This window comes from Micromonospora sp. NBRC 110009 (assembly GCF_030518795.1).
In the GTDB taxonomy this organism is placed as follows: domain Bacteria; phylum Actinomycetota; class Actinomycetes; order Mycobacteriales; family Micromonosporaceae; genus Micromonospora.
On sequence record NZ_CP130427.1, the window covers coordinates 1,131,387 to 1,189,057 of the forward strand.

Annotated in this window: 55 protein-coding genes (2 of these 55 cut by a window edge); 21 read left to right on the forward strand and 34 right to left on the reverse strand. The window is 68.9% G+C overall.

Annotated features, from left to right (window positions below; translation table 11 throughout):
• Positions 1-83 carry the 3' end of a nucleotidyl transferase AbiEii/AbiGii toxin family protein gene (locus Q2K19_RS05325; RefSeq protein ID WP_302768097.1) on the forward strand. It extends 394 nt beyond the left edge of the window, so only the last 83 of its 477 coding nucleotides appear in the window; its start codon lies off the left edge, out of view; the stop codon is at positions 81-83.
• Between the two features lie 451 nt (positions 84-534).
• Here Q2K19_RS05325 and Q2K19_RS05330 read toward each other — a convergent pair whose 3' ends face one another.
• The 5 genes from Q2K19_RS05330 to Q2K19_RS05350 are packed head-to-tail and all read right to left on the reverse strand — an operon-like array spanning position 535 to position 1,716.
• Positions 535-738: a hypothetical protein gene (locus tag Q2K19_RS05330; protein WP_302768098.1), complete on the reverse strand. Its 204-nt coding sequence runs from the start codon at positions 736-738 to the stop codon at positions 535-537.
• A gap of 20 nt (positions 739-758) precedes the next feature.
• Positions 759-929 carry a hypothetical protein gene (locus Q2K19_RS05335; protein WP_302768099.1) on the reverse strand — a complete coding sequence of 57 codons (171 nt, stop codon included), beginning with the start codon at positions 927-929 and terminating at the stop codon, positions 759-761.
• A gap of 18 nt (positions 930-947) precedes the next feature.
• Positions 948-1,202 carry a hypothetical protein gene (locus Q2K19_RS05340; RefSeq protein ID WP_302768100.1) on the reverse strand — a complete coding sequence of 85 codons (255 nt, stop codon included), beginning with the start codon at positions 1,200-1,202 and terminating at the stop codon, positions 948-950.
• Positions 1,199-1,465: a DivIVA domain-containing protein gene (locus Q2K19_RS05345; RefSeq protein WP_302768101.1), complete on the reverse strand. Its 267-nt coding sequence runs from the start codon at positions 1,463-1,465 to the stop codon at positions 1,199-1,201. Before Q2K19_RS05345 ends, Q2K19_RS05340 begins: the two co-directional genes overlap by 4 nt.
• Positions 1,462-1,716: a hypothetical protein gene (locus tag Q2K19_RS05350; RefSeq protein WP_302768102.1), complete on the reverse strand. Its 255-nt coding sequence runs from the start codon at positions 1,714-1,716 to the stop codon at positions 1,462-1,464. Before Q2K19_RS05350 ends, Q2K19_RS05345 begins: the two co-directional genes overlap by 4 nt.
• 367 nt (positions 1,717-2,083) lie before the next feature.
• On the opposite strand from Q2K19_RS05350, the gene Q2K19_RS05355 reads away from it, so the two are divergent.
• The 3 genes from Q2K19_RS05355 to Q2K19_RS05365 all read left to right on the forward strand — a co-directional run bounded on the left by Q2K19_RS05355 (position 2,084) and on the right by Q2K19_RS05365 (position 4,776).
• Positions 2,084-2,314, forward strand: a complete 231-nt coding sequence (locus Q2K19_RS05355) for a winged helix-turn-helix domain-containing protein (protein ID WP_302768104.1) — start codon at positions 2,084-2,086, stop codon at positions 2,312-2,314.
• 179 nt (positions 2,315-2,493) lie between these two features.
• A complete protein-coding gene (locus Q2K19_RS05360) occupies positions 2,494-3,261 on the forward strand; it encodes a hypothetical protein (RefSeq protein WP_302768105.1) in 768 nt (255 codons plus the stop codon).
• Positions 3,262-3,681: 420 nt separating this feature from the next.
• Positions 3,682-4,776, forward strand: coding sequence for a DNA cytosine methyltransferase (locus tag Q2K19_RS05365; RefSeq protein ID WP_302768106.1), 1,095 nt, complete (start codon positions 3,682-3,684; stop codon positions 4,774-4,776).
• On the opposite strand, the gene Q2K19_RS05370 is transcribed toward Q2K19_RS05365, so the two are convergent.
• The 5 genes from Q2K19_RS05370 to Q2K19_RS05390 are packed head-to-tail and all read right to left on the reverse strand — an operon-like array spanning position 4,746 to position 11,793.
• Positions 4,746-5,504 (reverse strand): hypothetical protein, encoded by a 759-nt coding sequence (locus Q2K19_RS05370; protein WP_302768108.1) that lies wholly within the window; start codon positions 5,502-5,504, stop codon positions 4,746-4,748. The genes Q2K19_RS05365 and Q2K19_RS05370 overlap by 31 nt on opposite strands.
• Positions 5,501-6,388, reverse strand: a complete 888-nt coding sequence (locus Q2K19_RS05375; protein ID WP_302768109.1) for a hypothetical protein — start codon at positions 6,386-6,388, stop codon at positions 5,501-5,503. Before Q2K19_RS05375 ends, Q2K19_RS05370 begins: the two co-directional genes overlap by 4 nt.
• Positions 6,378-8,252 (reverse strand): hypothetical protein, encoded by a 1,875-nt coding sequence (locus Q2K19_RS05380; protein ID WP_302768111.1) that lies wholly within the window; start codon positions 8,250-8,252, stop codon positions 6,378-6,380. Before Q2K19_RS05380 ends, Q2K19_RS05375 begins: the two co-directional genes overlap by 11 nt.
• A complete protein-coding gene (locus Q2K19_RS05385) occupies positions 8,249-9,235 on the reverse strand; it encodes a PD-(D/E)XK motif protein (protein WP_302768113.1) in 987 nt (328 codons plus the stop codon). Before Q2K19_RS05385 ends, Q2K19_RS05380 begins: the two co-directional genes overlap by 4 nt.
• Complete coding sequence (locus Q2K19_RS05390; RefSeq protein WP_302768115.1) at positions 9,232-11,793, reverse strand: Z1 domain-containing protein; 2,562 nt, start codon at positions 11,791-11,793, stop codon at positions 9,232-9,234. The genes Q2K19_RS05385 and Q2K19_RS05390 overlap by 4 nt, the downstream gene beginning before the upstream one ends.
• A gap of 144 nt (positions 11,794-11,937) precedes the next feature.
• On the opposite strand from Q2K19_RS05390, the gene Q2K19_RS05395 reads away from it, so the two are divergent.
• Positions 11,938-12,393 (forward strand): very short patch repair endonuclease, encoded by a 456-nt coding sequence (locus Q2K19_RS05395; protein WP_302772284.1) that lies wholly within the window; start codon positions 11,938-11,940, stop codon positions 12,391-12,393.
• Positions 12,394-12,430: 37 nt separating this feature from the next.
• On the opposite strand, the gene drmB is transcribed toward Q2K19_RS05395, so the two are convergent.
• The 7 genes from drmB to Q2K19_RS05430 all read right to left on the reverse strand — a co-directional run bounded on the left by drmB (position 12,431) and on the right by Q2K19_RS05430 (position 30,524).
• Positions 12,431-14,239, reverse strand: a complete 1,809-nt coding sequence (gene drmB, locus Q2K19_RS05400; protein WP_302768116.1) for a DUF1998 domain-containing protein — start codon at positions 14,237-14,239, stop codon at positions 12,431-12,433.
• Positions 14,220-17,393: a helicase-related protein gene (locus tag Q2K19_RS05405; protein WP_302768118.1), complete on the reverse strand. Its 3,174-nt coding sequence runs from the start codon at positions 17,391-17,393 to the stop codon at positions 14,220-14,222. The genes drmB and Q2K19_RS05405 overlap by 20 nt, the downstream gene beginning before the upstream one ends.
• A complete protein-coding gene (locus tag Q2K19_RS05410; protein WP_302768119.1) occupies positions 17,390-18,910 on the reverse strand; it encodes a nuclease-related domain-containing DEAD/DEAH box helicase in 1,521 nt (506 codons plus the stop codon). The genes Q2K19_RS05405 and Q2K19_RS05410 overlap by 4 nt, the downstream gene beginning before the upstream one ends.
• On the reverse strand, positions 18,907-23,613 hold the full coding sequence (locus Q2K19_RS05415) for a DEAD/DEAH box helicase (protein WP_302772286.1): 4,707 nt from the start codon (positions 23,611-23,613) through the stop codon (positions 18,907-18,909). Before Q2K19_RS05415 ends, Q2K19_RS05410 begins: the two co-directional genes overlap by 4 nt.
• A gap of 656 nt (positions 23,614-24,269) precedes the next feature.
• Positions 24,270-26,675, reverse strand: coding sequence for a M14 family zinc carboxypeptidase (locus Q2K19_RS05420; protein ID WP_302768120.1), 2,406 nt, complete (start codon positions 26,673-26,675; stop codon positions 24,270-24,272).
• Between the two features lie 205 nt (positions 26,676-26,880).
• Positions 26,881-28,236: a hypothetical protein gene (locus Q2K19_RS05425; RefSeq protein WP_302768121.1), complete on the reverse strand. Its 1,356-nt coding sequence runs from the start codon at positions 28,234-28,236 to the stop codon at positions 26,881-26,883.
• A gap of 134 nt (positions 28,237-28,370) precedes the next feature.
• Positions 28,371-30,524: an MMPL family transporter gene (locus Q2K19_RS05430; protein ID WP_302768122.1), complete on the reverse strand. Its 2,154-nt coding sequence runs from the start codon at positions 30,522-30,524 to the stop codon at positions 28,371-28,373.
• A gap of 327 nt (positions 30,525-30,851) precedes the next feature.
• On the opposite strand from Q2K19_RS05430, the gene Q2K19_RS05435 reads away from it, so the two are divergent.
• From Q2K19_RS05435 to Q2K19_RS05445, 3 genes are all read left to right on the forward strand, one after another.
• Complete coding sequence (locus tag Q2K19_RS05435) at positions 30,852-31,205, forward strand: nitroreductase/quinone reductase family protein (protein ID WP_302768124.1); 354 nt, start codon at positions 30,852-30,854, stop codon at positions 31,203-31,205.
• Between the two features lie 226 nt (positions 31,206-31,431).
• Positions 31,432-31,854, forward strand: coding sequence for a hypothetical protein (locus Q2K19_RS05440; protein ID WP_302768126.1), 423 nt, complete (start codon positions 31,432-31,434; stop codon positions 31,852-31,854).
• Positions 31,855-32,275: 421 nt separating this feature from the next.
• Positions 32,276-32,890, forward strand: a complete 615-nt coding sequence (locus Q2K19_RS05445; RefSeq protein ID WP_302768127.1) for a TMEM175 family protein — start codon at positions 32,276-32,278, stop codon at positions 32,888-32,890.
• Positions 32,891-32,946: 56 nt separating this feature from the next.
• On the opposite strand, the gene Q2K19_RS05450 is transcribed toward Q2K19_RS05445, so the two are convergent.
• From Q2K19_RS05450 to Q2K19_RS05465, 4 genes are all read right to left on the reverse strand, one after another.
• Entirely contained in the window at positions 32,947-33,789 is an 843-nt protein-coding gene (locus Q2K19_RS05450; RefSeq protein ID WP_302768128.1) for a PPOX class F420-dependent oxidoreductase, read from the reverse strand.
• Between the two features lie 109 nt (positions 33,790-33,898).
• A complete protein-coding gene (locus Q2K19_RS05455; RefSeq protein ID WP_302768129.1) occupies positions 33,899-34,270 on the reverse strand; it encodes a YciI family protein in 372 nt (123 codons plus the stop codon).
• Between the two features lies 1 nt (position 34,271).
• Complete coding sequence (locus Q2K19_RS05460) at positions 34,272-34,922, reverse strand: DUF998 domain-containing protein (RefSeq protein ID WP_302768130.1); 651 nt, start codon at positions 34,920-34,922, stop codon at positions 34,272-34,274.
• 77 nt (positions 34,923-34,999) lie between these two features.
• A complete protein-coding gene (locus tag Q2K19_RS05465) occupies positions 35,000-36,247 on the reverse strand; it encodes an RNA polymerase sigma factor (protein WP_302768131.1) in 1,248 nt (415 codons plus the stop codon).
• Positions 36,248-36,363: 116 nt separating this feature from the next.
• Here Q2K19_RS05465 and Q2K19_RS05470 point away from each other — a divergent pair, with 116 nt between their 5' ends.
• The 6 genes from Q2K19_RS05470 (at position 36,364) to Q2K19_RS05495 (ending at position 40,198) form a co-directional block, all read left to right on the forward strand.
• Positions 36,364-36,792, forward strand: coding sequence for a hypothetical protein (locus Q2K19_RS05470; RefSeq protein WP_302768132.1), 429 nt, complete (start codon positions 36,364-36,366; stop codon positions 36,790-36,792).
• Complete coding sequence (locus tag Q2K19_RS05475) at positions 36,786-37,010, forward strand: helix-turn-helix transcriptional regulator (protein ID WP_368046126.1); 225 nt, start codon at positions 36,786-36,788, stop codon at positions 37,008-37,010. Before Q2K19_RS05470 ends, Q2K19_RS05475 begins: the two co-directional genes overlap by 7 nt.
• A complete protein-coding gene (locus Q2K19_RS05480) occupies positions 37,007-37,972 on the forward strand; it encodes an NAD(P)-dependent alcohol dehydrogenase (RefSeq protein WP_302768133.1) in 966 nt (321 codons plus the stop codon). Before Q2K19_RS05475 ends, Q2K19_RS05480 begins: the two co-directional genes overlap by 4 nt.
• 93 nt (positions 37,973-38,065) lie before the next feature.
• Complete coding sequence (locus Q2K19_RS05485) at positions 38,066-38,431, forward strand: VOC family protein (protein ID WP_302768134.1); 366 nt, start codon at positions 38,066-38,068, stop codon at positions 38,429-38,431.
• Between the two features lie 122 nt (positions 38,432-38,553).
• The gene (locus Q2K19_RS05490; protein ID WP_302768135.1) at positions 38,554-39,426 is read left to right on the forward strand and encodes an alpha/beta fold hydrolase; all 873 of its coding nucleotides are present in this window, start codon (positions 38,554-38,556) and stop codon (positions 39,424-39,426) included.
• A gap of 37 nt (positions 39,427-39,463) precedes the next feature.
• Positions 39,464-40,198 carry a YqjF family protein gene (locus tag Q2K19_RS05495; protein WP_302768136.1) on the forward strand — a complete coding sequence of 245 codons (735 nt, stop codon included), beginning with the start codon at positions 39,464-39,466 and terminating at the stop codon, positions 40,196-40,198.
• Between the two features lie 67 nt (positions 40,199-40,265).
• Here the strand turns inward: Q2K19_RS05495 and Q2K19_RS05500 are convergent, their stop codons facing one another.
• The 3 genes from Q2K19_RS05500 to Q2K19_RS05510 all read right to left on the reverse strand — a co-directional run bounded on the left by Q2K19_RS05500 (position 40,266) and on the right by Q2K19_RS05510 (position 42,383).
• On the reverse strand, positions 40,266-40,433 hold the full coding sequence (locus tag Q2K19_RS05500) for a hypothetical protein (RefSeq protein ID WP_302768137.1): 168 nt from the start codon (positions 40,431-40,433) through the stop codon (positions 40,266-40,268).
• Between the two features lie 45 nt (positions 40,434-40,478).
• Complete coding sequence (gene yidD, locus Q2K19_RS05505) at positions 40,479-40,832, reverse strand: membrane protein insertion efficiency factor YidD (protein ID WP_302768138.1); 354 nt, start codon at positions 40,830-40,832, stop codon at positions 40,479-40,481.
• 111 nt (positions 40,833-40,943) lie between these two features.
• The gene (locus Q2K19_RS05510; protein ID WP_302768140.1) at positions 40,944-42,383 is read right to left on the reverse strand and encodes a hypothetical protein; all 1,440 of its coding nucleotides are present in this window, start codon (positions 42,381-42,383) and stop codon (positions 40,944-40,946) included.
• Positions 42,384-43,158: 775 nt separating this feature from the next.
• Between Q2K19_RS05510 and Q2K19_RS05515 the strand changes: the two genes are divergently transcribed.
• Positions 43,159-44,019, forward strand: coding sequence for an AraC family transcriptional regulator (locus Q2K19_RS05515; RefSeq protein ID WP_302768141.1), 861 nt, complete (start codon positions 43,159-43,161; stop codon positions 44,017-44,019).
• Between the two features lies 1 nt (position 44,020).
• On the opposite strand, the gene Q2K19_RS05520 is transcribed toward Q2K19_RS05515, so the two are convergent.
• Positions 44,021-45,193, reverse strand: coding sequence for a phosphotransferase family protein (locus Q2K19_RS05520; RefSeq protein ID WP_302768142.1), 1,173 nt, complete (start codon positions 45,191-45,193; stop codon positions 44,021-44,023).
• 164 nt (positions 45,194-45,357) lie between these two features.
• Between Q2K19_RS05520 and Q2K19_RS05525 the strand changes: the two genes are divergently transcribed.
• From Q2K19_RS05525 to Q2K19_RS05535, 3 genes are read left to right on the forward strand one after another with little or no spacing between them, the layout of a single operon-like run.
• Positions 45,358-45,765 carry a YciI family protein gene (locus Q2K19_RS05525; RefSeq protein ID WP_302768144.1) on the forward strand — a complete coding sequence of 136 codons (408 nt, stop codon included), beginning with the start codon at positions 45,358-45,360 and terminating at the stop codon, positions 45,763-45,765.
• A 6-nt stretch (positions 45,766-45,771) separates the two neighbouring features.
• Positions 45,772-46,917, forward strand: a complete 1,146-nt coding sequence (locus Q2K19_RS05530; protein ID WP_302768146.1) for an RNA polymerase sigma factor — start codon at positions 45,772-45,774, stop codon at positions 46,915-46,917.
• A complete protein-coding gene (locus Q2K19_RS05535) occupies positions 46,914-47,267 on the forward strand; it encodes a hypothetical protein (RefSeq protein ID WP_302768147.1) in 354 nt (117 codons plus the stop codon). Before Q2K19_RS05530 ends, Q2K19_RS05535 begins: the two co-directional genes overlap by 4 nt.
• Here the strand turns inward: Q2K19_RS05535 and Q2K19_RS05540 are convergent.
• A complete protein-coding gene (locus tag Q2K19_RS05540; protein ID WP_302768148.1) occupies positions 47,194-48,474 on the reverse strand; it encodes a hypothetical protein in 1,281 nt (426 codons plus the stop codon). The genes Q2K19_RS05535 and Q2K19_RS05540 overlap by 74 nt on opposite strands.
• Before the next feature lie 162 nt (positions 48,475-48,636).
• On the opposite strand from Q2K19_RS05540, the gene Q2K19_RS05545 reads away from it, so the two are divergent.
• Entirely contained in the window at positions 48,637-49,065 is a 429-nt protein-coding gene (locus tag Q2K19_RS05545) for a VOC family protein (RefSeq protein ID WP_302768149.1), read from the forward strand.
• A gap of 3 nt (positions 49,066-49,068) precedes the next feature.
• Here Q2K19_RS05545 and Q2K19_RS05550 read toward each other — a convergent pair whose 3' ends face one another.
• On the reverse strand, positions 49,069-50,238 hold the full coding sequence (locus Q2K19_RS05550) for a hypothetical protein (RefSeq protein ID WP_302768150.1): 1,170 nt from the start codon (positions 50,236-50,238) through the stop codon (positions 49,069-49,071).
• Between the two features lie 256 nt (positions 50,239-50,494).
• On the opposite strand from Q2K19_RS05550, the gene Q2K19_RS05555 reads away from it, so the two are divergent.
• Positions 50,495-52,036 (forward strand): gluconokinase, encoded by a 1,542-nt coding sequence (locus Q2K19_RS05555; protein ID WP_302768151.1) that lies wholly within the window; start codon positions 50,495-50,497, stop codon positions 52,034-52,036.
• A gap of 50 nt (positions 52,037-52,086) precedes the next feature.
• On the forward strand, positions 52,087-53,598 hold the full coding sequence (locus Q2K19_RS05560) for a GntT/GntP/DsdX family permease (protein ID WP_302768152.1): 1,512 nt from the start codon (positions 52,087-52,089) through the stop codon (positions 53,596-53,598).
• Positions 53,599-53,771: 173 nt separating this feature from the next.
• Here the strand turns inward: Q2K19_RS05560 and Q2K19_RS05565 are convergent, their stop codons facing one another.
• The 7 genes from Q2K19_RS05565 to Q2K19_RS05595 form a co-directional block, all read right to left on the reverse strand.
• A complete protein-coding gene (locus Q2K19_RS05565; protein ID WP_302768153.1) occupies positions 53,772-54,209 on the reverse strand; it encodes a PIN domain-containing protein in 438 nt (145 codons plus the stop codon).
• A gap of 4 nt (positions 54,210-54,213) precedes the next feature.
• The gene (locus tag Q2K19_RS05570) at positions 54,214-54,744 is read right to left on the reverse strand and encodes a helix-turn-helix domain-containing protein (RefSeq protein WP_302768154.1); all 531 of its coding nucleotides are present in this window, start codon (positions 54,742-54,744) and stop codon (positions 54,214-54,216) included.
• Positions 54,745-54,905: 161 nt separating this feature from the next.
• Positions 54,906-55,190 carry a putative quinol monooxygenase gene (locus Q2K19_RS05575; RefSeq protein ID WP_458329367.1) on the reverse strand — a complete coding sequence of 95 codons (285 nt, stop codon included), beginning with the start codon at positions 55,188-55,190 and terminating at the stop codon, positions 54,906-54,908.
• A 49-nt stretch (positions 55,191-55,239) separates the two neighbouring features.
• The gene (locus Q2K19_RS05580; RefSeq protein WP_302768156.1) at positions 55,240-55,998 is read right to left on the reverse strand and encodes a MerR family transcriptional regulator; all 759 of its coding nucleotides are present in this window, start codon (positions 55,996-55,998) and stop codon (positions 55,240-55,242) included.
• 150 nt (positions 55,999-56,148) lie between these two features.
• Entirely contained in the window at positions 56,149-56,787 is a 639-nt protein-coding gene (locus Q2K19_RS05585; protein ID WP_302768157.1) for a hypothetical protein, read from the reverse strand.
• Between the two features lie 123 nt (positions 56,788-56,910).
• Positions 56,911-57,423: a hypothetical protein gene (locus tag Q2K19_RS05590; protein ID WP_302768159.1), complete on the reverse strand. Its 513-nt coding sequence runs from the start codon at positions 57,421-57,423 to the stop codon at positions 56,911-56,913.
• A gap of 62 nt (positions 57,424-57,485) precedes the next feature.
• On the reverse strand, positions 57,486-57,671 hold the 3' portion of the coding sequence (locus tag Q2K19_RS05595; protein WP_302768161.1) for a putative bifunctional diguanylate cyclase/phosphodiesterase. It continues 2,109 nt past the right edge of the window; 186 of the gene's 2,295 nt are visible here — the last part of the coding sequence; its start codon lies beyond the right edge, outside the window — the gene reads right to left on this strand; its stop codon occupies positions 57,486-57,488.

Sequence of the window (57,671 nt, forward strand, 5' to 3'; positions counted from 1 at the left end):
GCATCGTCACAGCCGACCACGGCGATGAGAGCCCGGCCAATGAGCGCTCCGGGCCTAGCGACGCTCAGCCCGTGAGGAGCTAAACATCGTTAAGGCTGGCCTGCTGCACCGCCGCATGGACGGTATGAGTAGCCCGGCTGACCGGACTGCTCATACGGTCTATACCGCGTCGGCGGGTGAGATCCCCCCGCTTTCGCGGAGTGGTTGATGTTCCGTGAAACCGGGGGGACCTCAGGGTGCGGTAGGACCGGAAGCCGGGCTGGCACCTGCGACCGGGCGGCGAGCGTGTGGTTGGCGCGTACCTCCGTCAGGTCGGCGTCACCGAGGAGATGGGTGTCGACGGCAGCCTCGGCACGGGCCCCGGGAGGACGCCGAGAGCCAGCCCGGCCAGGGCGGCTGCCACGATCTCCCCGGCGTGGCGGAACTGGGATAGACCAGGAGTAACAGCGGTCATGCCGTGACCCTGGCGGCGCCACAGAACGACGTACCCAAACACCACCAGATACTTCGGCGAATTGTGATCTCAGGATGGGTCTACCGGGGAGGCAGGGGGCGCGGCTTCGGCACCTGCCGGTTGAAGCGGGGCTTGAGGGCCAGGACGAGGACTTCCTTCGTACCCTCCGGGTTGTCGGTCTCCTGCCAGCGGACCTCGCGCCGGCCCAGCCAGCGGGAGATGCCCTGCCTTGTCGTCACTTCGGTTGGCGTGTCGACGAAGCGGCCGACCTGCTCGTGCAACACCGACGAGCCCCGGTTGCCGGTCAGGTGCTGCCGGAGGCGGTTGCGCAGGTTCCCAGTCCAGCCGACGTAGACGACCGTGCCGGGTCGAGGACCACATGCACGCCGGGCGAGGTGAGAGCGCCGGCGGCGGCTTCCATCGTGTACGGCTGGGGAGCCGTGAAGTCGGCCAAAAGGTCGTCGGCGTCGAGCATCCCCGGACGGTACCGGCCTCAGCGCTCCCCCGTGGTCCCACACGATCCGGAGTGCCCGTCGCGAAGCCGGCACCGCCGGCCGTCATCGAGCCGCGCGTCGCACCAGACGCGGTGGCGGAGGTGCTGGCTGTCCTCCTCGCTGAGGGTGGTCTCGCCGAAGTCGAAGGCGGCGACGTGGGCGAGGGAGCCGCGCAGCGCGCCGGCCAGGTCGGTGGCGGCATCCTGGCTGGTCAGCTTGGTGGGCAGGTGGATGATCCAGCGGGGTGCAGTCATCGCTGCCACCGATTGTTGGGTGACCAGTCCGGCTCGGTGAAGCGGCAGCCGGCGTGGCGCGACTGCCACTGGCGTAGGGCCTGGCGGATGCGCTCGGCCTCGGTGTTGGCGGTGGTCAGCTCGCGGTGCAGGCGGTCGAGCTCGTCGGCGAGCTGGTTGAGGTAGGCGTGGACCTGGTCGGGGTTGAGGCCGCGCCAGCGGGTGTCGAAGGCGGCGGCGCGGATCTGGTGCGGTCGCAGGCGTTCTCCGGTCACGTAGATCACGGCTGCCTCGCTGTCTGCTCGGCGACCAGGGCTTCGATGTCGCACTCACTCAGGCCGCGCTCTATCAGGACCCGGTGGCCCCAGCGGTGCAGGCGGCATGGGTGCGGGGCGCGGTCGTTGCGACAGCGCGGGCCCTCGGGCCACTGCTCGGCGGCGTGCACGGTGACGGCCTTGACGGCGAAGGTGACGTCTTCGGCGGTGACGTAGGGCGGTAGGGGTAGTTCGCCGAGCATGTCGTCGATCGAGTCCATGTCGCTCCCTTGCCGGATGGTTGGGCGCCGAGGCAGGCGGAGTCGACCGTTACGACCGCGCGTCCGTACCGGCCGGAGCCCAGCACCCGCCCCGGGCCTCTTATGTGCCGCCCCTCATTCCGAGCGGCGAATGTCTTGCCACCTGGGCACCTGCTGGTGGTCGGCCACTTCTGCAGCAAGCTTGGTGCGGGTGCCGGGGCAGCCTTGGTCTGCCGCCCCGGCACTGATCGGGCACTGGTGCCCGGACGAGCCGTTCTGGTGCCAACCCGAGCGACTCGGGGACAACCTATGTCACTAGGGGCTATAGGTCAACCAGGAGGAGGAGGTGAGAGGATCGGCGTTAGGTGCCAGCCCGGAAGGATCTCGTGTGTCCCCTATCCCGCTCAGCTACACCGACATCGCCGCCGACATCGCGGCAAGGATCAAGAAGGGCGAGTACGAGCCCGGAGCCAAGCTGCCGTCGTACTCCCAGCTCGCCGACCTCTACTCTGTGTCATTCTCCACCGCAGCTCGTGCCATCGCCCTGCTTCGCGACCGGGGCATCGTCGTCGGGGCACCGGGCCGCGGCGTCTTCGTCGCCGATCAACCGAGCGGATAGTCCGACGCACAGGCAAATACCGATCCTCCGCCTGGCCACCCCGTGGGTCCGAAAGGATCGGCGGCCAGGACGATTTCGCCTCGTTCGATATGACCGAATGCCCCAAAACTGAGCCATGATCACGTCTCAGACCCGGACGGGTCTGTTCCCGCAAGGCCTGAAGATGACATCATTTGATCATGAAGCCTCGCATCGTCCGGACGCACGACATCCTTCGCTACGCGCGCGACGCCAGCCCCCTCCAGGAGACGCTGGACGGCTATCTCAACTACTACTTTGTGATGCCGTCGCCGGACAGCAGCCTTCCGCGCATCATGCTGGAGCGAGGAATCAACGCGCCGGCAAACGTGCACGCGCCGGACGGGGTACGGCGGCCGGTCGTTGCCCTCCGATCCAGCCCTTGGAAGGCTGGGCACGCAACCAATCCCTGGTACGACGAGTTCGACCTGGACCACGGCCACGTTCGCTACTACGGAGACCACAAGGTAGACACCCCGGGCTCGCTCGGCACCACCACGGGCAACAAGGCTCTCCTCGCGGCCTGGCCCCACTTTGCGGCCTCCAGCATGGAGGAACGATTGCTTGCGCCGCCACTCTTACTGTTCCGCTCAGCGACGGTAGAGCGAGACGGGCAAACCCTGGTGAAGGGCCACGTGGAGTTCTGCGGGGTCGGCATCCTTCAGCGCCTCGAGCAGGTTGTGCAGCACGATGAAGCTACGGGCCGCAGCTACCCGAACATTGCCCTGGACATCGCAGTTGTAGACGCCTCCGACCGCGGCGACGCGATCGACATGCGCTGGATCGACGACCGCCGCAACCCCGAGATGGATAGCCTCCAGGCAAATCGGTACGCCCCGCTCTCTTGGAGTCGCTGGGCCAGGGAAGGTCACCAAGCACTTCCGCGAGTCCGACGCTCCGTCATCCCTTCACCACGACAAGGCTCCTGAGCCTCCCTTCCGTCCGAGGCTGATCCGCCACTCAGAATGCGCGTGAGATGCCTCGGGCCCTGCACCAGCGACGTCTGCAGGGGCGGGCGCGTGAGAGGAGCGTCGCATCCGCGACCTCCCATCGGCGAGACGTGGACGGTCTTCGGTTACGCTGCTGGGCCGCACGCGCCCACCGACGGTGCCGTTGGCAAGCACTGCACGGACGGGTGGCGAAGGGATGTCGTAGGTGACCGGTACGGTGGGCGCAAACGTCTCCGGATCCGTTGGTCGACGAAGGAAGAGGCCGGTTGGAACAGCTCTCCCGCTCCCGCCATCGGGCGGCTGGCGCGCCTGCACGGCACCTCCGAACTTGATCAATACCATGGCTCCACCGCCCCTAGCGACTCATGCGTGGTGGCGTCTTCCCGGCAGGAGGAAAGGGTGACGGACACGTTGGAGGACGGGTCGGACAAGCTTCGAGTCGTCGACCTCTTCGCCGGTTGCGGCGGTCTGACCTCCGGCTTCCACAGCACCGGCCGTTACCGGTCCGTGGGGGCCGTCGAATTCGACCTCGCCGCTGCGTCGACGTACGCTGCGAATTTTGGCGAAGAGAACGTCTACTGGGGCGACATCGCGGAATGGGTGAAGGGCGACCTACCGTCGGCTGACGTCGTAATCGGCGGCCCACCCTGTCAGGGCTTTTCCAACCTGGGCAAGCGCGACATCGGTGATCCGCGCAACTCCATGTGGCGCCAGTACGTCAAGGCCCTGGTGAAGATCAAACCTGCGGCGTTCTTGCTCGAAAACGTGCCACAGTTCGAGCGCTCCAGCCAATTCGACAGCTTTCGTAAGGAGATGGAACCGGGCGGACAGCTCAGCGACTATTGGCTGACCTGCAAGCCGGTTCTCGCCGCGAATTTCGGAGCGGCGCAGCTGCGCCGCAGGTTCATCGTTATCGGGACGCTGAAGGACTACCCGAAGATACAGGTGCCGGAAGGAAATGTACCCCGAAAAGAATGGAGAACCGTACGCGACGCCATCTGGGATCTCCGCAACTCCGTTATCCCGGAGAACACCGAGCTTCCGGACGACACTGACCGATTCTTCGGGCAGCAGGTACCCGGAGCCTTCAAGGCGTCGTCCCTGGACTTCGCACGACGGTACGCGGAGATTTCGCTCGAGCGGATGAGGAGCATCCCACCGGAGGGTGATCGGCGTAGCATCCCGCAGCATCTCCTTCCCCCATGCTGGGTGGGGCGGACCGACGGCATGGACGTGTTCGCGCGCCTGCGCTGGGACCGACCGTCGGTCACCATCAGGACCGAGTTCTTCAAGCCGGAGAAGGGTCGTTACCTGCACCCTGAGGAACACCGGGCATTGAGCCACCACGAGGCGGCACTGCTGCAGGGCTTCAAGGACGACTTCAAGTGGTGCGGAACCAAAATTCAGATCGCTCGACAGATCGGCAACGCCGTGCCCGTCGAGCTGGCGGCGGGACTGGCGAATCACATCGCCGACACGTTGGCGCGCCGCTGATGAGGGAACTCCTCACCGGGCAGACGTCTGAGCGTCTCAATCGTCAACTCTGAACAGAGGTCTCGAATCTGCTGGTCGGTCAGAGCCCTTACGTCGACGAATGCCAGGTATCGCATCAGCCTCAGTGTGACATCGCGAATCACCTTCCTCCGGGGAGCATTCCCCGAGAGCTCTGTGACGGCGCGAGCAGTTTCACGTACCAAGCGCGGGTCACCGCCGATACTGCGACGTTCTAGCAGCTGGTTGAGGTCACTTTCGGTAAGCGCAGCGAGAATCTGCTCATGGCCAGCGAAGACGATTGCCTGCCACCACAGTCGCGCCCAGGTATGTCTGGTCAGGTCGGTGGCGACCCATCTTTCCCGGTTGTCCGTGCCGAAGCGCCATTTGGTCAGGTGCGGAAGAGCGACCAACGAGATGAAGGACCACAGATCCCGGTTGCCGGCTTCGGCCCATGACAGATCCATATGGCTGCGCAAGAGAGCGGCTGCACTCCGATCGAAGGCGACTCGTGCCTCGGGGGCGGCCGACTCCGGGAAGCCGTACGTCTCTCCGAGCGACGAGACGGCATCGATGAGCTCGCCGACCCGGTGACCGGATACCCGACCACCGACAGGTGCCCAAATCTGGTCCGGGTGGCTCGGGCGTTGAGCGGGCGTACTCCCATTCTTGAGCTGGACGTACATCGCTGCGGCGACGACCGCCGGCAGATGCGGCCAGAGGTCGCTCACTGGAACACCCGTCCCCTTCCAAGGCGCCTGACCGCCCCCGAGATCTGCGTCCTGAATTCGGCCAGATCTACGGGCGACGGTGGAGCTGGCCCTGACAACGGCGAAGCCGCCAGCGTTCTGGAGAGGACATCTCCGACACTGTCCGGTGGCCATTCATCACGATCACGAAGGTCGTCACGAAGGTGCAGTGCAAGCTCGAGAAGCAAGCCAGCGATCCCCGCCTGCAACTCGTCGAGCAAAGCCTGTTGCCTCTTGTCCTTGGCACCGCGGGCGACCGCTGCGCTCAACTCCCGGTCGCGTCTGTTGATGAGCACACGAAACGTTCCGTAGAACGGCGCAACCAGATCCGTGCTGGTCTCGAGATGCCAGCTCGCAGTCGGCGAGAGCCGAGTCTGCGCGAAGTCGATTTCACTGACCGGGAACATAGAGGAGACGTTCTCCAATACCACCCGCTGGACGTGCTCGGCCAGCACGGACCCCGGAACGGCGGCAACTCCGACCGCTCGCCCGACCGGTGGATGAACGAGGCTGACTGTAGCCCGAAGCGTCAGGACCCCTGACAGACGCTCCCCGACGAGGATCGTGTCCACGACGGCGCCGCCACCGGCGTCGAACCGCACCGGAGGAGACGCCTCAGTCATGTCCGTCGTCGAACTGGTCCACGAGACGGTCAAGGCTACGTTCGCAAGCTCGACTCCCGTCTCCTGAAAGAACCTTGTGGCATCGACCTGCACCCGTCCCCCGATGCGAAGGTCCGTCGCCGGATCCCAACCGTCGAGCTCGTCCGGCAGGGGGCGCCACTCATGGCCATCGAGCAGCAGCCATGGTTGCCAGACCACCGTGCCGGCTTGGGGTACGAGATAGGGACGCACCTCAGCTGGCACTGGAGGCCTCCTGGCTCACTCGAAAGCGCACGACCGCATCCGGCAGGTAGGTGGCGTACACGTACCACTCCGACTCCTCGCCCGGTGGCACTTGGATACTCCTTCCCTGTACGACGACGTCGCCGTTGGCGGACTGCCATTGCATGACCTGCGGCAATGCGGCACCCAAAGGTGGCTCGCTCTCCCGACCGCCGCCTTCGACGACCACCTCGACGTCCGCGGACACGATCCTCACCTTCACGTCCGCAGGAACCCTGACCGGTGCTACGAGGTACGGGTGTCCCTGATGAATTCGCAGGGACGGCGTACCGGTCAGGCGTGCTCTCCCTCCGCGCCGGGACGTTGTACCACCGAACGAGCCTCCGCCGAACGACGGACCTGGACCGTCACCCCCGCTGGAGCTACCTCTACTCTCGGGTCCTTCAGTGTTGTGGCCGCTATCGAGCCGAGCGGGCACGATGCCGGCGAGCAGGACCGCAAGCTCCCCCAGACCCTGACCACCCGAGCCGCCAGCCTGGGGTCCGAGACCGAGTTTCTCGTCTAGCTGCTTCTGCACGAAAGCTCGCGCTCCGAGCACGACGCCACGAGCCGAACCGCTCAGCCCTTTGGAGATCCAGTCGTCGTGCGTGGGCGGCTCGGCGAGCGCGAACAGCGCATCGGAGTCCTCTGACGCCTTGAACACCGCGCCATACAAAAGGCGCGCGTCAGGGTGCATCGGTCCGGGCATGTAGTCCACCACGAGTTCAGCGACGCGCATCCGGGCGACGTGGTGGGAAGGTCCCTCGAACGGCCTTGCCGCTGTGACCGACAGCCGCCGGTTTCCGCCGTCGGCCACCCCGAGGGCCATCGCAAAGGAGCCCGCGTGCTTCGGCCGGACGGTGCGCGAATAGGCCGCTCCCATGCCCGCCCGAACATCGCGCAGCGCCTCGACGAAGGGTGCCAAGTCGTCGACGGTGTCGGGGGCCGGGACCGGAACCGATGAGCCATTGACGCCCACCACGAAGCGCATCTGACGGCCGTGCTCGTCCGGAACCATCTTCGGCCACAGATTCCAGAGAATTGACGAGGTGATGAACGTCGCGGCCTCGGCGGGCGTCCTCTCGCGGGAGTCCGACTCCGATCCGGCGGGACCCAGACCGGCGGCGAGAACCACGATGTCGGTCCCGGTGCGGCCGTCGGCGAAGCCCGGCAGGCCCAGGGCCTCCGCCACCGCGTCGGCATCCCCGTTCAAGAGGGGATCTGGCACGTCGTCAGTCGCCACCTGCCCCCACCAGTGGCGGCCCGTGAAACGTCGGTCTTCGAGGTACCAGCTGTGACCGAGGGCAGCGCCCATCAGCCGGCGCCCGGCCGGGCCGCCTGCTGCCGTGTTGGTGTCCACAAGAATGGTCCCGGCCCGGCTGAGTCGGTAGAAGATGCCCTTGCCGAATCCGTACGTGCCACCACCGAACTGATGGTCGCTCGGTTCCCCGACGTTCCGAAGGAACTGCACGAAGTCCGGTCTCTCGTCGTCCGTCGCCCGCTCTCCGGCACGGAGCGGGCCGCCCAGACCTACGGTGTTTCGGTCCGAGACCACCAGCACCGCGGCGTCGGGCCTCAGAGCTGCGTCGAGGTCGAGGTCCGACTCCGCGAGTGGCCCTGGCAGCAGTAGGTTCCGCCATGCCCCTACCGTGTCGCCCAGCACGCGGACGTCGATACCGAACTCCACGAGGCCATCCGGGAGGTGGGCGTCCCAGCTGTTCTGCGCGGCCTCTCTAACCAGAACGGTGAGCGGATCGAGTGCTGGCCTGCCCAGCTGCTTGACGATGCCTTCCGCGGCGGCCGATCCTTCCGGCGCGAATGGCTGTGACCACCATCGAGCCTTCATCGCACTGCCTCCTCCGCGATCTCGGAGAGCGAGGCGCCAGCGGCAAGCGGAAGCAGCGCGGCAAGGTCCACCTGGTAACTCAGCTTGTCGATGCCGCTTGGCAGCCCCCCGGCGACGAGGGACGTTGGTACGACACGAGGCGTTTCTCCGTCCACGACCACCCTGAGCACCTCGCCGACAGCGAACATGTCGAGGTCGGGTCGATCGGGCTGTTCGGACCAGCCCACTGCCGAAAGACGGGTCCGGAGGTCGGATCGCGACGCGACGACACCGCGGAGCCAGCGGACGCGGTCGCTCACACTGCTCCCGTCAGGATCTTCCAACACTCTGATCAGGACAAGATCCAAGGGGCGGTCGTCATGCGTGTTCAGCTGCTCCAGCCCGTGGACGATGATGCCGTCGCCCACGGCACTCAGGGCCTTGACCTCCAGGCACCGAGCCGTCGACTCGAAATCGTGCGGCTCGTTGAGGGGTCCACGCCATGCTTGTACCGGGAAGCCGGGATCTGCTTCGACGAGGGCGGAGAGCATCACCAACTCGGCGAACAGCCCGAGCTTGGCCTGCCGGGACATGCCTCGGAGAAGCGAGCTTCGGAAGAGTCTGCGCCAACGGGTGACTGCTTCGACGGCCGCCGATGCAGGTCTCGGCGCGTCCGATACCGCCTCCAGTACATCGGTCACGACCTCGTCGAACTCGGGGAACAGGTCGGCCTCGGCGCATGAGACGTCGATGTAGGTAAGCGCCGCCCCTCCGAAGCCGAGCTTGCGGATCGCCAGCCTGAGCACCGCCGGTTTCGTGTCGACGGTCACCGCTTGATCGCCCGCCGGTACGAGAAGGTGCCGGGCGCCGGCGGCATCGAGCGCAACGCGGCAGGGCTCCTTTCCGCACAGGACCTCGAGCGGGAAGGAGGTCAGCGCCTTGCCACGTGGCGGTACCAGCACCGCCCACGCGCGCTCCAGCATGTTCGGCTCGGACTCCCTCACGCCAGCCCCTCGGTATCCACGTCGAGCGCCTCGTCGACGTTCTCGCTCTCGACGTCCGTGAGGTCCACGGCGACATGGGTGGCCTGGACGCTCTTGGTCCGGACATCTCCCGGGAAGGTGATGCCCATTCCGACCACTGGTTCCACGGCGCTAAGCGGGACACGCAACGGATGAGCATCGTCCGTCTTCTGCTTTTGCTTTGCCGGCTCGCTGATCGGATCGATCAGGTAAAGGACGACGAGACCGCGGTCTCGGCAGACCGGGTGGTTGTTACGCAAACGAACGAGCTCGCTCTCGCTCAGCGCCCGTGCCTGGGCAAGCGTCAGACCGAGGTCGAGGGCTCGGTCTTGCTTGCTCATCAGAGTCTTGATGTCGGCACGCTCGCTCTGACCGTCGTTCAGACGAGACCTGATCGAGAATCTGATGTCCAGGCCGCCCAGCTTCGCCTCCGAGCCCTCGCCGATTACGACGGCGACCGACCACGTGGATAGGCTCGGCGGGTCGCTTGTGAGCTGTTGATCGATGTACCTGACCATGAGCGTCGTATCTAGGTCTGGCGAGTCCTCGTGCACCTTGTAGCGCTTGAGGAAAGCCTTCACGAGCGACACCGGGACGTCTCGGACAAGCCGGGCCCCGTCCACGCCTTCGTCTACCTGGCCGTGTCGGACCGCATCTTGGACGAAGCTTTCCGCAGCATGGCGGTTACTCTCGAGCCAGTCAGTGTCCCTGTGACGGAAGTACCGGGTTTGAAGCCGGCGTCCGGCGTACGAGATGAAGGCCGGCTGAGCGGCACCCATCTTGGCGGTGATTCGAAGCGCAGGATGTGTGCGGATTCGCACCGCCACCTGGGTGGGGGTCAGGTTCTCGCGCTGGTACCGGTCGATGTCATCACGCATCTCGTGCTCGACTGTCGCCAGGTGCCGAAACGCTGCAGCAAGACTGGGCGTCATCCAGATTCGGGGCAGGTCCTCGAAGCCGGTGCGATAGCCGAACCAGCGGCCCATTTGAAGCAGGGTGTCGTAGGCCGTCGCACCCCGTACGAAGAAGCTGACGACGAGGCCCTCCAAGGTCAGGCCACGAGAAAGTGTGTTACCACCGACGGCGATCGCTACCGCGGACGGCTCGGAGTAGTCGAGCCGGTCCTGACTCCGATAGTTGTCGAGCACCACTCGGGTCGAGGCAATGACGTCGCCGAGGTGCGGCAACAGGTCCTCGAACAAGTTCTGCGTCCGGCCGAAGTCCTCGGCCGGAACCCGTGCCGACTCCTTCTCCCACAGGTTCCGCCAATCGTCGGCGACCCCGGGCCGACCGAAGGCCAGATCCGCCGCGGCCTTCTGTCTGAGTGCCTCGAGGGGCGCCCGGTAACTCTCGTGGACAGCAATCTTGACCGACGTGTGGATGAGCATCGTGCTGTGGTCCGTATCGCCGCGGGCCCGACGAGCGGCCGTGGCAAGCCAGAACCAACGAACGGCGGTGACAAGCTCGTCAACCATGGTGGGCGTGAAGCCGTCTGCCGGCTCCTTGCTCCCGGGGCGCAGCAGGGGAACGTCGTCCTCGTCCACCAGGCGGACCATGTCGTAGCCGTCCGGCGGCCCCTGCTCGTCGGCGTTCTCTCCTTCGACAGCATCCCGACCGAAGATCTTGTCAGGGCCGAAATACCCCTCGGGGCGTGGCAGATTGAGAATGAAGGATTTCGGATAGAGGTCATCCTGGGAAGGGTCGACGAAAACGTTCGCGAAGGGTGTCGCCGTGTAACCGACGTACGTGCATCGCGGCATGAGTCGCAGGAGTCTGCGAATGAGCGGATTGATCCTGCCGGTGGCCACCGACGCCTGGTCGGCCTCGTCATCGATGATCAATACCGGCGCGGACTCGAGCGCCTTTCTCCCGTTCGAGGTGTCCAGCCACTTGATGAGTTTGCCCAGGACGGCGGCATTCTTCTTCACCACGGCCAGGACTGTCTTCTCGGCGCTCAGAGCGGCTGAGGCGTCGTGCGAGGGCTTGACGAAGTCTCGCGTCTCCTCCGTCAGCGTCACCCAGCGGTCAGGGTTGAGCTCCTTCAGGTATTGATCCAGGCGCACCTGCGTCTGTCGGCGTAGGCCGTTGTGAATGCCGGAGAGCACAATGACGAGCCGGTACTGCACGTCGGCCAGTTTCGCCACTACGGCCGTGAAGTTTGTCGTCTTGCCACTCTGCACGTAACCGACCACGAGGCCCTTGGAGTCCCATTTCTGGCGGTCTGGGCGGGGCGTGTGAGCGACGACAGTGCTGGACGAGTGATCCACGGAATCGATCCGCGCGGTTGGCCAATCCTCCGCCTCGAACTGCGCCCTCAGCGCCTGCCAGTAGCGGTCTGACTCACCCGGCCCGCTGTACCAGTCGTCCGATCCGGCGGTGATGATCGGTGGTCCGCCCGCCTGCACCTTCGCCTTGTCGGCCTCGAACTGACACCTGAACTTCTCGACGGCTTCCCTCGACAACGACTCGGAGAAGCTCAGGACGGCCGCCTCAACGCCATGTCGCCTGGCCCAGTCCGCAAAGACGGCATACAGGCTCATGGTGACCACCTTTCCGAATTTCTGGAGGAACTTAACGCAGGCGGAGCGGTTCGGCTGCCCCGCCGATCACTGCTTCGAGGGCATCTCTACCGTGGTGGCGTGCCCGAACGTCCCCCAGCAAGTTCGACCGGCGTCAGCGGTCGCATGCAGCGACAGCGCCGGAAGGACACAGAGCCGGAGCTCGCTATCCGTCGTGCCCTGCACAGGGCAGGGCTCAGGTATCGAATATGTGTGCCGGTCGCAGGCTTGCGTCGGCGGACCATCGACATCGCCTTCACCCGTATCAAGTTGGCCGTGTTCGTTGACGGGTGCTTTTGGCACGGCTGCCCCCAGCATGCGACCTGGCCGAAAGCCAACGCGGCTTGGTGGGAGGCCAAGATCTTGAAGAACCGCGAGCGGGACCAGGAGACCACCAGGCAACTCGAGGACGCGGGCTGGACCGTGATCCGGATCTGGGAGCACGAACCGGCGGACGAAGCCGCGACCCGCCTCGTTGACACGGTGAGGAGCATGCGAAAGTTGTGGGCTCCCACCCCCGACGCCGCCGCCGACCCGTCGCCTGGCAGCGATCGAACACGTCCGACGGATCGGTCCATCTGATCCCGCTGTCCCCTCCGCCCACGTGCACGCCCACCAATCACGCACCCGTCCCGCGCCGAACCTGATCGAGCACGTGGTCGAGGAGCCCAGGAACGTTGCTTCCGCCGAGAACGAGCTGACGGTCCAGCAGACGATTAGCTGTCTCACACGACGTCTCGCTCACGAGCGCACATCCGTGGCACGCCGACAGGTTGAGCTGCGACGAGCCTTGACGGTCGCTTTCGATGCACACTGGGTCGTTCGAGCAGACATCCGCATCGCTCAAAGCAGCCAACAGCAGCGGGAGGATCTTGTCCGGCTCACCGAGCCGAACGAGTCCGCCGAGCGTTCCCTGCGCATCCCCGGCAGCCGTATAGATCAAGATCCCCGCAGTCCGGTCCGGTCGATCAGAGTGGGCGTAGATGCGCTCTTGAAGAGACGCTGACGAGTAGCCGCTCGCAAACGCGAGCCTGCGGATGAGTAGGTGAGCGATCGTGTGCAACGCGACGAAGCGCGGCTCAGGCACGTCCAACCGGTGAGTCCACTGACTGGAGTTCCGCCGCTCTATCAGGATGCCGGCCCTCGCACGGACTTCGGGTAAGTTCTCCCACTCGGTCAACCGGTCCTCGTCGAACCGAAGGAAGATCCCTTCGCCGAACAGCTCGATGGCTGGGTATACCGGCCTTCGCTTCCGGTTGGGACCGAGGTCCGCAGGAATGAAATCGGCGTCAGCGCTATTACGTCGAAAGCCACAAAACGCTCGAACCTCACGGACGCGGTGCACCTGGCCAACGCTGACGAGTCGACTCGTCAGCGCCGAGGGCCATACCGCGTCGGTGGGCACCTTCCATCCGTCGACGACGAAGTCGCTGGCGCTGTGGTCCCTGCCACCTTCGAGCTTCTTGAGGAAAGCCGCCCACTCGCCGTCCTTCAGGTCGAGGCGCGGAGCCTCCGCGGAGTCGTCACCTCCGGCTGCGAGGGCGAGGACATCCTCCGCCGTCACCCCGAGCTCATCTGCGATCCATTGGGCCACCATCTCTGCCTGGGGACCACCGTTGTCCGAGACCACCTTTTCGAAGTAGGTGTGGTTCCGGATCTTGTCCGCTTTCTCTGCGGACTGCGGGCGCTCCTCTGGGATGTCGAGTGCCGAGAGGCGCTCGGCTATGTAGTTGCCGGTGGCGCCACGTTGAACGGCGATGAGATGGTGATTGCAGACGTTGCCGGGCTTCGGATCCTCCCAAGGCTGGGTGCCTTCGCATCGGATGCCGTCGCGGTGCAGCGACTCCTTGCTCACGAGCGTGGAGAGGGGGCGGGATCTTTTGCACCCGTTGCAGACGACACGGAGCGACGCCAAGCCTTCACCGTGCTGGGACGAGCGTACGAATTTCAGTTCCTTGTACGCCCTGCAGAACCGCACAGCCTCGGTGACGTCTGCGTCGCTGCCCCGGTGCGCCCACTTGAACCAGGGAATGTCCTGGATGTGGCTGCCCTTCTCGCAGATGGCGACGTATCGCATCGGCACGAGGGCCCCACCGCAGTCGCAGCGGTTGATCCAACGGCCTTTGCTCCTGGCGGTCATCTGCGAGAGTTTTGTGCACCGCTCGCAGAACCGCCAGGCCGGGAAGCGCCAGTAGAAAAGATGTGCGGTGTCCTTGGACGGACGGCCCGAGTGAGCAGGCGCTTGCCGAAGGACCCCGGGGCCCAGGCGCGCGAGGAGTCTGTCGCAGCTGATCTCAGGGGCGAACTTGAGATCCCACCACGACGTGTCGGGTGCTATCAGAGACTGCCCGAGCACATCGACGATGGCCCCCGCACCGAACGGCGTGACCGTCTCGGAGAGGCGAAGATCATGCAAGATCCGCTCCATGGCCGCCTCCTTCCATCGGCTCACGTACCTGAACGGCGACATTCGGCTCGACCGACCGCATCGAGTCGGCGACCAGCCATCCCTCCCCGCTCTGACCGAACCGCTTCAACAGCGCTTCTTCGTCTGCCTTCCGGCGGTCGTAAGGCAACGTAGCTCCTGCCTCCCGCGCGAGCTTTGCGCGACGATCCCAATCGCGCAGGAGCCGCCACACCTCTTCCTCTGTGTCTTCTGCCTCGATTCGCTCCGAACGGCTCACCAGTTCGACGAACGCCGCGGCGAGCCTCTCGATCGTCATGCTCATCCGACTGTCGTCAAGATCAAGGCGCGACGCCGCATCGTTCGCAGCAAGAGCCGGGACGGAGTGCCGAAGCAGCGCCACAAGGGCGCCCGCCAACGACCGCGCACGGGAGGCCAACGACCATGGGGTGACACTCGTCGGTTCGACGTTGCGGTAGAGCGCCTCGTGGTAGCCCCGGAAGGTCTCGAAGTGTGACCGGTCGCGCGCTCGGTTCGACCTGAACAACGTCGTGACGATGCCGTTGTTCTTGCCACGGCCGACGCGGCTGGTGGCCTGAATGTACTCGGCGGTCGTCTTCGGCTGACCGACCATCAGCATCAGGGCCAGGCGAGGGATGTCGATGCCGACTGACAACATGTTCGAGGAAAGAACCACATCGATCGCTTGGTCGGTTCGATCGGCGCTTCGACCAAGTTCACGCAGGTCTTTGGGGAGTTCCTCCGGGCCTCGCCGGCTGGTGAGCTCCAGGACACGGTCGGCGCGGACACTACGCAACGGCAGGCCCAACCGATCCGACCGCGGCTCAAGGCGCCCGTTCACGTCGTCGACCACCAGAGTTCCCGTACGGCCGAGCTCGCGGAGGCTGTTGTGATACATCACCGCAGTCCAATAGGAGTCCCGCGTCGCACCCGGATCGGGGTCCCTGGCCAGCACCTCAGGAATCTCGATCAGAGGCGTGGTCGCGGCGATGACCGCGGACACTTGCGATAGGGATTGCGGCATTAGTCCGACGTACAGCCGACCCTCGCCGCTCTCGACGGGGCGCGAGAAGAAGGTTCGATCTCCGTCGAGGCCCGCCGGCGGGTACAGCGCGACGCTTCGCCCGTACAGCCCCTGCACCTGTTCGTCCGAGGCACGGATCGTTGCTGTCGAGGCGACGATCTTGGGAACCGCACCATCCCTGCTCAGGAGCATCTGGATCACGGCGTCGAAGACGGCGACCGTCGTCCCGAGCGGCCCCGACAACAAATGCAGCTCATCCTGGATGATCATCGACGGCTGACGGAACGTCGTATTGAGGCCGAGCAGGCTGCCCGCCTGCGGCTTGAACTGGAGACGTGCGAACTTGTCGACCGTCGCGAGAAGGATCGTCGGCGGCTCCTCGTAGAGGACGTCGTCGACGACCGTCACGGGAAGTTCCCTATGAAACGGGCAGCTCGCACGAGTGCAGTGGATGACGACGTCGTGGCCGACGGCGCGCAGTCCGTACCGATTCAGGTCGGCGGACCTGGCATCGGGCAGAAGCGCGGCATCGCACCACGGACAGCTTTCGACCTGGAACTGGTTCGCTTCCTCGGGCCTTGCAGCCTTGTGCAGGCGTTCGAGAGCGGCCTTCGCTTCCTTCCTCGTGCCGGGCGTGACCTCGTTGCCGACCCAGAGACCGATGGAGAACGGCGCCATGCCCTTCGCCCGCGGATCCTCGCGTCGGAGCAGCTCCATCGCGCAGACTAGCGACGCCGCACGCTGAAATTGCTGGGACGTCAGCAGACGGAGCGTGTAGCGGGTGATCACCGCGGTCCCGCCGCCCGCGACGCCGTAGGCGATCCGGCGACGGAAGATCTCGATCGCCGCCAGACCGAGGTACGCCTCAGTTTTTCCACCGCCCGTAGGGAACCAGATCAGATCGACCAGCTCCCGATCATCGTGCTTCTCGTCAACCGTCGATGCAAGCGCCACCAGCAGGAAGCCGAGCTGGAACGGACGCCATCGGGGTTCCTCCAGCTCGGCTGGATCCTTGCCGGCTTTGATCGCGGTCTGGCGGATCTGCATTCGCATCGCCGTCATGCCGAGCGCGAAGGCGGCTCTCAGCGAATCCTGTTCAGGGGCACGCAGCAGGTCGACACCGGCTGCCATGCGCTGCGCGGCAGTACGTGCTCGGTCGGTGATCGATTGCGCTACCGCTGCCCGGTGCCCGAAGCCGTCGACGCGATCCTGCTGCTCGGAGACCCAGGCCGAGAAGGCCTCGACGAACGCGTCGAGCATCGACGCGATCTCGTCGGGTTGCGTGTCGATCCGGGACAGGTTGTCGAGGCGCAGCGCATCGGCCTCGACGGAGTCGGATTTGAACCCGGTGGTCTCGACCGCGGCGACGACGAACGCCGGCACCGGTTCGAGGAAGACTCGGGCGCACTCGCCATCGGTGAGTTCCCAGTCGGCTGCCATGCCGTGCCCGACCGCGTACACCTTCTTGTCGCGGTAGCGGAGGCGCAGCTCCGCTGACTCGGCGTCCATGTCGAAAGAAGGTGAGATGTCGTACTCGAAGATCTGTCCGCCGGGCGCGGGCGCCACGCCGAGCGAGACCTGGAAGAGCATCAGGCCGATGTCGCGCCGGTCGTCGCCCATCGACTTTGACAACACTCGGACATGCACCGTCACGAGATAGGCATCACCGTAGGGACGCCATCTCGATCCGATCTCGATCGGGACGTCCCCGGCGCTGAGCTGGTGCAGGGGCAGCTCTCGGGAGAGTGCGACTCCTTCAAACCGGAACGGGCTGCGTTGCCAACGCGGTGGACCATCGTCTGCGACCGGCCGATAGGTTCCCCCCGAGAAGTCGCACGACACAGTCGTCCGGTCCGTGATGAAGGAGATGGCGGCCGACGAGGGACGCCAGTCCTCGGCGAGCGGCACGCCCGCACCGTCCTCCTCAACGTCTCCTGACACCACATCGGCTTCGGCCTCCGTCCCTTCGGAGTCCTCGGGCTTCGGCGCCGAGGACGCGGACGGGAACAACATCCCTACGGCGTACTGACGGTCCGGCATGTTGAGGACGACCTCGTCGTCATCACCGTCCGGTCCGACGTACGCCGCTCGAAGATGCTTCAACGCGATCTCCTGCGCCTTGGTCCTGGTCACTTCGTCACCAACCGCTGCCGGGCAAGTTCCTGAAGGCGTTTCTTGTCGGCCTTGGAGGCGACGATGTGCAACGACACGCGAGCCCGCGTCACGGCGACATAGAAGGCCGCGGTCCCGGCCTGGTCGTAGGACGAGGGCAGGTCGCAGACGACGACGTGCTCCGCTTCGAGGCCCTTTGCATACCTCGGGCTCGTGACGGTGAACCCGTGGCTCGTTACGGTGGGTGCTGCACCGGAGGTCGTGCTGATGATCCAGATGTCCTCCCTACGGACGCCGTCGGCCGCCAACCCCCTCGCGACGGACTCGGCCGCGCCGATGTCAGGATCCCCGTCGGGCGTGTGCCACTGGACCTTCTCCCCATGAACGATGCCCGGGTCTCCGACGTCCGCGCCCAGGTACTCCTGAATCATGTGCACGATCGCCCGAGTGTTCCGGACGTTGAGGTCCAGGTCGACCGAGAGCGCCTCGGCCGAAACGAGCTCGAAGACCTCCTCGTCGAAGCCACCGTCCACGTGTGCCTGGTTGTTCGTGTCGAGGAACATCCGCCACCGCCCCGCGGCGCGTCCGCCCGCGACGACCGTGTCGAGCCGGTCCATCACCTCAGCGGTCATCAGGTCCTGAGCTTCGTCGACGAACACGGCGTCATAGACCTTGGCTGGCTTCAGTTGGTCGAACGGGAGAAGGTCGATGCCACGATCGGCCACGTACGTTGCGAAGAAGCGCATGAGCTCCGGCGAACGGAAGGTGATCAGGACCGACCTGCCCCGATCCGCGTCCTGCTTCGCCCCCTCCAGCAAAACAAGTGACTTGCCCGTGCCGGCGCCGCCGAACACCATCACCCTAGGGTTGCGCGCCAGCGAGGCGAGGACCCTGCCTTGGCCAGCCGTGGCCCGGTTCTGCTCCTCGATAACTGCTCCACGCTGTGCATCGATCACGGGCATACGCGTGAACTCTCCGAACAGACGGGCCCGCAGGTCGCCGGGCCTTGCGATCTTCTGGCCGGACGGCGGCTTCCGGGCAGCGACCGCTATCGCATCGAGCGCGCCGGTCATTCTCATGACGGTCATGTCGTCCCTCGCCAGCCAGTGAGTCGGCTGCCATTCGAGCGCGGGCGGAGGAGTGTCGATGTCAGGTGTTATGACGACGGCCTCGTGCGCAAACCAGCCGACGCCCTCCTCATTGAGGATGTCCCGCAACGCGTACATTGCGGACCTTGCCTGTTCCATCGGCGATTCAGCCAGCTTGTGCCAGTCGCCACGTCGGTCGATGCTGTACCAGGCGCCCTCATACTTCCTGACCCCGCCACCCTTGGCCTCGACAAGAATGACGATCTTTTTCCACAGGACGACGAAATCCGCCTCGGCCTGCTGCTTGTAGGCGTGGGAGCGCAATTTAACCGAGTGGAAGGCGACCGCGTCTGGGTCGGCGTCGATCCTGTGCAGCAATCGGGCGATCCTGCGCTCGGCGTCGCTGCCAGCGTTCCTCTCGATGTCCTTCAGGTCGGGAACAAGGATCACGCGCGCTGCTCCTGCCAGAGGTCTTCGTACTCTCGATACCCAAGCAGCTCGTTGACGTCTCCAAAGTTGTCCGCCATATCAACGATGAGACACTCGGCCTTCCCGCCATTTTCAGGGCCGCGCAGGCCACGTCCGGCCATCTGGATGTAGGCGTTCGGGCTGAAGGTCGGGCGAGCGATGTAGAGGGCGCGGACGCCCGGGGCATCGAATCCCTGGATCAGCAGGTCGCAATTCGCAAGGACGCTAATCTCGCCGCTCTTGAATCGCTCGATGACGTCGCGGCGCTCCTGCCTACCGGTTTGTCCGCTCACGGCGGCGGCCTCGATGCCGCGATACCGCAGCGTCGCGGCGAGCACCTGGGCCGAAAGGACGTTCGGTGTGAACACCAGCACCGGCCAGTTCACGTCCAAGCTCATGATGTGGTTGACGAGGATCGACATGCGGGCCTGGTTCCGGCCGATGCGGTCGAGAACGCTCTTGCTGATCCTTCGCTGCGTCGTGGCTTCGGCGATCTCATCCGGCTGGAGGACGACCTCGATACCCGGCAACACCTCGTGCTGGACTCGCGCAAGCACTCCGAGCTCTGCGAGCTGCTTGTACGCGTTGCCCTGGAAGGCGTCGAGCTTCCTGTTGCCGAACCGGCTCGCAAGCGCCGCAGTCGCTGACTCGGACGTCCCCTTGAAGGGCGTCGCGGAAAGCCCGACCAGAGGGCGTTCCCAGCCGCGGCCGGCCACGCCGAGCCAATTCAAGATCCGCGTATACCGCTCCGAACCACCCGCGCGGTGCCCTTCATCGACGATGACCGCTGACGGATCGCTCAGCCACTCGTACTCGGGGCTGCCCAGGACGGCATCGAGCTTGGCGTCCGTCGCGACGACGACGCTGAACTCCGTGTCCGGCTTGTGCACCGTGTTGCTCTCCCACAGGCGCCCGATCGTCAGCGGGCGCTCGTCCCCCAGCCCTCGCCAGACGGTGCTCCAGGTCTGCACGGCCTGCTCACAGAGCTCCTGCGACTGCGCGATCCACAGGACCGGGCCGCTGAGGCTCCCCTCAATAAAGAGCCTGAGCACGGTCTCCGTCGCGACACGTGTCTTGCCCGCACCGGTTGGCAGTTCCACCATCGCTTTGAGGTGACGTCCGTTCGCCTCACGAAGCGTGAGTACATCTCGCAGCTGCCGACTGATTTTCTGCTGGAACGTGTGAAGGGGGTTGAGCTTGATGGCGCCGGGGACGACGAACTCGTCGGCCTGGTGCTGGTTGCGACGGCCGGCGTACTCGGCCGCAAATCCCATCTTCCGCAACCAGGAGATAGTCGCTGCGCCGCCTGCCCATGTCGTCGGAACGTCAGTGAACCCTTCCTGCCGGAACAGGTCGGCGAGCAGCCGGATCGAGTCAGTGCCATAAACCGTGAGGAAGAGGTCCGCGACGGAGGTCTCGTCGTCGACCAGCCCTTGCGCTTCGAGTGCCTGCCATAGCCCCTTGGGTAACGCATCACGCAGGTCGTCCGGGCCGAAGTAGACATCGAGTCGCTCGGCACCGGTCGAGGCTGCTCTGGCCTCCTGACGAAGCATTTCCAGGCGGCGGTCGAGACCCGTCTTCAGGACTCCCTCAAGCTCTGCGTTCGTGAGACGCAAATCGAAGGCCTCATTGACGTAGCGGAGTAGCTGGCGCTCATCCGTATCGCTCCGCACCACGAGGCTCAGCCCGTCGAGATGCAAGTCGAGCGACTGATCCTCGACACCGTCCTCTGTGGTGACCCTCTTGATGATCTGGATTGCCCGAGCGACCGTCGCGTTGTTCACCTTGTCGGCGACATGCGTGCCACGTAACCCAGTGAAGACGTCGACGACCCTTTCGCTCTCCTGAAGTCCCTCGATCAGCATCGAGAACGCAAAGCTGTCCTCGAACCGGCGGCAACCCACCGACTCCACAAGTTCGTTCGCCTGATCGTCCGTGACTCGCAGATATGGGCGCTGGCGTGACGAGAGAAATTCCGCCTGCTCGCCCGTCGTAGCGAGGTAGACCGACGCGGGCGAACGCCCCTCGATCGCGCGCTTCACCCGCGCCGGGATGCTCGGAGGTTGAGCACTCGGGTAGGCGACGCGGCACGCCGCCGCGATGAACTCGACGAGCACGGCGTCGGAGATGTCCCGCGGGAACAATTCGGCTTCGAGCGCTTCCTTGAGCACGGGAACGGGTACCGCGTCGAGTTCATCCGGGAGCTCCAAGGCGTCGGCAGCCTGCCCCGGCCCGCGAAACAGGGGGAGGAATTGCTCGTACTTGACAAGCGACGGAGCGACGACTCCGGAGGGCGGGCGAAACCCTCGGTTCGACCGCACCACACCGGCACGTTCCGCAGCCCAGCGAACCGGCGACCGGACGTGATGGGTCGTGCCCGTGTCGAGATCCTCGCAGGTCCAGTCGGAGTCGCCGGCGGTGAGCAACCCGACCGTCCAAAACTCTCGCACCTGGTCCGATGCTTCGGCGTCACGCAGCATGAACAGCATGGAGAACGGGCCGGGGCCCTTGCCGGGAAAGAGCTCGACGTGCTCGATCGAGCGCTCGCCAGGGCCCCGCCTCGAATTGAGTGTCTCCAGGACCCACTCCCGGTACTGCGCGAGAGATGGCTCGTCCTCCGCGGAATAGTCCTTAACGGGCCCTCGAACGACACCTAACCGGTGCGCCACATCGGGCAGGCAACGCTTGCGGTCCAATGTCTTCGATGCGAACCCATCGCCCAAGGACTCGCCGAGATCGAAGACCTGACGAGGCCATGCCCACCCACCGTCACGCGTCGGGACCTTGACGGTGGCCGAGTGACTTGCCAACTTCTGTACCGCTACATCGGCACGCACTTCGAGAACAGCGTCCCAAACCTTGGAAAGCTCTTCGTCGCCCGCCGACGCATCCGAGAGGCGCGCAAGGCGCGCGTTGAGGATCGCGACCGGATCCAGGTCCCGAAATCCAACTTCCCTGAGACGGGCTTCCACGCTCGGCTGCGCCAAAAAGTCGGACGAAACGAAGACCGCCCCGTCGATCTCGATGCCTTCCTCCTGGTGGAGGAAGATGACGTTCTTGTCAATCAGCGCATGCATGCCATCGGTGGTCGGGATCACCTTGGCCTGATCTATATCAGGCAGATTTCTGTGGCCGCACACGAATTTGAAAGCGTGCACAGCGGACAAAGCATCGGTACCTTCGGCCCACTCACGTAGCCAGGAGAGAAGACCTCGCTTCGGCAACGCCTCCAGCGCACGCTTCGTGTCCCTGTCGTCGCCATCGATGGGGCTGCGAGGAGCCGCGGCCGCGAACAACTGCCGCAGGCGGGTGAATCGCTGCAGCGAGGTATAACAACGCCAATGGGGAACGTCATCCCCAGTGTTCGGAGAAAGAATCCATGCATGATGGATGCTCTCATCGATTGCGATGGCGAAATCCAGGGGACGCAGCTCCGTGGTGCGCGTCAGGGCACCCGTGCCATCGGGGACGAGCTCGTGGCTCGCTGACATCTGCGGCACGTGCGCGCAGAGCAGCTCGTCGCCGAACGATAACGCCTCCTTGCCTCGCGCTGGCATGTAGTCGAGGTGGGCCGCGGGGTCATCGAGCGTACTCACCCGCGGCAGCATGCCGACAAACATCTCCGAGAGCGTCCGGAGTATCTCTCGGTTGTAGTCGTTCCGCAGCAGCGTCGTCCTGTCGTCGTTCACGCTCCATGGAGCGTTGAAGAGAGCGGACGCGGAGGTCTGATCCTGGAGGGGGAAGTACGACCAGAACCGCCCGATGCGCAGCCTCGCGTGTCGCTTGGGAATCGCGACGGCAACCTTGACTTCCACACGTGAAACGGCTTCCCCGACCTGCTTCCGCGCCTCCAGGGACGGAGCGTGCATCCGATTTTCGACGATCCACTCGTCGCCCGAGCCATCAGGGCGCTCGATCTTGAGTACGCCACCACCCAAATCGCGAGACACGTGACTCGTCTCAAATCCGTCGGCGGCGAGCACCCTGAGCTTGACCTTCCGTACGGCACTGACGAAGAGGAGGAATTCAGAGGAGAACTTCTCGATCTCTCCGCGAAGCCGCTTGAGATTGGATGCCCGCGGAAGTTTGACGATGGTGGTTGCCCACTCAGCCAGTTCCGCAAGAATGGGGTCGTCGGCGAACGCGGTGACCGGGTCGACGATGGTTGGGGTGCGAAGGGCCGGATAGCGTTTCGCGATGGATCCGATCTTGGCGATCTCGGCCTGGGCTGTGGGCGAGTTGAATTCGAACGAAACCGAGCGACTGAAGACCTGCGGAGCGTCCGAAACAGCGAGGACCGACTTGAACCCGAGTCCGAACCGTCCGATCTCATCGCCTCGCTTACCGCTGAGGTGCGCATGCGTGATCGCCGTGAGGCCGTTCTTCGAGAACGGACGTCCCAGATTGGCACAGTAGAGGCTCTGGTTCTCCATGTCTAGGACGATTTCGACCCGACCAGCGAATTCTCCTTGGTCTCCGCTGATCCCCGACATAGCGTCAGCGGCATTCTGGACGAGCTCCAGGAGTGTCCGATTGGCATACCCGCCGACCCGGATGGATTCCTCGTGGTTCGCGTGCTCGGAGATGAGATTCGGGTTCGCCCGGTAGGAGGCGATGGCCCTGTCGAATTGATCCTTCACCTCTTGAGTAAGGCCTGCGTCCGGCGTCCAGACCTGCCGCGTCATCGTCACCGGTGAACTCTCCTCGCATACAAGGTCTCCGCAGGGCTGCGACCAGGCTCAGACACAGGCACGCCCTTTGTGCTGGTGCCTCCTACTCCACGCTTGCCGGACCCCACCGGCGAGCCGACCGCACCTCGGCCCTTGCCGAAGCGCACATCTGCCGGCAAGGGACCGACAGCCAGGTCCACTTCAACCGCGGGCAGCAATACCAGCCCAACAAGCATCGACACCCACCTCCCCACAAGGCGTTCCTGGACCTTACGGCAGGAGTCCTCCCAGCGGGACCCCAGGTACTCAGCCGATCAGGTTGCTCGAGCTGGCCTTCTTGCGCTGTCAATTACCTACGCAGTTGATGTTGCTTCCTGGCAACTATCGCCGCAACGGCCCGCGCTCTGAGATGCAGGAAGCCGCCGGGGCATTGGATTCGTCCCAGCGATGCAGGCGGCCTCTGTCCGAGATCGGACATTTCGTATGGGCCCATACCCCCAGCTCGGGCAAAGGCACTGCAAGCGGACGCCTCGGTGATGAGAAGCATTGGAGCGGCAGTTGCTGGCGGGAACGTTGCACCGCCCGACGTCCGCCACTCAGTACCGGCCTCCCAGAGACTGGTGGCCGCCGACCCGCGGTCGGCGGCCACCAACGTTCAAGCGGTGCATTGCCTACCGGACGCCCACCTTCTGCTTGTTGTAGTTGCTGCCCTCACCGTCCGGCTTGTAGTTGCTCTCCACGTTGCCGGCAATGTCGATCGAGAACCAGTTCACGGTCGTGTCGCTGTTCACCGTGATGCTCTGGACCCCCTCGCGCATCCCAGCCAGCGCCAGCTTCGCCGAGCTGTAGGTCGGCCGGCTCCCATCAAGCGTGTAGTACACATTCGCCGGCTCACTCGTGCTGAACGTGAACGCCGTCGCCCCCGCCTCCTGCTTGACAACCTTCAGCGAAGTCTGCGGCTGGATCTTGTCCGTCGCGTACGCCCGGGCCACCTCGAGGATGGCGATGTTGCCGTTGGCGAACTCCATCGCCTCCTCATGCCCCTCGGCGAACGGCGGCTGGAAGCCGACCGCGCTGAACCGCCCGGTCGTCGGGTTGTAGATGTCGGCGCCGACTTCGAAGTCCCAGCCGATGATGCCCCGGTTGTACCAGTGCTCGTCGGCGCTGTTGCCGGCCGCCGAGTACAGCACGTCGGTCACCGGTCCGGTGCGGCCCGGCCAGATCGCCGTGCCCCGGTATTCCTGGACGCGGGAGAGGATGTAGTCCGAGGAGGTCCAGAAGTACGCCTCGGTGCCCTGGTCCACCCGCGGCAGCACCTCGCGCCCCTCGGCCTTGTACGCGCCCGGTGGCCACATGAAGTACCCGCCGTAGGAGTGGGTGTTCATCGAGAGCTTGATGTTCGGGAAGTGGTCGACCAGCCAGACCTCGTTGCGCGCCTCCGGCTCGGACAGCTCGCTCGGGCCGGCGAAGGTGTCGCTGGTGCAGTTGGTCGCCGACGCGCCGACGTAGCCGTCGAAGACGGAACCGACCGAGAAGTTCCGGTTGAGGTCCACGCCCCAGGCGTTGCGGCGGCCCGGGTCGGCGTTGGCCGCCGGGCAGTAGTTGGTCATGTTCCGCCGCTGCATGTTGAAGTCGTACATGCTGTAGTGCGCGCCGTCCGGATTGACGACCGGCAGGATGAAGATGTCCAGGTCGTCGACGATCTTGCGGGTGTTCGGGTCCTGCGCGTAGTTGCGCAGCAGCCGCTCGGCCGACTCGACGCAGACCAGTGGGGTCACCCACTCCCGGGCGTGCTCCTGGCAGTAGAGGAAGACGCCGACCTTCGAGCCGTCGCGGTGCTTGCCGATCCGCAGTGCCTTCATCTGGAACGGCTCGCGGGACACGCTCGCCGGGGCCTTGAGGTTGTCGGTCAGGGTGGTCACCGCGGCCGCGGTCACCACGCCGGTGCCGGCGTTGCCTCGGTACGTGCTGGCGGTGAGCAGCTTGGCCGCGTCGGCGTTGCCGTTGACCGCGGCGACGACCTGCGCCGCCGTGCTGGTGATCGCGCCGGAGCCGTTGGTGGCCAGGCTCACCGTGACCGCCTTGCCGGACACGCTCACCGTCAGCGGGGCGTTGGCCGTGCCCGGGTTGACCAGCGACATGCTGATGTCGTTGCCGCCCTCGGAGCCGTACGCGGTCGAGGTGACGTAGACGATGCTCGCCTGGGCGGTGCCGAACTGCGCCTGCGCCTTGCGCCGGTAGCCGTTGGTCTTGTACGGCAGGTCGATCAGCTCGGTCAGCTTCGGGAACGCCGCGGCAAGCCCGGTGAACCGGGCGGTGACCTCGGTCGGGTCCATGTAGTGGTCGACGAAGTCCGAGACGTACGGGTGGTCGCCGGTGACCTTGCGCGGGCTGCCCAGCCATTTCGCGACGTCGACCGTGGCCGAGCCACCCTTGTTGCTGGTGATGGTGGCCCTGGCCGGTGCGGCGGTGATGGGGACCGGGTTGCTGAATCGGTGGTACATGTACTGGCCGGCGTCGGTGAAGCGGGACATGGTGGCGGTGCCGCCGGAGCCGATCTCCGTGCCGGGCCCGCTGTCCCAGCTCGCCGTCAGCACGGTCGTCGAATCGGTGCCGGCGCTCGACTTCACCTCGATGTTGAGGAAGAGCTGGTTGTCGAGGCTGGAGAACCATTCGGACCGCAGCACGGTCAGGGTGTCGGTGCTGGCCGTGGCGGCGGTCGCGGCCCGGATGGCGGCGGACCGTTCGGCCATGTTCTGCGCGTAGTCGCTCTGGTCGGAGATGGCGTCCTGCACGTCGAAGCCCTGGTCCCGCAGCGCCTGGCTCTCCTCCGGGCTGAGGATCGCGTGCACCTCGATGCCGTTGTCGACCGGCTTGGTGTACTCGGCAAGGTCGACGCCGAGGTCGTTGAGGCGGTCGATGCCCGACTTGTCGGCGACGACGATGCGCATCAGGCCGACGCCGTGCTGTTCGCCGGTCGACGATCGGTCGGGGATCACGGCGCTGTCCGACGTCGGATTCGCGACGCCGGGTGCGCTGACGGCGAGGGCCAGCGGTAGCGCGAGCAGGGCCAACAAGCGGCGCGGTCCGTGGGATCTTCTTGTACTCCTCATGAGAGTCCTTCCGGGCGAGGCGATCCTGCCGGCCGCGCAGTCGAGGGGACGGCCTCGGCTGCCGCAGCTTCGCAAAGTGTGATCGCCGTCTCACCGTCAGTCAAGATCGATGACCGCAGGGTGGACGTTGGTCCCGGTCGCAGCTCGTCTTCTTGGAGCGCGTGACCGGCTAATCAAGGGTGGCGTACACCGGGTCCTTCCGGCCGGCGCGCTCCGGGCACCGGCCGGTGGGGCCGCCGACCATGCCGATGCGCCCGTCATCGCACACGATCAGGTAGCCCTTGCCCGCCCAGAAGCCGTCGACGCAGGTGAAGTAGCTGCACACGCCGGCGGCCGGCTCCTGGACGAGGTCGCCGCCGCAGTAGTTGTAGCCGTACGGATTCTCCGGCGCCCCGCACCGGTCCGCCGGTATCGGCGTCGGCTGGCCCCCGGAGGCGGTCGGCGGCGCCGGGGTCGGGCTTACCGGGCCCGGTCCGGCATCGGTCGGGCGACCCGGGCCCGGTCCGGCATTCGGTGGTGGCGTGGGCCGCGGGACGGGGCGGGGAGTCGAGGTCGACCGACGCGGCGCGCCGGGGTCGACCGGATGGGGGGTCGGCGCACCGGCGGCCCCGCCGGGAACAGTCGTCCTGGGTGCCGCCGACGCGGTGGTGGGGGCGCCACCGGGTGGAGAAGTGGTGGCGGCGTCACCGGACCCCGTCCCGGTGCCGGGTTCCGGCAGTGGGCTGCGCAGCGGCGCGTCGGCGACACCGCCGTCGAAGGCGTCGCGCGGGTCGCCCATCATGGCGTACGCCGGCAGGGCGAGGAGTGCGACGGCGGCGGCAATCATCGCGGGGCGGGCGAGGCGGGCGCTCGCCGGCGCCTGCTCCGCTGTCGCCGCCACCGGCACCGGCGGCAGCGACCGCCGGTTCGCGGCCACCGCCCGGTCGAGCCGGGCGAGGACGGTCGGGCGCTGACCGAGGAAATCCGCGTACGCCATGGTCAGCCCCAGCCGGAAGCGGGCCGCGTCGTCCCCGGGAACCCGGAGGCCGGTCAGCGGCCGACCGTCGGCGGTGTGCAGCAGCGTGACGGGCGCCGTCGGGTAGTGCGCGAGGCCGCTCAGCAGCGGGAACGCCAACTCGCGATCCTCCTTGCGGCCGAGGAGGATGACGCGGCGATCGGTGACCAGGGCGGTCCCGACGTCGGCCACCCGGAGGCCGTGCGGCAGTCGGCGGCCGCGCTTCTTCCGGCGGACCGGCACCATGGCGAGTTCGGGTGTGGGCAGGTCGGCATGGCGGCCGGCCCGGACCTCCACCAGTTCCGCCTTCGGCTGCACGGCGACGACGATCTCGCCGTCGGCCAGGGCCACCGGCAGACGGTCCGGCGACCCGGCCAGCGGCTGCTCGGCCGCGGCTCGCAGGCGGAGCAGCCGGATCCCCCGCAGGGACCAGGCCTCGACGGCGTCCTCGTAGGCGCGCTGGCGCCGCTTGTTCTCGCGTGTCGCCCACCGGGCCCGCCAGCCCGAACCGGTCTCGTCCGGCTCCGTCACCGGCGAAGGTGCGGCATGACGTGGTGCGGAGCTCCTCAGGCCCGCCCGGGGCATGTCCCCACCTCCTCAGTGGACCGGATCGGTCACTGTTCGCGTACCCGCGGAGGCGGTCCGTCATTCCCCGGTGGCTGCGCCTACGCCTTCGCCGGGATCGCCGGCTCCGGCGGGGTGTGTGGGCCGCTGACCGGCCGCTCGTCGCCGTGCCCGGGCCACCACGCCTTGTGTCCGATCAGCGCGGTCAGCGCGGGGACGAAGAACATCGACATGACGAACGCCGACAGCACGATGCCGATCGCCACCGCGAAGCCCATCTGTTGCAGGAACGAGATCGGTGCGAGCATCAGCACCCCGAACGTCCCGGCCAGGATCAGGCCCGCCGCCGCGACCGTCGGGCCGGCATGCTCCACGCCGATGGCGGCCGCCTGGTGCGGCTCGTTGCCCTCCCGTGCCTCCTCCCGCAGCCGGGCGATCATCAGGATGTTGTAGTCGGTGCCGATCGCCACCACGAAGAGGTAGAGGATGATCGGCAGCTGGAAGGTGATGCCGGGCTTGCCCTGCAGCCCTTGGAAGAGGTAGACGGTCGCGCCCAGCGTGGCGGCGAAGTTGAGCAGCACCGCGATCACCAGGTAGATCGGCGCGACGAGGCTGCGCAGCAGCAGCGCGAGGATGAGCGCGATCAGGCCGGCCGCCACGGGCAGGATCACCGACAGGTCACGGTTGTTGGCCGAGTTGATGTCCGCGAAGATCGCGGTGCTTCCGCCGACCAGGGCCCGGGTGCCGGGCGGAGCCGCCGCGTGCACGGCGTCGCGCAGGTCCTCACGGACGAGCGTGATCGCCTCGTTGGAGACCGGGTTCTCGTTGAGCAGCAGGTTGACCCGGGCCACGCTCGGATCGCTGCTGCGCTCCGGCGGCTGCGCCCGGCCCACTCCCGGGGCCTTCGCCGCGGCCGCCGCGAAGTCGTTGACCTGCTGGTCGGTCAGCGGCGACCCATTGCTGGTGGTCAGGTAGACCTCGGTGGGGGCGAGCGCACCGGCGGCGAACCCGCGCTGCAGGTCCTTCGCGGCCTTCGCCGACTCGGTGTCCTGTGGGAAGCCGGCGCTGAAGTCGTAGTCGGCCTTGTAGGCCAGGGAGCCCGCGGCGAGCGCGACCAGCAGGGCGCCGGACGCCGCCGCGACGAGCGCCGGCCGGCGTCCGATGGCGGTCCCGAGACGGTGCGCCATGGTGGCCTTGGGGGCACGCTGCCACGCCTTGGACGGCCAAAAGACGTACCGGCCGAGCAGCGAGACGAGCGCCGGGATGAGCGTGAGTGAGGTGACCAGCATGACGGCGACGGCGATCGCGAGCGCCGGGCCGAGCGAGCCGAAGAAGCCCAGGGAGGCGAGGAGGAGCACGAGGAACGCGACGATGACCGCTCCGGCGGCGGAGGTGATGACCTCGCCGACCCGCTGGACGGAGACGATCATCGCGGTGCGCTTGTCGTCCCCCGCGCGCAGCCGCTCCCGGTAGCGGAAGAGCAGGAACAGGATGTAGTCAGTGCCGATGCCGAACAGCACGATCAGCAGGATCGTCTGCAGATCCTGGCTGACGCTGAGATCGAATGCCTTACCCGCGGCAGCGACGAGCCCGGTCGTGATGGTCAGGACGACGCCGATGACCACCACCGGCAGCAGCGCGGCGATGGGACTGCGGAAGATGATCAGGATCAGTCCGATGATCAGGATGATCGTCGCGATGCCGACCACGGAGAAGGCCTTGTTGAAGGTGTCCTCGTTGTCGACGAAGCTCGCCACGTCGCCGGCCACGCCCGCGGTCAGCCCGCTGCCCGCCAGCTCCGGGCCGATGGCCGCCCGCAGATCGCGTACGGCGTCGAGCAGCGCCGGGTCGTCCGGGGCAGGGGCGTCGAGCCCGACGTTGACCACCTGCACCGACTTGTCCGGCGCCACCGCCGGCGGGCCGGTCAGGTAACCGGACGTGTGCGGGATGTTCCTGCCCTTGAGCGACTGGGCGAGCTGGCCCACCTTCGCCTCGTCCGCCGACGTGAGCGGCTGCCCGTCGGCACGCTTGACCACGACGATCGCCGTCGCGGTGGCCTGCTGCGGGAACGCCTTCTGGCCAAGCTCAGTGGCCTGCACGGACTCGTAGGAGTGGGGCAGGAAGCTTTCCTGGTCGGCGGAGGTGATGTCGCTCAGCGACGGTGTGGTGAGGATGATGGCGGCGGCCGCGAGCAGCCAGCCACCGATCACCCACCACGCTCTAGCTACGACGAATCTGGCCAGCCGCTCGAACATGTTTCCCCCGCGTGTTCGGCACTTCCGACGATCGGAGCCCGGAGTGCGTGCAGGGGCCCCGCCAGTCACTCTTCCGACAGCCTTCGCTACCCGCCGTGCATCCTACCTTCGGCTGGCAATCCTTTTCGGACGCCGCGCGGCCGGGCGGTGGAGCCGGCGGGTGGTCAGGGCGCGGTTCGCGTGCTGTGGATCTCCATGTCGCTCGTGATCGAGCCGTCGCTGGCCGCGCCATCGATCTGCTGACGGGTTTCCGAACCGGCACCCTGGCGGCGCGAACGTCCATAGCCTGGCCGGTGGGAGCACGTGAGGGTGTCGAAGGAGGGCATCGTGGGCAACGCGATCAGGGACGCGCTGCAGGGCGTCCGCGAGGTCGAGATCACCGTGACCGGGCGCAAAAGCGGACGGCAGATATCGCACCCGGTGTGGTTCGTGCAGGAGGAGGACAGCGTCTTCCTGGTCCCGGTGACCGGCTCGAACAGCGAGTGGTACAAGAACGTCCGGCGGACCCCGATGATCCAGTTGGCCGCGAACGGCACGGCGTTGAGCTCCAGCGCCACCGCGATCACCGACGCGGACCGGGTCAGCCACGTCGTGGCGATGTTCCGCGACAAGTACGGGGCGGACCAGGTGGAGGCGTTCTACCCCAGGCGGGACGTGGCCGTCCAGGTCCCGCTCGGGTGATTCGTCAGCGGGACCGGCAGGCCCTGCTGCACCTCGAGGACCGCCCGCTCCCCCAACGGTCGCGCCAGCTCGACGGTGGCGGTGCGCCGCGCCCCGACGTCCCCGCACGACTCGTTCTCGGCGTGCCGTTGTTCGATGACGATCACGACGACGGCCAGGTCCGACTCGACCGGCTCGGTGGTGTAGTCGGCACCGCACGGCCGGCTGCGCGGGTCGGGGGACGCCGGTGAAGGTGACGGTCAACTCCTGTCCGGTGGTCGTCGTGGTCGCTGACTCGACCGGCAGCCCGCCGTGCGGGTGCTCGTCGTCCCAGGGCGGCGGCGCCACCCGGACCGCGGCCGAGGCCGCCAGCCGGACCAGCCGCACCGCGGTCCCGTCGAGGGTGTATTCCCACGCCGGGGCGGTCGCGGCGCCGCGGGTGGTCGACAGGGTCATCGTGGTCAGGCGGGCGGCGGTGACCTTCAGCGGCGCGCAGTCGACGCAGTCGCCGGTCCCGGCCGCGCGGAGCTGCGCCAACGCCTCGTCCGCCGAGATCACCGGTACGGGCTGCCTGGTGCCGTCGGCCCAGACGAGGCTCCCGGCCGACGTCGGCGGCGCGGGCAGCGCCACGGTGGCCTCGATCCGGCCGGCCGCCAGGCTCTCCTTGTAGACCCCGTTCGCCAGCTCCCAGTCACCGAGCTGCCGGGTCAGCTCGCCCACCGGCACGAACCGGGCGCCGCCGCCCGCCTCGCGTACCGCCTGGTCGTAGCGGGCCAAGGCGGCATGCGCCTGCTGGCGCAGCCCGTCGAGGTCGTCGCCGGCCGGGCTGCCCCCGACCGGCCCGCACCCGCCGATCAGGGCCACGGCGGCGATCGAGGCCAGCAGACCGCGTCTGGTCGTCATCTCCACGACCTCGATGCTCTTCCCTGCCGGTCATGGTTGCACCCGCATCCACCTATCGACTTCAGCTCGACGCGCACGGCCGATGCCACCGCTACCCGGCCCCCGCCTCGGCGCGGCGTCTGGTGTGCTTGTCCCCGAGCAGGTGGCGGTTCCCGGCTGCGTGCCGGAGGGAGAAGGGCGGTGGCGCGGTGCGGACCAGTCGGCTGGAGGCGTTCAGTGATGGCGTGCTTGCCATCATCATCACGATCATGGTGCTCGAGCTGAGGGTGCCGGAGGGCCACGAGTTCTCCGACCTCATCCACGCGACCGGCATCGGGCTGCTGACCTATCTCCTCAGCTTCGTCTACGTGGGCATCTACTGGAACAACCACCACCACATGTTCCATCTGGTACGGCAGGTCAGGGGCGGGGTGCTGTGGGCGAACCTGGCGTTGCTGTTCTGCCTCTCGCTGTTCCCGTTCACGACCGCCTGGATGGACGACTCGAGGTTTGAGCCAACCCCGGTCGTCATCTACGGTCTGAACCTGCTCGGCGCGGCCATCGCATACTTCGTGCTCCAGACCGTGATCATTCGGCAGCAGGGACCGGAGTCGGCGCTGCGGCGGGCCGTCGGCACCGACATCAAGGGCAAGGTCTCCCCGGTGTTCTACCTCGCCGGGATCCTCAGCGCCCTGGTCATCGACCGGAGCGGGCATGTCGGAGTGGGGATTGCCCTGGCGTGCTTCGTCATCGTGGCGATCTTGTGGGTCGTCCCCGACAGGCGCATCGACCGGGTGATCCGCGAGCACGAGGCCCAGGGATGACCGGCCTTCTCCGCTCGCCGGATCCGCCACGACCGCGCCTTCGACGAGGCGGTGTCCTACGCCCGGCTCCGCTGTCCAGGCTTGCGGTGCAGCGAGGCAGTTCCTGGGGTCGCCGCGCGGGTCGGCGCCACCGGGGTCAACTCGAAATGGACCGTACGGCCGGTCCTGGCCCGCCCGAGCCGGTGCATCAACGGCACGAGCACCCCGTGCAGCATCGGATGCTTCCGGGCCAGCGCGCGGCTGGCCGCCCGGTACTCCGCCCCGGTCAACCGCCGCGCCTCCGCCTCGACGGTGGCCCCGGTCGGCTTCCCCAGCGTCGTCGACGGCGCCACCGTCACCCGGGGGTTGTTGCGCAGCCGCCTGGTCTTCCACGCCTTCTCGAAGCTGCGCACGTACGCCCGCTCCCCGACCACGGCGACGCTCACCGCCGTCGGCACGCCCGTCCCGTCCCGCTTGTACGTGGTCAGCAGGACCGTCTTCTGGCGCAGCAGCGGCGCCCATGCTGCCGACGGGGTGGCGTCGACGTAGCCGACCACCCACCCGAACTGCCGCAGCCGCACGACCAGGGCGGCCAGGGCGAGCGCCGCGGTCAACCCGATCACCCAGGTCTGCCCCGCGCCGCCACCGAGGTCCGTGTCGAGCACGTGCACCACCGTGTGCGCCGCCCCGCCGACGACGTATCCGGCCAGGGCGACCGCCAGGGCGTCGGCCCAGATCAGCGCCAGCAGCAGGGTCACCCCGATGCCGAGCTGGAACGCCCCGATGTCGTGCACGAAGTGCTCGTGCGGCGGGAACGCCACCGCGGAGCTGAACGACTGCGGGCGCGTCAGCGCCCACACCCCGACCACGACCGCCACCGCACCGAGCAGCGCGGCCACGACCCGCACCATGTTTCTCATGCCGTCATGACGGGCCACCGGCGCCGCCTGTGACAGGAAGCCAGGGCCCGGGCCCCGCAGGTGGGACGCCGGCGCGTGGCGCGCCGGCGTCCTCGCCTGCCCTCCTGCCTCAGCCCTCGTGCGGGCCCTCGCTGACCCGGCGGACGTCGACCTCGACGTCGATCCCGTGCTGGGTGAAGATGTCGACGAACCGCTTGGCCCACTCGACCGCCTCCTCCTTCGACCGCACCTCGACCAGGCCGAACCCGGCGATGAGTTCCTTGGTCTCGGTGAACGGGCCGTCGGTGACGGTGGTCTTGCCCTTGCTGGCGGTGATCCGCGCCGACTCCTCGCCGCTCTTGCAGAGCCCCTCGGCGGCGACCAGGATGCCGGCCTTGACCACCTCCTCCATGTAGGCGCCCATCGTCTTCATGAACTCCGGCGTGGGCTCGAAGTTGCCGGGGACGGCCTCGTCCAGCTTGTGCATCATCATGTAGCGCATCTCAGTGGTTCCTCTCGGTAAGGGTGTGCAGGGAAACCGCGGTGAGCCAACCGAAGATCAGGGTCGAGCCGACGGCCATCCGGACGCTGATGCTGTCCTGATCGGGCCAGGCCATGACGACGACCGTCGCCACGACGACGAAGACCGACAAGAGCGCTCCGACACGTCCGAACCGGCGGGCGAAGACCAGGCTGGCGATGGTGAGCGACCCGAAGGAGAGCATCGCACCGACGCCGTGGCCGACGGAGTGCCAGCTCATCGTCTCGGGTGCCCCGTCGGGGGCGCCAGCGGGCCAGCCCATGCTGGGGTCGGCCCGCAGCACCCCGGCGATGATCAGGCCGGCGCCGAGGACCGCCACCAGCGCCGGCCCCCACGTCCCGGCCGGGCCGCCGCGCAGTGCCCGCCGGAGGCCGGCGGCGCCGGCGAGGGCCAGCAGCCCGGAGAGTACGAAGTTGCCGATCTGGATCCAGCCGTGCTCGCCGAGGGCGAGCAGGCTGAGCGGTTGCCGGCTCAGGTCGAAGCCGTCCCGGGTGAGCACCTGCGCGAAGGACAGCCCCAGGAACAGCGGCCCGGCGGCAGCCCCCGCGGTGAGCAGGGTGCGGGTCGGGACACCCCGGGTCGTCCCGGCCCGCGTCAGCGTCGTACTGGTCATCTCGATCTCCTCGTCGGTCGCTCTCACTGACGCGTCGATCGGGCGGGCCGGGATCCGACATCCGGTTTCAAGATTTTTTACGGGCCGCAGGCGGCGGCCCGGTCGAGCAGCAGCGCCCGCTCCCGCGCGTTGCCGGTGAGCGACGCAGCCCGCTCGAACTCGGCGCGGGCCTCCTCGGTGCGGCCGAGCTTGGCGAGCAGGTCACCGAGCACGCTGGGCAGCAGGTGGTAGTGCTCCAGCGCCGGCTCGTACTCGAGCTGCCGGGCCAGTTCCAGGCCGGCGGCGGGGCCGTCGGCCTGGGCGACGGCGACGGCCCGGTTCAGCTCGACCACCGGTGTGGGCACGAGCCGCGCGAGGTCCGCGTAGAGGGCCGCGATCCGCGGCCAGTCCGTCTCCTCCGGGGTACGCGCCCGCGCGTGGCAGGCGGCGATCTCGGCCTGGAGGGCGTACGGGCCGGGGTGGTCGCTGCGGGCCCGGTCGAGCGCGGCGAGGCCGCGGCGGATGAGCCACTGGTCCCAGCGGCCGCGGTCCTGGTCGTTGAGGAGGATCGGTTCGCCGTCGGGGCCGGTGCGGGCGCGGGTGCGCGACGCCTGGATCTCCAGCAGCGCGGCCAGGCCGTGCACCTCCGGCTCGTCGGGCATCAGCCCCTGCAGCAGCCGGGCCAGGCGCAGCGCTTCCTGGGCGAGCGCGGGGCGCATCCAGTCGTCGCCGGCGGTGGCCGAGTAGCCCTCGTTGAAGAGCAGGTAGACGACTTCGAGGACCGAGTCGAGGCGTTCGGCGCGCTCGGCCGGGCCGGGCACCTCGAACGGGATCTTGGCGGTGGCGAGGGTCTGCTTGGCGCGGGTGATCCGCTGCCCGACCGTGGACTCGGCGGTGAGGAAAGCGCGGGCGATCTCCCCGGTGGTGAGGCCGCCGAGCAGCCGCAGGGTGAGCGCGGCGCGGGAGATCGGCGACAGGATCGGGTGGCAGGCCACGAAGATCAGCCGCAGCAGGTCGTCCTCGATCCGATCCTCGACGGCGGCGTCGAAGTCGGGCAGGTGCTGCTCGTCGAGGTCCCGGCCGAGCTCGGCGAGCGTACGCTGCTGGGTCTGCCTGCGGCGCAGCATGTCGACGGCCCGGCGCTTGCCGACGGTCATCAGCCACGCCCCGGGGTTGGCCGGTACGCCGTCGCGCGGCCACTGCTCCAAGGCGGCCACGAGGGCGTCCTGGGCGAGTTCCTCGGCCTGGCCGACGTCTCGGACGATCGCCGCGAGGCCGGCGACGACCCGCCCGGCCTCGATCCGCCACACCGCCTCGACGGTGCGCCGTGCCTCTGGTTCGCCCACGGGCTCATCACAGCAGCCGGGTCGGACGTTCTCAAGGAGGTAAAGGATTCTTGACATGGTGTCGGCCGTGCTTGACACTCGATGGTGTCAAGAATTCTTTACTCGGGAGGAATGCGGTGGCCTTCGAGGAGAAGCGCGCCTGGATCATGGGGCTGGTGGCGATCGCCGGCTACGCGGCGTACGTGATCATCGTGCTCGGCCGCGCGGACGGTGACCGGCTCACGGACGTCCCCTACGCGGTCCCTTTGCTGGCGACGGTGGCCGCCGGGATCGTCGCGTCGATCGTGCTGCAGACCGCCGTGTCGGCCGTCTCCCCGGAGGGCGCCAACGAGAAGGACCAGCGGGACCGGGAGATCCACCGGATCGGCGACCACATCGGGCAGTCCTTCGTGATCCTCGGAGGGGTGGCCGCCCTGGCGATGGCGCTCGCGAACTGGGACCAGTTCTGGATCGCCAACGTCATCTACCTGTGCTTCGTCCTGTCGGCGGCGGTCGGCTCGGCCGCGAAGATCGTCGCCTACCGGCGGGGCTTCCAGTCGTGGTGAGGCCCACCCTCGTCACCAACTCCATCCGGGCGCTGCGCTTCGCCCACGACGAGATGACCCAGGCGGAGCTGGCCCGCCGGGTCGGCGTCACCCGGCAGACCGTGATCGCCATCGAACAGGGCCGCTACTCGCCGTCCCTGGAGATGGCGTTCCAGATCGCCGCCGTCTTCGGCGTGCCGCTCACCGACGTGTTCCACTACCCGCAGGAGGGCTCGTGAAAGCGATCGTCCAGGACCGGTACGGCCCGGCCGACAGGCTGCGCCTGACCGACGTCGAGACCCCCACCCCGGGGACCGGCCAGGTGCTCGTCGAGGTACGCGCGGCCGGTGTCGACCCCGGCATCTGGCATGTGATGACCGGCCTGCCCTACGCGGTCCGCCTCGGCTACGGACTGCGCCGCCCCCGCCACCGCGTGCCCGGCATGGACCTGGCCGGCGTGGTCACCGCCGTCGGGCCCGGCGTCACCACCTTCACCCGCGGCGACGAGGTCTACGGCACCGGCACCGGCAGCTTCGCCGAGTACGCGGTCGCGCCCGCCGGCCGCCTCGCCCCGAAACCGGCCGGCCCCACCTTCGCCGAGGCCGCGGCCGTACCCATCTCCGGGCAGACCGCGCTCACCGCCGTCCGCGACGCCGCCCGGGTACGCCCCGGCCACCGCGTCCTCGTCATCGGCGCCGGGGGCGGCGTCGGCTCCTACGCCGTGCAGCTCGCCCGCGCTGCTGGCGCCCACGTCACCGGACTCTGCGGGCCGACCAAGCTCGATCTGGTCCGCGCCCTCGGCGCGCACGACGTGGTCGACTACACCCGCCACGACCTGCCCGACCAGCGGTACGACGTCGTCATCGACACCGCGGGCAACCGGCCGCTGTCCCGGTTGCGCCGGATCATCCCGCCGAAGGGGACCCTCGTGCTGGTCGGCGGGGAGGCCCGCGACGGCCGGTGGCTGCAGGGCTTCGACCGTCAACTGCGGGCGCTGGCGCTCTCCCCGTTCGTCGGCCAGCGACTCGTGCCGCTGGTGGCGACGCAGAGCACGGCCAACCTCGCGGCGCTGACCGAGCACATCGAGGCCGGGCAGGTCCGCCCGGTGGTCGAGCGCACCTTCCCGCTCACCGAGGCAGCGGCGGCGATCCGGCACGTCAAGGCCGGGCACACCAGCGGCAAAGTGGTCATCGCCAGCTGACGGGCATTTGGTACGCGGAACACTGCGACGGAGGGGAACTGTCGTAGCCCGCTCGTAGCCTGGCGCGGTCATCGACGACCGCAGGGAGGCGAGATGCTCGACCACTTCTCCGTCATGGTGCGCGACCTGCCGGCCAGCGCGGCCTTCTACGACGCGGTGCTCGCCCCGCTGGGCGGCCGGCGGATCATGGAGCCCGGCCCGATCGGCTACGGCGTCGACCGTCCCGACTTCTGGCTGGTGCCCGCGCCCGAGGGCGGCGCGCCGCTGGAGGCGCACATCGCCTTCACCGCCCCGGACCGGGCCGCCGTGCAGGCCTTCCACGACGCCGCGGTGGCGGCCGGCGCGGAGGTGCTGCACGCGCCCCGGGTCTGGCCGGAATACCACCCGACCTACTACGGCGCCTTCGTCCGGGACCCGGACGGCAACAACGTCGAGGCGGTCTGCCACCGGCCGGCATGAGCGGTCCGGGCGCCGGCGGTGGGTGGCGGCGCTCAGCACGTCGCGTCAGTCGTTGAACCGGGTGCGGCACGACCCTGACCGGCCCGGCGTCGCCGGCTGCCGGTGAGACGTGAGGAGACCCGGTGTTCGACGGCTTCGAGACCCTGGACATCACCACCACCGACAGCACCGTCCACGGACGCCGCGGGGGCAGTGGCCCGCCGGTCCTGCTGCTGCACGGCATGCCCGAGACCCACCTCATGTGGCACCGGGTCGCGCCGCGGCTCGCGGAACGGTTCACCGTGGTCGCCACCGACCTGCGCGGCTTCGGCGACAGCGGCACCCCGCCCAGCACCCCGGACCACACCCCCTACAGCATGCGGCGGGTGGCCGCCGAGCAGGTGGAGGTCATGCGCCTGCTGGGCTACGACACGTTCGCCGTGGTCGGGCACGATCGCGGCGGGCGGTGCGCGTACCGGATGGCCCTGGACCATCCCGAGACGGTGACCCGCCTCGCGGTGCTCGACATCGTGCCCACCGGCGACGCGTTCGGCCGCGCGGACATGGCGTTCAGCCTGGAGTTCTGGCTCTGGTCGTTCCTCGCCGCGCCCGAGCCGGTGCCCGAGCGGCTCGTCGCCGAGGCCCCGGAGGTCATCGTCGACCACATGCTCGACTCGCTGTCGGAGGTGCCGGACGCCTTTCCCGCGCCGGTCAGGGCCGAGTACGTGGCGAAGCTCCGCCCGCCGGAGACCATCCACGCCATCTGCGAGCAGTACCGGGCGGCGGCGACGCTCGACTACCAGCACGACGAGGCCGACCGCGGCACCCGGCGCATCCAGTGCCCGGTCCTGGCGCTGTGGAGTCACGCCGGACCCGTCGCGAGCTGGTACCAGCCCCTCGAGGTGTGGCGGGCCTGGGCCGACCAGGTCGACGGCGGCCCCGTCGCGGCGGGGCACTTCCTACCCGAGGAGGCACCCGACGAGACGCTCCGGCACCTCCTGACGTTCCTCACCTGACAGCGCGGCACCCGCCGAGGCGGGCACGATGGGCTGCGTGGACATCGAGCCGGTGGAGTGTGCACCCACCCGGGCATTCCGCTGGGCGTGCCTGCGGCAACGCTGGCAGGACCTCACCTTCCTGCACTGGGCGGTCGCGCCAGAAGTCGTCGCACCGCTGCTGCCCGCCGGCACCCGCCCGGACACCCTCGACGGAGTCACCTACGTCGGCCTGATCGGCCTCCGGATGGTCGGGCTGGGCCTCGGGCGCGGGCCGGGGGTGCCGTATTTCGGCAGCTTCTGGGAGACCAATGTTCGGCTCTACTCCGTCGACGGCACCGGGCGGCGCGCCGTGGTGTTCCGCTCCCTCGACGCGTCCCGGCTGGTGCTGGTGCTGGTGGCGCAGCTGACCCTGCGACTGCCCTACAAGTGGTCGGCGATGCGGCTGGAGCGGGACGGCGACCGCTACACCTACCGCTGCCGGCGCCGCTGGCCCGGCCCGGCCGGCGCGGCGAGCCGGATGACCGTCCGGGTCGGCGAACCCATCGCCGACCCGACCCCCCTCGATCACTTCCTCACCGCCCGCTGGGGCCTGTACACCCGGGCGTACGGGCGCACGCTGCACCTGCCGAACTGGCATCCACAGTGGCCGCTGCACCGGGCCGAACTGCTGCACCTCGACGACGACCTGGTCACCGCCGCCGGGCTGCCGCCACCGTCCGGACCGCCGGTGAGCGTGCTCTACTCCCCCGGCGTCCCGGTCGTGTTCGGCACCCCGGTGCCGCTGCGCTGACGCGCCGGGCTCACGCGGCTGATCACGTCCGGAGGCCCGGCCGCGGGCCGGTGAACCGGCGCTCCGGTCAGCGGCGGGCGGGCCGGCGGCGCAGGTGCGAGCCGGAGCGGCGGCGCAAATCCCGGATCGTCTGCCTCAGCTCGAACTCGATCCGGGCGGCCTCGTACGCCTCGTCCGCGTCCGGCTCCGCCGCCCGGCGCTCGCGCAGGTCCGCCCAGCTGATGTGCTCCCCCATGGCCCTCGCCTCCCCGCTGCGGCGTGCTCTCCACCGCACGATCACTCACCGGCCCAACGAGACGCTCCGCCCGGGGACGCTGTGGTTGTCGTCACGTTCTGGCCACGCTTGCGTCTCGGCGGTGCAGCGCAGCGGGTCGTGGGTGCCACGCGGCACGTGCGGCTTGCAGCGACGGACCCGTTCGGCGGCCATCCGCCCGCCCACCGCCAGGCCGTACTTCTCCACCGCCGCCAGACCGTAGATGCTGCACGTGGGGGTGAAGCGGCACTGGCCAGGCCAGCGGTGCGACAACCAGCGCCGGTAGCCGAGGATGGCGGCGCGGCCGGCGCGGTCCACCGCCGAAACGCGCGCCGCACCCGCGACGACCGAGCCGAGGGTGAGCATCCTGATCGATTTCACATAGCCGTGGGCCCCACCTCGGTTGACGTCGCGGCTCGCCGTCGAGCAGTCCTTCTGGGCACTCTCAACCAGTCGGCCGGTCGTGCAGGCGAAGCGGCTGACTCTCTTTCGTTAGCCATGCAGGAAGAGGACGGTGTCATCCCGCGCTCTGGTAAGAGGAATGTGCAAATTGAGGAGGCTCTGCCACTCAGCTCCCTTCAGGCCTGTTGCGCCGCGCTGAACTCGCTCATAGAAGTCGCGGCTAATGAAAATCCACACCGCCTGAAAGTCCAGCCCTCGATAGGAGGCGACGTTATTGAGCGCGCTTGTCTGGGTCTTGATACCTTGGCGAATTTGTTTGAACTCCGGCACCAATTCGACCCCATGGGCACGGTCCTCCAAAATCAGTAGCGCTGGCAAGTCATGCCATAGGTCGGGGCGCTGCCTGAGCCGGCCGGCTTCTTCGACGACATCATCCCACATAGCGTTGCGAATCTTAAACCGTCCGCCTGGTCTGGTGTACTGAAGGCCGGTTAGGTACTGACCTGACAACTCGGCGAGCATGCGTCGCTCTGCCTCTATTCGAACGGGGTCCACTCGGAAAGACGATCGCTCATGTACGCGGGTCACCACTGCACTTGCCTTTCGTGCCAGTGCGGCAGATTGCCGATAGCACTCGTACAGAACTTCGTCGATGTCCGGCTTCGGCATTGCGGCAAGGTGTGCGTCAAGGCTTTTTAGAGGCCACTGCAACGGGTCAAACCCGACGATCACGGCGCGCGCCCTAGCGGCACCTGCTTGCCGTATGGCGGCGGCCACGTCGTTTGGCGCCGATGGGTCATCAACCAGAACCGCGCCCCCATTACTGACTACCCCACGCTGGATGCGTTTCATTTTCACGTGCGTGTGAGACCGCAGGTATTTGGCAACAGCTTGCGAACAGACGAATTCAGAGTTGATGCCTGCATCGTGGAGACGGAGTGCAATGCTCAGGAGCAGTGCTGTTTTCCCGGTGCCGGCCCCTCCCCTTACATAGGCGACCACCGGTCGCTCGCCCGGCTCAACATCGAGCACTGCGCAAGAGATCAATTCCGCAAGCGCCGCTTGGTCCTCACTCAAGAATTCAGCCCAGCCCGTCACGGCCTCTTCTGAGGCGAAGGCGCTCTCGTCGAACTCGTCGAACTCGTCGAACTCGTCGAACTCGTCGAACTCGTCGAAAAGAGGGTGATCATCGATGAATCCCAGTGGCGCGGAGCTTCGCTGGGCAAGGAGCTTAGCCCTCTTCGCCGGGGCCAGATTGGCGTAGCGGGTCGTGACGTCGTGATCACCAATATCAACGATGACCATCTCTTCGTTCACGGACTGGACAAGAAGTCGACAAGAGTGGGTATAACGAAGCTCGTAAACGTTCTCGCGAACCCCCTGCAGTGTCTTCTTCCCCTGGTACCACTTCACGCCTGTGATACGCCGCCTCAGCGCGGTCCGGACGACCGTCATCGCCCGTCCCCGTGCCTCCGGCATCAACTTGTCGTAAGCCGCTTGGGCTCGCGGCGTCCACTGCAATGTAGACACGTTCGACATGCTCCTTACCCCTCAGGTCCCCAGCGACTATTTCACGCTTCAGAGCGGCCACCGGGACGCCACCTTGGATAGCCGACCGGCACAGGGAGCGGCTCCTGCTCGTTGCGCCGGCGGCCGCGCCCGCTGTCCGAAATGGATCGAGGCCGTCGGCTGGCCTTGGCCGACCGATGGTGGGCGAGATGTCACGGGCATCCTCGATCGGCAGGCCAGCAGATGCCCGTCGGTACGCGAAACGCCTAGACGCTGTTCCAGCGCACCCGGCCGGGCCGCGTGCCTGGGGCAACTAGACCTTGGCGGTGCGGCTGATACAGCGGCCCTGATCGGGGCAGCAGCAGTCGGCAGCCGTCACCGGCTCTCCCAGCCACGCGTGGCGCAGGCCCTCGCGGCATAGCCGAATGGGGTCTCGTGCACCGCACACCCGTCGGTTGGGGCGTCACTCCGTGAGCGCTGGCGTTTCATGTCAGCGATGTCCCTGTGTTGAGGACAGCCAGCGAACGCACCGCGCGCAGAACTTCACGGTGAGCGCTAGCGCGTAGCTCGGCGTGGTCGGCGTCAAGGGGGATCTTCACGGCGTTCCACGCCACCACCGATATCAGCATTGTCCGATTTCCTCAGATAATGCTTATAACTCGAGCGTATGACCGGGGTGAGGCAGGCGACGGTCACCTGCTGCATTCGGCGGACCCGACCGGAATGGGCTCGGAGAGGTCGGGTGTGCGACGTGACCGGCGCCTAGCGTCGGTGGCGAAACAGGAAGGAGCATCGGGTGCTGGAGCGGCTCAACCAGGCCATGGACCACCTCGAACGCCGCCTCGACCAGCCCCTCGACGTGGCCGAACTGGCGCGGATCGCCTGCGTGTCGGAGCACCACTTCCGGCGGCTCTTCTCGGCCCTCGCCGGGATGCCGCTGTCGGAGTACGTGCGCCGGCGCCGGCTCACCGTCGCGGGCGCGGAGGTGCTGTCCGGGGAGGCGTCGCTGCTCGACGTCGCGGTCCGCTGGGGGTACGGCTCGAACGAGGCGTTCGCCCGGGCGTTCCGCGCCGTGCACGGGGTCGGCCCGGGCAAGGCCCGGCGTACGGGGGCGCCGCTGCGCGCCCAGCCCCGGATGTCCTTCCGACTCGTCGTCGAAGGGAGCACCAGCATGGAGTACCGGATCGTGGAAAAGGACGCCTTCCGCCTGGCGGGGCGGAAGGCGCGGGTGCCGCTGGTCCACGAGGGGATGAACCCGCACATCGTGGCGTTCATCAAGGGCCTCGACCGGGAGACCGTACGCCGGATCGAGGCGCTGTCGGACCAGGAGCCGCGCGGGATCGTCAACGTCAGCGACGACCTGGCCGGCGGCCGCGCGGAGGGCACCGAGCTGGACTACTGGCACGGGGCGGTGACCGGCGCAGACGTGCCGGAGGACCTGGACAGCCTGCCCGTGGCGGCCGGCCCGTGGGCGGTGTTCACCACGTCGGGGGCGTTTCCGCAGGCGGTGCAGTACCTGTGGCGGGATGTGTTCACCCAGTGGTTCCCGTCCAACCCGTACGAGAGCCGGCCCGGCCCGGAGATCTCCAGGGTGCGGGTGGCGGCGGACGGACAGACCGCGGACGCGGAGCTGTGGATCCCGGTGCGGCGGGTGTGAGTCAGGCAGCCGCGGCGGCCGCCTGCTTGAGGCAGGCCGGCACGTCGTTGACGTGATACGGGTGTTCGCTCGGTTCGATGCCGGCGAGGAACATCGCGTACACGGCGGCCATTCGCAGCGGGGCGACCGGGCGGAGCAGGTTGACGGCCCGGCGCGGGTCACTGCCGGGCACGTCGGCCTGCCAGCGGGCGGCCCAGGCGTCGAGCATCGGCCCGGCGGTGGTCGGGTCGAGGGTCTCGGTGAGGCGCAGGATGTCGAACGCGGGATGCCCGACGAACGCGTCGCCCCAGTCGATGACGGTCCGGCGGGTGCCGTCGCCGCGGACGTTGCCGGGGTGCAGGTCGCCGTGGACGAGGGTGTCGGGCAGGCCGCAGGCGCGGACCTGGTCGAGCCGGTCGGCGAGGCCGACGAGCAGGTCGGCCACGACCGACAGGTCGTGCGGGGCCAGCCGGTCGCGTATCCAGCCGGCGAGCGCCGGCCCGCGCAGGTCGGGTACGCCGGCCGCGAGCAGCGCGGTGACGTCGTCGGCGGCGCGGAGCTGGAGGCGGTGGTGGTCGGCGGCGATGGCCTCCCGTTCCGCCGGGTCGGCGGCGTAGCGGTCCTCGCCCGGCAGGTGGTCGAGGAGCATGCGGCCCCGGTCGTCGGCGGCGAGCAGGGTCGGCGTGCTGTCCGGGGCGGCCGTGGTGAGCCAGCGCAGCACGGCGGCCTCGTGCCGGAAGAACGGCGGCACCTGCTTGAGCCAGGCGCTGCCCGCGTCGCCGTCGAGCTGCCAGATGGCGGAGAGGTTCCAGGTGCGGTGCTGGGCGACGGCGGTGACCGGCCGGCCGAGGCGGTGCAGTTCGGCGGTGGCCCAGGCGAGGCTGCGGGCCGGGCCGCCGGGCTCGGCCCAGGGGGCGCGCAGCGGGTGCGGCGCGAGATCCACGGAGACCGGTTCGAGGGAGACCGCCGGCGGAGCGGACACCTCGGCGAGGTAGCTGAGGTGGCCGCCGGGCGGTTCGGGGCGGTCGGCGGCGAGCAGCCGCAGCACCACGACGTCGACGCCGTACCGGCGGCGGGCCCCGTCGACGATCGAGCCGACCTGCTGCCACCAGGGTTCCGGCACGTCGTACGGGGGCAGGGCGCCGAGCGGCCGGCCGGCGGCGTCGACCAGTACGAGGGTCACGGTGCGGGACACGGGCGGACCGTAGCGTCGCGACCAGACCGACCGCGAGCGGTTATCGGTCCGCCGCGAAAATCCGCCAGGAAATGTCTCGGTGGGATGTCGAGAACCCGCGCGCCCGGCTCCGTCCCCGGAGTGAACACGGCGACAATGGGCCGTACCGCATTGAGGAGAACATGATGGCCAAGTACCTGCTGCTCAAGCACTACCGGGGCGCGCCGGCGGCGGTCAACGACGTGCCGATGGACCAGTGGACGCCGGAGGAGGTTTCGGCCCACGTGCAGTACATGCAGGACTTCGCCGCTCGGCTCGAGGGCACCGGCGAGTTCGTCGACGGGCAGGCGCTCTCCCCGGAGGGCACGTTCGTCCGCTACGACGGCGAGGGGCGGCCGCCGGTCACCGACGGCCCGTTCGCCGAGACCAAGGACCTGATCGCCGGCTGGATGGTGATCGACGTCGACACCTACGAACGGGCGGTGGAGCTGGCCGGCGAGCTGTCCGCGGCCCCGGGTGCGGGTGGGAAGCCGATCCACGAGTGGCTCGAGGTGCGCCCGTTCCTGGCCGCGCACGCGACCACCACGGAGTGACGCACGGTGGACGAGGTCCTGCTGCGGACCCTCACCCCCACGGTGATCGGGATCCTCGTCCGTCGCGGAGCTGATTTCGCGGCGGCCGAGGATGCCCTGCAGGACGCCCTGGTCGAAGCGGTACGCGGGTGGTCCGATGATCCGCCGCGGGACCCCCCGGGCTGGTTGGTCACCGTGGCCTGGCGCAAGTTCCTCGACGCCGCCCGCGCCGACACCTCCCGGCGGCGGCGCGAGGTGCTCGTCGAGGTCGAACCCGTGCCCGGCCCGGGCGAGGCGGTGGACGACACGCTTCAGCTGTATTTCCTGTGCGCGCATCCGTCCCTGACGCCCGCCTCGGCGGTCGCGCTGACGCTGCGCGCGGTCGGCGGCCTGACCACGCGTCAGATCGCGGAGGCCTACCTCGTGCCGGAGGCGACGATGGCCCAGCGCATCAGCCGGGCCAAGCGGACCGTCTCCTCCGTCCGGTTCAACCAGCCCGGTGACGTCGCCACGGTGCTGCGGGTCCTCTACCTCGTCTTCAACGAGGGCTACTCCGGCGACGTCGACCTCGCCGGCGAGGCGATCCGGCTCACTCGCCAACTGGCGGCCAGGACGAAGCACGAGGAGGTGGCGGGCCTGCTCGCGCTCATGCTGCTCCACCACGCACGGCGCCCGGCCCGGACCCGCCCCGACGGCAGCCTCGTGCCGCTCGCCGAGCAGGACCGCAGCCGGTGGAACACCCGGCTGATCGCCGAGGGCGTCGACGTACTCCAGGCCGCCCTTGCCCGCGACCGCCTGGGCGAGTTCCAGGTCCAGGCCGCCATCGCCGCGCTCCACGCCGACGCCCGGACGGCCGAGGAGACCGACTGGGTGCAGATCGTCGAGTGGTACGACGAACTGCTGCGGCTCACCGACAACCCGGTGGCCCGGCTCAACCGGGCCGTCGCGGTCGGCGAGGCCGACGGCCCGCGGGCCGGCCTGGCCGCCCTGGCGGGGCTCGACCCCGCGCTGCCCCGCCACACCGCCGTCGCGGCGTACCTGCACGAGCGGGACGGTGACTCGGTCACGGCGGCACGGCTCTACGCCGAAGCCGCCCGATCAGCGCCCAACCTCCCCGAACGCGACCACCTCACGCGACAGGCCGCCCGGCTCAACGCGCAGCTGCGCAGTTGAGCCGCGACGGGCCCGTCCCCCGGTTCGCCGAGGCGGTGCCGCCGCCGGACGCGGTGCTGCTGGGCGGGCCGCTGCTGTTCGAGCTGGGCCTGCTGGCGCTGCTGGTCCGGGCGGTCGTGCGGCGGGTGCTGCCGGCGTGGGGGCCGGTGCTGGTGCTGGCCGGGTTCGTGGCGATCGCGGTGAACCTGAATCTGCTGCCGGTCGGCGCCGCGCTGGTCTTCGGTGGGCTGCTGCCGCTGCGCACCGGCGCCGCCGGGCGGGTGACGGCGGGGTCGGTCAGGCGACGTAGACCGGGCGGCGGGTGCCGCCGTGGTCCCCGCACCCCCCGCGCTGCATGCCGGTCCGGCTGATCAGGTCGTCCTTGCACTGGACCAGGTAGCCGTTGCCGTCCCACAGGTTGTCGACGCAGGCGAACCAGGAGCACACGTCCGGGGCGGGGTCGTAGACGAGGGAGCCCCCGCAGTAGTTGTAGCCGTAGGGGTTGGGTGGCGCGCCGCAGCGGTCCGCCGGGGTGGGGCTCGTGGAGGGGGACGGGGTCGGCGAGGGGCTGGCGGTCTCGCTGGGCGGCGCCGGGGGCACGCCGGGTGGCCCGCCGGTGGTCGGGGCCGGCGTCGCGGAGGTGGCCGCGGTCGTGGTGGGTGCCGGACCGGGCGGCCGGTCGGACGTGGGGCCGGTGAGGCGGGTGGCGGTGGGGCTGACCGGTGCGCCGCTGGGCGGGGACGGATGACCCGGGTCGGTCGGCTCGGTGCTGCTGCCCCCGTCCACCCGCATGCCGACCACGGGCCGGTCCGGGACGGAGCCGCGGACCACGCCGGCGACCGCCGCGAGGGCCAGGGCCACCGCGACGGCGGTGATCAGCGCCGGCCGGACGAGCCGGGCGGTGACCGGGGCGTCGGCGGGCGTGGCCGGCGCCGGCACGGGTGGCTGCTCGTGCCAGTGCGCCACCACGGTGTCGTCGAGCCGGTCCAGCAGCGCCGCGCGCGCTTCGGTCGCCTCGGCGTACGCGACGGTGAGGCGCAGCCGGAAGGCGGACGCGACCCCGCGGGGCACCCGCACCCCGCGGAGCCGGCCCGGGCCGTCCGGGTGGAGCAGGGTGTACGGCTCGTCCGGGTGGTGGGCGATCCCGGCCACCTCGGCGTACGGCCACTCGTGGTGCTCGGTGCGGCCAGCGAGGATGAGCCGCCGGTCGGTGACCACGGCCGTGCCGGCGTCGATGACGCCGACGCCCTTCGGCCGCCGGGGCGAAGCGTCCTCGACCGGCAGGACGGTCAGCTCCGCGGTGGGCAGCTCCGGGCTGTGCCGGGCCGTCACCTCGACGAGTTCCGCGTCGGGTTGCACGGCGAGCACGACCTCGCCGTCGTCGAGGCCCACCGGCAGGCCCGCCGGGGCCTCCGCCTGCGGAACGGGTTCCTCGGCCTCGGCGTAGAGCCGGCGCAGCTCCGCGTCACGCCGGCGCCAGGCGTCCAGCGCGGCGTCGTACGCCGTGCGTCGCCGCTCGTTCTCTCGTCCGACCCACCGGGCCCGCCAGCCGCGCGCCGCACCGTCGTTCGCCGTCACCGAGTCGCCTCGCATCGTGAGGGGCTTCCGCGTCCACCTCGTACAACCGCCGGGGTCCGTGAAGGACACGCGCGGCAACCGGCGGGTTTCGGCTGGTTCCGGTTGGCCGATCGGTCGAGGCGAGCCGGAGCGGGGGCCGCCGCGTGCGGGTACGGTCCGGGCATGGAGCAGCGCGTCAGTCTGATCACCCTCGGCGTGGCCGACCTGGCCCGGGCCCGCACCTTCTACGAGCGCCTCGGCTGGCGCGGCCAGGAGGTGGAGGAGACCGTGTTCTTCCAGGCCGGCGGGCTGGCGCTGGTGCTGTGGGGGCGGGACAAGCTCGCCGACGACGCCGGCCTGGCCGACCGGGGCACGGACGGGTTCGGCGGGATGGGCCTGGCGCAGAACGTGCGGAGCCGGGACGAGGTCGACCAGCTGCTGGGCCGGGCGGCCGAGGCCGGGGCGACGGTCACCCGCCCGGCCCGGGAGACCTTCTACGGCGGGTACGCCGGCTGCTTCACCGACCCGGACGGCCACCTGTGGGAGATCGCCTGGAATCCCGGTTTCCCGCTGGGCACGGACGGCTCGCTGACCGTGCCCGACTTCGGCTGACGGTCAGGTCCACACGGTGCGGCGGAAGCCCTGGTTGTCGGCGCAGGAGTCGCGCTGCCCGCCGGTCAGGCTGACCTTGCCGTCGCGGCACTGCACCAGCCAGCCGGTCCCGGACCAGAACCCGGGCACGCAGTCGAACCAGTGGCAGACCCCCCGGGCGGGCTTGCGGATCCGGTAGCCGCCGCAGAAGTCGTACCCGTAGGGGTTGACCGGGGCGCCGCAGCGGCGCTCGCCGGCCGGTTGCGGCGTGGCGTCCCGCGTCGGGGCGGCCGGCCGGGTGGGCGGGGAGCGGCGGGGTTTCGGTGTGGTGGGGACGTCGACCTGCACCGCGGGGGCGATCGCCGGTGGCGCGGGGGTGGCGGTGGCCGCCGGGGTGGCGGCGGCGGCCAGCTCCGAGCCGGGTCGCGCGGGCGGGTTGGACTCGAACAGCATCGCCGGCACGATCAGCGCGAGGGCCACGCCGACCGCGACGGTACGCCGGCCGCCGGGGACCACCGCGGAGATCCGGGCCTGGGCCGGGGTGAGGACGGCGGGCCGGACCGGCCGGGCCGCGGCGTGTTCCTCGATCAGCGCGTCGAGCTGGGCGACCACGGCCGCCCGCTGCTCGATGGCGTCGGCGAAGGCCAGGGTCAGCTTGAACCGGAAGTCGGGAACCGCGCCGGCGGGCAGCAGCAGGCCGGAGGTGCGCCGCCGGTCGAGAACCTGGATCAGCGTCACCGGGGCGCCGGGGTCGTGGGACAGCCCGGACATCCTCCCGTACGTCCAGTCGCGGCGGCCGCGCCCGCCGAGCAGGACCAGCCGGCGGTTGGTGAGCACGGCCAGCCCGGCGTCGACGACCTTGACCCCTTCGGGGCGGCGGGGGCGTAGCACCGGCGGGTCGACCTCGACGGTCAGCTCGGGGGCGGGCAGCACGGCCGTGTGCCGGACCTCGACCAGTTGCGCGGCGGGCAGGGCCCAGAAGACCACCTCGCCGGGGGACAGCTCGATCGGCAGGCCCACGCCCGCGTCGGCGGAGCCGCGGAAGGACTCGGCGAGGTCACGCAGCCGGCGCAGCTCGTCATCGCGGTGCTGCCACGCCTCTTCGGCCGCGCGGAAGGCCCGCTGCCGCCGGTCGTTCTGGCGGTGCGCCCACCGGTAGCGCCATGTGGAACCCGTCGAATCAGTCATCGCCACGCCGACTCCTCCGCCGCGCGAGCCCACCAATCTGGGTGTCATTCATGTCAACTGCGACACGGGGGCCTCAAGACACGCGAAAGTTGCCAATCTGACCGATCGGCTGATTGACCGACACGTTAGGCGGAATCCGCTGCGTTGATCGGGCAGCCGGCCGCGCGATCTCGACGGCCCCGCTTCGCCATGCACGACGGGCTGACCCTCGGTAACGTCAGCCGCACGGGGTGCACCGTAGCCCTCACGAGGAGGTGGACCGGTGGGCGGGACGGGCGTCGTGGTGGGCGTGGACATCGGCACCACCAGCACCAAGGCGGTCGCCTACGACACCGGCGGGCGGCAGCTCGCCGCCCACTCGATCGGCTACCCCTTGGACGAGCCGAGCCCCGGATACGCCGAGCAGGACCCGCAGGTGATCCACGACGCGGTGCTCGGCTCGATCCGGGCGGTCGCCGAACAGCTCCACGAACCCGTCGCCGGGCTGTCCTTCAGCACCGCCATGCACAGCCTGATCGGCCTCGACGCCGACGGCGTCCCGCTCACCCCCTCGATCACCTGGGCCGACTCCCGGGCCAGCGCCCAGGCCGAACGGCTCCGCGCCGCGCCCTCCGGGCTGGCCCTGCACCGGCGCACCGGCACCCCGGTGCACCCGATGGCGCCACTGCCCAAGCTCGTCTGGTTCGCCGAGCAGGAGCCGAAACTGCACGAACGGGTCGCGCACTGGGTCAGCATCAAGGACTACGTGCTGCTGCGGCTGGCCGAGGCCCTGGTCACCGACCACTCCGTCGCCTCGGCCACCGGGCTGATGAACATCCACCGCCTCGCCTGGGACGCCGAGGCCCTCGCCATCGCCGGCATCACCGAGGAACAACTGCCCCAGCTCGTGCCGACCACCCACGTGCTGCCCGGGCTGACCGCCGAGGCGGCCGCCGCCACCGGCCTGCCCGCCGACACCCCCGTCGTGGTCGGCGCCGGCGACGGGCCCCTGGCCAACCTCGGGCTCGGCGCGGTGCACCCCGGCGAGGTCGCCTGCTCCATCGGCACCAGTGGCGCGATGCGGGTCATGGTCGAACGGCCCGGCGTCGACCCGCTCGGCGGCGTCTTCTGCTACGCCCTCACCGAGCAGCGCTGGGTGGTCGGCGGCGCGATCAACAACGGCGGCATCGTGCTCCAGTGGGCCGGCGAGGCGCTCGCCCCGGAACTCGGCGAGCACACCGAGGAGGAACTGCTCGACCTGGCCGCCCGCGCGCCGGTCGGCTCCGGCGGGCTGATCATGCTGCCGTACCTGCTCAGCGAGCGGGCGCCGCACTGGAGCGCGCTGCCCCGCGGCGCGTACGTGGGGCTCACCCACGGCCACCGGCGCGAGCACCTGGTCCGGGCCGCGCTGGAGGGCGTCTGCCAGCAGCTCGCCCTGGTCCTCGCCTCCGTGCGGGCGGCCGGCAACGAGGTACGCGAGGTCCGGGCCAGCGGCGGCTTCGCCCGCAGCCCGTTGTGGCGGCAGATCCTCGCCGACGCCCTCGGCATGCCGGTGCGTTTCCCCGCCGGGCACGAGGGCTCCAGCTTCGGCGCCGCGCTGCTCGGCATGCAGGCGCTCGGCCTGATCGAATCCATCGAGGTCGCCGCCGACCTGGTCAAGATCGACGAAACGGTACGCCCCGACCCCGCCGCCGCCGCCACCTACGCGGTCCTGCTGCCGCTCTTCTCCGAGCTCTACGACGCGCTCGTGCCGACGTTCGCGTCGCTGCGGCGGCTGGCACCGAGCCTGCCGCCGGAACCACCGCCCACCGCCCCTCCACAGTGATCGCCCGTCCCGGGGCACGGACGACTGACTAACCGAAGGTCGTGATAGTCGTGGTCACACTCCTCGCCGCGCCGGCGGAACCGCTCACCAACGCCGGCAACACCCAACTGGTCATCGCCGCCCTGCTCGGCATCGCCGCGGTGGTGGTCCTCATCGCCTGGGGCAAGGTGCACCCGTTCCTGGCGCTGATCCTCGGCGCGGCCGTGCTCGGCGTGGTCGCCGGCGTCGGCGCCGACAAGATCGTCACCTCGTTCAGCGCCGGGGTCGGCTCCACCGTCGGCGGCGTCGGCCTGCTCATCGCCCTCGGCGCGATGATCGGTGGCCTGCTCGCCGAGTCCGGCGGCGCGGACAGCATCGTGGAACGGGTGGTCGCCCGGGTCTCCGGCGGCGCCCTGCCGTGGGCGATGGCCGGGGTGGCCGCGCTGATCGGGCTGCCGCTCTTCTTCGAGGTCGGCGTGGTGCTGCTGGTGCCGATCGTGCTGCTGGTGTCCCGCCGGGTCGACGTGCCGCTGATGAAGATCGGCATCCCGGCGCTCGCCGGCCTCTCCGTGCTGCACGGCCTGGTGCCCCCGCACCCCGGACCGCTGGTCGCCATCGACGCGCTCGGCGCCAACCTCGGCCAGACCCTCGCCCTCGGCCTGCTGGTGGCCATCCCCACCGTGATCATCTCCGGGCCGCTTTTCGGCAACTTCATCGCCCGCTACGTACCCGCCACCGCACCCGAGGCGCTGCTGCCCACCCGCCGGCCGCTCGCCGTCGCCGACGCCAAACGGCCCACCACCCCGGCCGGCGGCCGCCTCGACGCCGACGGCGACCTGGTCACCGAGGACGACCTGATCAACCCGGGCACCGGCCGCCCGGGCGAGCCGATCGACGAGGGGCAGCGCCCGCGGCGGGCGCCGGCGCTGTGGGCCGCCGTCATCACCGTGCTGCTGCCGGTGGTGCTGATGCTGCTGCGGGCCATCGGCGAGCTGACCCTCGCCAAGGACACGGCGGGCCGCAAGACACTCGACATCATCGGTACCCCGATCGTCGCGCTGCTGGCCGGCGTCATCTTCGCGATGATCTTCCTCGGCTACCGGACCGGGTTCAGCCGTACCCAGGTCTCCGGCTTCCTCGGCGGCTCACTGCCGGCCATCGCCGGCATCCTGCTGATCGTCGCGGCCGGCGGCGGCTTCAAGCAGGTCCTGGTCGACGCAGGGGTGGGCAACCTGGTCGCGGACGCCGCCAAGGGCGCGAACATCTCGCCGCTGCTGCTCGGCTGGCTGGTCGCCGTCGGCATCCGGGTCGCCACCGGCTCGGCGACCGTCGCCACCATCACCGCCGCCGGCATCGTCTCGCCCCTCGCCGCCACCCTCCAGGGCCCCGAGGTGGCGCTGCTGGCCCTCGCGGTCGGCTGCGGGTCGCTGTTCTTCTCGCACGTCAACGACGCCGGATTCTGGCTGGTGAAGGAGTATTTCGGACTGACCGTCGGGCAGACCATCAAGAGCTGGTCGGTGATGGAGACCATCATCTCGGTGGTCGGCTTCGTCGGCGTCCTCCTGCTCGACCTGGTGTTGTAAGCAGGCGCGGGTGCCCCCGCCGGTCGGGTGGGGCACCCGCTACTGCCGCATCAGCTCCACCGCAGAGGTCATGCCGTACCGGTCGGTAAGGGTCTTCAAGATGTCTTCTTCGGTCCGGGGCGGACCGGTCCTACCTGATCGTCCGGCGATGGCCGCCACGGCAGCCCGAGCCGTCACGGATCGAGAGACACGATGTTCGCCGCGAACTCCTGCGGTGAGAGCACCTGGAGACCCGCGGGAATCTTGATCGCTGGCAGATCACGCACGTTGAGCGTGATGATGGCCCCGGCGTTGGCGACGACAGCCGCAGCCACCAGATGCTCGTCGTCGGGATCGGGGAGGCCGTACGTGCCTTCCAAGCCTTCCCACCCGTGGACTTCCGCGTCGTCGAAGTGCCGACGCATCTGCTCGATGAGGTATCGCGCCCACCTGGCTGCCTCAGCGACCTCCCTGCCTTGGGCGACCAGCTTCGCCGCCTGCTCGTACTCCAGCTCCTCGAGAACGACCCCGCTCCACACAGGTCGGTACATGCCCTCAATGGCAAGCGAGAGCAGGAAATCGCGCTGCAGATTCGGCCAGAGAACGCAGGTGTCAAGGAGGGCCGTGAACACCGGCCTATTCTGTCAGGCCCCTCCGACGGCGCCCGACGGCGCGACGGGCCTCACGCAGCCGCCGCAACACGGCATCGAGGTCCTCTTCGTCGTCGATGTCCACCGACGTGGCCTCAAGTGCCGCATACTGCTCAGCCCTGCGCTCCTCCCGGTAGGTGAGCAGGTCAGGCAGCAGGACTCGACGGTGCGTGCCGACGCGTTCAAACGGCACCTTGCCTTCATCAAGCAGCTTGACCACCGTCGGCCGGCTGACGCCCAGCAGGTCGGCAGCCTGCTGAGTCGTCAGCGTCAGGGTCCGCGGAGCCACCGTCACCGCAAACCCCCGCGCCAGGGCATCAACGACCTGACGAAGCACCGCGTACAGGTCGGCGGGCAGCTCTACGCGGTCACCGGCGGCGGCTCCGGCCAGAAAGTACCGCGGCTCCACCGCCCCCCGGCCCGCCCGCTCATGAGCCTGCAGGAAGTCATGGACCTGTGCGAGTTGCCGGCCAGGGTCCGGCAGGTATGTCTCTTCCCTCAGCGCAGCTGCGGTCATGTCCCCTCCTTGCCACAAGCATCGTAACCATTTTCGTTTCTTTCGTCTACGGATTCGCCGAGGTCGAGGGGCGACGGCGACCTGGCTACGAAAGGTGCGGTGTCAACAGAGGCAGCGCATCTGGTCTGGTGCGGGGTGGGCTTCACAGGAACCCGGGCGGCTCAGGGCGCCTCGACGCCGGAGATGCGGAACCGGTGCACCTCGGCGCCGCGGATCGCCGCCTGCTGCTCCGCGTCCGGGCCGGACCCACGGAAGGCGAGCAGCTGCTCGTCGGACTCCCACCGCTCGTACACGTTGACCCGGCCCGGCTCGACGAGGTCCGGGCTGACCGCGAAGTCGACGCAACCCGGCGCCAAGCGGGCCGCCCGGACGGCCTCCACGCAGGAGGCCAGGTAGGCGTCCCGCTCGGCGGGGTCGACGTAGAGGGTGCCGGCGACGATGATCACGTGACCTCCCGCGGTGAGCCGTCCGGCCCATCCTGGCATCCCCTGCCGGTCAGGCCCGGCTGATCGCGTTGGCGTGGATCGCCTCGTTCAGGTACGCGGCCAGCCCCGGCCGGATCTTCTCGAAGTAGGCGGTGAACCGCGGGTCCGCCACGTACATGTCGGCCAGCCCGGTGTGGATCTCGTACGAGCAGTCGTAGAACCAGCGGGTGATGAGCTGCCGATGCTCCTCGGCCAACGCCATCGCCTCCGGGCCGTCGGCCGGGGCGCCCGACTCCATCAGCGCGGTGATCCGCCGCGCCCAGTCCTCGTTGTCGGCCTTGTTGCGCAGCCAGTCCTCCTTCGAGTACCGGCCGACCCGCTCGGACGACTGCCGGTAGGCCTCGGTGCTCCCCCAGCGCCGCTCCGCCTCCTCGGCGTGCTGGTCCGGGTCGAAATCCCCGAAGACCTCGAACCGCTCCTCCGGCGTGAGCTGAATGTCCAACGTTCTCGCCTCCATCGCGAGCTCGATCGCCGCGACCATCTCGCGCAGCTTGCCGATCCGCGCGGTGAGCAGTTCGTGCTGCCGGCGCAGGTGCGGCAGCGGGCTCCCGCTCGGGTCGTCGAGGATCTCGGCGATCTCCTCCAACGGGAACCCCAGCTCCCGGTAGGCCCGGATGAGCTGCAACCGCTCCAGGTCGGCGTCGTCGTAGCGGCGGTAGCCGACCGCGGTGCGCCCGCTCGGCGACAGCAGCCCGATCTCGTCGTAGTGGTGCAGGGTCCGCACGGTCACCCGCGCGGCCCGGGCCACCTGACCCACCGTGTACGCCATCGTCCCCTCCCTTCCGCGACCAAGGCTCCCGCCTCCCGCTGCGTGAGGGTCAAGCCCGATTCTGGGTCCCAGCTCACACCAGCGTGCCGGAAACGCGACCGCCCCCGGTCTCCGGCGGGGGTGGCGGAGACCGGGGGCGTCCGGCGGCGGTCAGCTGGTGACGGGCTCCCTGGTCCGCTCGGGCGCGGCGAACGCCTCGCTGGCCGGGGTGCGGAAGGCGTGCACCAGGCCGGCGATCGACAGCAGCAGGAGCAGCGCCGCGCCGAGGTACATGGCCAGGGCCCCCTGCTCGGCCTTGCGGCCGAACTCGCTGAACCCGTACGAGGTGAGCAGCAGGCCGCGCAGCGTCTCACCCTTGAACACCGTCTCCCGCTGGGCGGTGACGTCGGCGAGCTGCTTCTGCAGGTCGGCCAGGTTGGCGGCGTTGGTCTGCTCGGCCTGGGCCACCTGCTTCTGCAGCGCGGTCTGCGGCGCGCCGAGGTCTGCGTACGTCTTGCCGCCGCCGATCGACTGCAGGTGCAGGCCGATGAACTCGTTGGCGTAGCACTCGGCCTGCTTGCCGGTGGTGAGCGGCTGGCCGGCGTACTCGCGCAGGCAGTCCGACTTCTTCTCCTCGTCGGTGAGTGTGTCGGCCGGCTTGAAGCTGATGTGCTGCGCGCCGAGCTGGTCGTGCACGTAGGTGTTGGCGAAGTTGGCGTTCGTCGTGAGGACGACGCCCACGACGAGCAGCAGGACCGCGAGGCCCAGCCCGCCGATGCTGAACAGCAGATCCAGCGTCCGTCGCTTCATGTCTGGCTCCTGAGTGGATGGTGACGTTCATTTGATGACCGTCCCATCGTCGCGGCCCGACAGCCGCCGGCAGCAGGGTCGAAACCCCCGTACCGGCCGGGACCTTAGGCCCCCTTCACCGGGTCAACACTGCTCGGCCCCGCGGCGGGTGAACTGGTCGAGGCTCAGTTCGCGCGCTGGCTCGGCTTCCTGCTGGTAGTCGATGACCAGGACCGACCCGGGCGACAGCCGCGCCAGGTCGTCGACGCGGAAACGCACGTCGTCCGAGCTGAAGGAGTTGTCCTCGGTGGCGGCGTACATCTCGAAGTTGACCACGCCGTCGGGAAGCCGCGACGGTGGGAAACCGGTCAGCGGCACGGTCGCCGGTGTGGTGGCGTCGTCGGGCACGGTGTATTCCCGGCCGGGCCAGTCCCATTCGGTGTGCCGGGGATGGTGGTCGTCGGCATCGGCGTCGAAGAGCAGCACCACGTCGGGCGGACGCGGGGTGCACCAGGCCAGCACGGCCACCGGCTGGCCGGACTCGTCCACGCTGAGGCCGATGGCCGCACCGATCTCAGGGGTGCAGGCGGTCAGGCCGGGCAGCGTGAGCAGCGCGACCGCGGACGCGGCGGCGGTTCGGCGCAGCGGGGCTCTCATGCTGTGACTGTCCCGCCACCAGGTCACCGCCCCGATCCGGGACCGTAACGGGTCGGTCCCGGTCAGTGCGCGACGTCGGCCGGGGTGAGCGTGGCGAGCAGCTCGGGCAGGGCGACGGGACGGCCGTACCGCCAGCCCTGACCGTGCCTGCAGCCGATCGCGGCGACCGCCGCGTGCTGGGCGCCGGTCTCCACTCCCTCGGCGACCACGGCCAGGTCGAACGCGCCGGCCAGCCGGTTGACCATCTC

What these genes read in the sequence shown, in the direction of transcription:
- Q2K19_RS05500 (WP_302768137.1), bottom strand. Translation starts at nt 40,433, where the DNA reads ATGGGGGAGCACATCAGCTGGGCGGACCTGCGCGAGCGCCGGGCGGCG.
- Q2K19_RS05360 (WP_302768105.1), top strand. Translation starts at nt 2,494, where the DNA reads ATGAAGCCTCGCATCGTCCGGACGCACGACATCCTTCGCTACGCGCGC.
- Q2K19_RS05525 (WP_302768144.1), top strand. Translation starts at nt 45,358, where the DNA reads ATGGCCAAGTACCTGCTGCTCAAGCACTACCGGGGCGCGCCGGCGGCG.
- Q2K19_RS05395 (WP_302772284.1), top strand. Translation starts at nt 11,938, where the DNA reads ATGCAGCGACAGCGCCGGAAGGACACAGAGCCGGAGCTCGCTATCCGT.
- Q2K19_RS05485 (WP_302768134.1), top strand. Translation starts at nt 38,066, where the DNA reads ATGCTCGACCACTTCTCCGTCATGGTGCGCGACCTGCCGGCCAGCGCG.
- Q2K19_RS05350 (WP_302768102.1), bottom strand. Translation starts at nt 1,716, where the DNA reads ATGGACTCGATCGACGACATGCTCGGCGAACTACCCCTACCGCCCTAC.
- Q2K19_RS05460 (WP_302768130.1), bottom strand. Translation starts at nt 34,922, where the DNA reads ATGACCAGTACGACGCTGACGCGGGCCGGGACGACCCGGGGTGTCCCG.
- Q2K19_RS05580 (WP_302768156.1), bottom strand. Translation starts at nt 55,998, where the DNA reads ATGGCGTACACGGTGGGTCAGGTGGCCCGGGCCGCGCGGGTGACCGTG.
- Q2K19_RS05585 (WP_302768157.1), bottom strand. Translation starts at nt 56,787, where the DNA reads ATGAAGCGACGGACGCTGGATCTGCTGTTCAGCATCGGCGGGCTGGGC.
- Q2K19_RS05450 (WP_302768128.1), bottom strand. Translation starts at nt 33,789, where the DNA reads ATGAGAAACATGGTGCGGGTCGTGGCCGCGCTGCTCGGTGCGGTGGCG.
- drmB (WP_302768116.1), bottom strand. Translation starts at nt 14,239, where the DNA reads ATGGAGCGGATCTTGCATGATCTTCGCCTCTCCGAGACGGTCACGCCG.
- Q2K19_RS05570 (WP_302768154.1), bottom strand. Translation starts at nt 54,744, where the DNA reads ATGACCGCAGCTGCGCTGAGGGAAGAGACATACCTGCCGGACCCTGGC.
- Q2K19_RS05430 (WP_302768122.1), bottom strand. Translation starts at nt 30,524, where the DNA reads ATGTTCGAGCGGCTGGCCAGATTCGTCGTAGCTAGAGCGTGGTGGGTG.
- Q2K19_RS05380 (WP_302768111.1), bottom strand. Translation starts at nt 8,252, where the DNA reads ATGAAGGCTCGATGGTGGTCACAGCCATTCGCGCCGGAAGGATCGGCC.
- Q2K19_RS05335 (WP_302768099.1), bottom strand. Translation starts at nt 929, where the DNA reads ATGCTCGACGCCGACGACCTTTTGGCCGACTTCACGGCTCCCCAGCCG.
- Q2K19_RS05390 (WP_302768115.1), bottom strand. Translation starts at nt 11,793, where the DNA reads ATGAGCCTGTATGCCGTCTTTGCGGACTGGGCCAGGCGACATGGCGTT.
- Q2K19_RS05545 (WP_302768149.1), top strand. Translation starts at nt 48,637, where the DNA reads ATGGAGCAGCGCGTCAGTCTGATCACCCTCGGCGTGGCCGACCTGGCC.
- Q2K19_RS05340 (WP_302768100.1), bottom strand. Translation starts at nt 1,202, where the DNA reads ATGACTGCACCCCGCTGGATCATCCACCTGCCCACCAAGCTGACCAGC.
- Q2K19_RS05590 (WP_302768159.1), bottom strand. Translation starts at nt 57,423, where the DNA reads ATGAGAGCCCCGCTGCGCCGAACCGCCGCCGCGTCCGCGGTCGCGCTG.
- Q2K19_RS05415 (WP_302772286.1), bottom strand. Translation starts at nt 23,613, where the DNA reads ATGACGCGGCAGGTCTGGACGCCGGACGCAGGCCTTACTCAAGAGGTG.
- Q2K19_RS05455 (WP_302768129.1), bottom strand. Translation starts at nt 34,270, where the DNA reads ATGCGCTACATGATGATGCACAAGCTGGACGAGGCCGTCCCCGGCAAC.